General features: G+C 69.1%; 44 protein-coding genes and 2 tRNA genes (2 of these 46 cut by a window edge). 11 read left to right on the top strand and 35 right to left on the bottom strand.

All coding sequences use genetic code 11. From position 1 onward, the window contains the following. From CHC02_RS02875 to CHC02_RS02860, 4 genes are all read right to left on the bottom strand, one after another. Positions 1-2141, bottom strand: partial view of a transglutaminase family protein gene (locus CHC02_RS02875; protein ID WP_089390007.1) — the 5' portion only. It extends 1147 nt beyond the left edge of the window; only the first 2141 of its 3288 coding nucleotides appear in the window; it begins with the start codon at positions 2139-2141; the stop codon falls past the left edge of the window. Between the two features lie 419 nt (positions 2142-2560). Continuing rightward, positions 2561-3688, bottom strand: coding sequence for an SO2930 family diheme c-type cytochrome (locus CHC02_RS02870; protein WP_089390006.1), 1128 nt, complete (start codon positions 3686-3688; stop codon positions 2561-2563). Beyond that, positions 3685-4932: a parallel beta-helix domain-containing protein gene (locus CHC02_RS02865; RefSeq protein WP_089390005.1), complete on the bottom strand. Its 1248-nt coding sequence runs from the start codon at positions 4930-4932 to the stop codon at positions 3685-3687. Before CHC02_RS02865 ends, CHC02_RS02870 begins: the two co-directional genes overlap by 4 nt. Before the next feature lie 316 nt (positions 4933-5248). Beyond that, positions 5249-7504: a YgiQ family radical SAM protein gene (locus CHC02_RS02860; RefSeq protein WP_089390004.1), complete on the bottom strand. Its 2256-nt coding sequence runs from the start codon at positions 7502-7504 to the stop codon at positions 5249-5251. Between the two features lie 223 nt (positions 7505-7727). Between CHC02_RS02860 and CHC02_RS02855 the strand changes: the two genes are divergently transcribed. Continuing rightward, positions 7728-9608 carry a diguanylate cyclase gene (locus tag CHC02_RS02855; RefSeq protein ID WP_089390003.1) on the top strand — a complete coding sequence of 627 codons (1881 nt, stop codon included), beginning with the start codon at positions 7728-7730 and terminating at the stop codon, positions 9606-9608. Here CHC02_RS02855 and alr read toward each other — a convergent pair. The 8 genes from alr to rnr all read right to left on the bottom strand — a co-directional run bounded on the left by alr (position 9605) and on the right by rnr (position 18335). Next, positions 9605-10681: an alanine racemase gene (gene alr, locus CHC02_RS02850; RefSeq protein ID WP_089390002.1), complete on the bottom strand. Its 1077-nt coding sequence runs from the start codon at positions 10679-10681 to the stop codon at positions 9605-9607. The genes CHC02_RS02855 and alr overlap by 4 nt on opposite strands. Before the next feature lie 241 nt (positions 10682-10922). Next, positions 10923-12317 carry a replicative DNA helicase gene (gene dnaB, locus CHC02_RS02845; protein WP_089390001.1) on the bottom strand — a complete coding sequence of 465 codons (1395 nt, stop codon included), beginning with the start codon at positions 12315-12317 and terminating at the stop codon, positions 10923-10925. 131 nt (positions 12318-12448) lie between these two features. Next, entirely contained in the window at positions 12449-12895 is a 447-nt protein-coding gene (gene rplI, locus CHC02_RS02840; protein WP_009613455.1) for a 50S ribosomal protein L9, read from the bottom strand. Between the two features lie 21 nt (positions 12896-12916). Further along, the gene (locus CHC02_RS02835) at positions 12917-13786 is read right to left on the bottom strand and encodes a hypothetical protein (RefSeq protein WP_089390000.1); all 870 of its coding nucleotides are present in this window, start codon (positions 13784-13786) and stop codon (positions 12917-12919) included. A gap of 35 nt (positions 13787-13821) precedes the next feature. Further along, complete coding sequence (gene rpsR / locus CHC02_RS02830) at positions 13822-14052, bottom strand: 30S ribosomal protein S18 (protein ID WP_003095634.1); 231 nt, start codon at positions 14050-14052, stop codon at positions 13822-13824. A 29-nt stretch (positions 14053-14081) separates the two neighbouring features. Further along, a complete protein-coding gene (gene rpsF, locus CHC02_RS02825; protein ID WP_074983333.1) occupies positions 14082-14498 on the bottom strand; it encodes a 30S ribosomal protein S6 in 417 nt (138 codons plus the stop codon). Between the two features lie 364 nt (positions 14499-14862). Next, entirely contained in the window at positions 14863-15612 is a 750-nt protein-coding gene (rlmB, locus tag CHC02_RS02820; protein ID WP_089389999.1) for a 23S rRNA (guanosine(2251)-2'-O)-methyltransferase RlmB, read from the bottom strand. Beyond that, on the bottom strand, positions 15609-18335 hold the full coding sequence (gene rnr, locus CHC02_RS02815; protein WP_089389998.1) for a ribonuclease R: 2727 nt from the start codon (positions 18333-18335) through the stop codon (positions 15609-15611). The genes rlmB and rnr overlap by 4 nt, the downstream gene beginning before the upstream one ends. A 206-nt stretch (positions 18336-18541) precedes the next feature. Here rnr and CHC02_RS02810 point away from each other — a divergent pair. Both CHC02_RS02810 and CHC02_RS02805 read left to right on the top strand, forming a co-directional pair. Continuing rightward, positions 18542-18628 (top strand) — tRNA-Leu (locus tag CHC02_RS02810). A 136-nt stretch (positions 18629-18764) separates the two neighbouring features. Continuing rightward, positions 18765-18851 (top strand) — tRNA-Leu (locus CHC02_RS02805). Positions 18852-18939: 88 nt separating this feature from the next. Here the strand turns inward: CHC02_RS02805 and CHC02_RS02800 are convergent. The 13 genes from CHC02_RS02800 to CHC02_RS02740 all read right to left on the bottom strand — a co-directional run bounded on the left by CHC02_RS02800 (position 18940) and on the right by CHC02_RS02740 (position 34300). Beyond that, the gene (locus CHC02_RS02800; protein ID WP_089389997.1) at positions 18940-20874 is read right to left on the bottom strand and encodes a methyl-accepting chemotaxis protein; all 1935 of its coding nucleotides are present in this window, start codon (positions 20872-20874) and stop codon (positions 18940-18942) included. 394 nt (positions 20875-21268) lie between these two features. Then, entirely contained in the window at positions 21269-22564 is a 1296-nt protein-coding gene (locus tag CHC02_RS02795; protein ID WP_089389996.1) for an adenylosuccinate synthase, read from the bottom strand. 74 nt (positions 22565-22638) lie between these two features. Continuing rightward, positions 22639-23817 (bottom strand): ATP phosphoribosyltransferase regulatory subunit, encoded by a 1179-nt coding sequence (locus tag CHC02_RS02790; protein WP_089389995.1) that lies wholly within the window; start codon positions 23815-23817, stop codon positions 22639-22641. Between the two features lie 35 nt (positions 23818-23852). Continuing rightward, a complete protein-coding gene (locus tag CHC02_RS02785; protein WP_009613466.1) occupies positions 23853-24038 on the bottom strand; it encodes a DUF2065 domain-containing protein in 186 nt (61 codons plus the stop codon). Positions 24039-24145: 107 nt separating this feature from the next. Further along, entirely contained in the window at positions 24146-25015 is an 870-nt protein-coding gene (gene hflC / locus CHC02_RS02780) for a protease modulator HflC (protein WP_089389994.1), read from the bottom strand. Then, a complete protein-coding gene (gene hflK, locus CHC02_RS02775; protein ID WP_089389993.1) occupies positions 25015-26184 on the bottom strand; it encodes an FtsH protease activity modulator HflK in 1170 nt (389 codons plus the stop codon). The genes hflC and hflK overlap by 1 nt, the downstream gene beginning before the upstream one ends. 94 nt (positions 26185-26278) lie before the next feature. Beyond that, positions 26279-27580 carry a ribosome rescue GTPase HflX gene (hflX, locus tag CHC02_RS02770; protein ID WP_089389992.1) on the bottom strand — a complete coding sequence of 434 codons (1302 nt, stop codon included), beginning with the start codon at positions 27578-27580 and terminating at the stop codon, positions 26279-26281. Positions 27581-27592: 12 nt separating this feature from the next. After that, on the bottom strand, positions 27593-27841 hold the full coding sequence (gene hfq / locus CHC02_RS02765) for an RNA chaperone Hfq (protein ID WP_003095657.1): 249 nt from the start codon (positions 27839-27841) through the stop codon (positions 27593-27595). A 100-nt stretch (positions 27842-27941) separates the two neighbouring features. Next, positions 27942-28907 (bottom strand): tRNA (adenosine(37)-N6)-dimethylallyltransferase MiaA, encoded by a 966-nt coding sequence (gene miaA, locus CHC02_RS02760; protein WP_089389991.1) that lies wholly within the window; start codon positions 28905-28907, stop codon positions 27942-27944. Between the two features lie 92 nt (positions 28908-28999). Further along, the gene (gene mutL / locus CHC02_RS02755) at positions 29000-30901 is read right to left on the bottom strand and encodes a DNA mismatch repair endonuclease MutL (RefSeq protein ID WP_089389990.1); all 1902 of its coding nucleotides are present in this window, start codon (positions 30899-30901) and stop codon (positions 29000-29002) included. Continuing rightward, entirely contained in the window at positions 30898-32334 is a 1437-nt protein-coding gene (amiB, locus tag CHC02_RS02750; protein WP_089389989.1) for an N-acetylmuramoyl-L-alanine amidase AmiB, read from the bottom strand. The genes mutL and amiB overlap by 4 nt, the downstream gene beginning before the upstream one ends. 8 nt (positions 32335-32342) lie before the next feature. After that, positions 32343-32810 carry a tRNA (adenosine(37)-N6)-threonylcarbamoyltransferase complex ATPase subunit type 1 TsaE gene (tsaE, locus tag CHC02_RS02745; protein WP_089389988.1) on the bottom strand — a complete coding sequence of 156 codons (468 nt, stop codon included), beginning with the start codon at positions 32808-32810 and terminating at the stop codon, positions 32343-32345. Beyond that, positions 32798-34300 carry an NAD(P)H-hydrate dehydratase gene (locus CHC02_RS02740; protein WP_089389987.1) on the bottom strand — a complete coding sequence of 501 codons (1503 nt, stop codon included), beginning with the start codon at positions 34298-34300 and terminating at the stop codon, positions 32798-32800. Before CHC02_RS02740 ends, tsaE begins: the two co-directional genes overlap by 13 nt. Before the next feature lie 82 nt (positions 34301-34382). Between CHC02_RS02740 and queG the strand changes: the two genes are divergently transcribed. Next, a complete protein-coding gene (gene queG, locus CHC02_RS02735) occupies positions 34383-35450 on the top strand; it encodes a tRNA epoxyqueuosine(34) reductase QueG (RefSeq protein ID WP_089389986.1) in 1068 nt (355 codons plus the stop codon). A gap of 277 nt (positions 35451-35727) precedes the next feature. Here queG and orn read toward each other — a convergent pair whose 3' ends face one another. Further along, entirely contained in the window at positions 35728-36270 is a 543-nt protein-coding gene (gene orn, locus CHC02_RS02730) for an oligoribonuclease (protein WP_089389985.1), read from the bottom strand. Between the two features lie 89 nt (positions 36271-36359). On the opposite strand from orn, the gene rsgA reads away from it, so the two are divergent. Beyond that, a complete protein-coding gene (rsgA, locus tag CHC02_RS02725; protein ID WP_089389984.1) occupies positions 36360-37391 on the top strand; it encodes a small ribosomal subunit biogenesis GTPase RsgA in 1032 nt (343 codons plus the stop codon). A gap of 46 nt (positions 37392-37437) precedes the next feature. On the opposite strand, the gene motB is transcribed toward rsgA, so the two are convergent. Both motB and motA read right to left on the bottom strand, forming a co-directional pair. Beyond that, the gene (gene motB, locus CHC02_RS02720) at positions 37438-38484 is read right to left on the bottom strand and encodes a flagellar motor protein MotB (RefSeq protein ID WP_089389983.1); all 1047 of its coding nucleotides are present in this window, start codon (positions 38482-38484) and stop codon (positions 37438-37440) included. A gap of 3 nt (positions 38485-38487) precedes the next feature. Beyond that, positions 38488-39339, bottom strand: a complete 852-nt coding sequence (gene motA / locus CHC02_RS02715) for a flagellar motor stator protein MotA (RefSeq protein WP_043268576.1) — start codon at positions 39337-39339, stop codon at positions 38488-38490. Positions 39340-39461: 122 nt separating this feature from the next. Between motA and CHC02_RS02710 the strand changes: the two genes are divergently transcribed. From CHC02_RS02710 to CHC02_RS02690, 5 genes are all read left to right on the top strand, one after another. Continuing rightward, positions 39462-40997, top strand: coding sequence for an HDOD domain-containing protein (locus CHC02_RS02710; RefSeq protein ID WP_089389982.1), 1536 nt, complete (start codon positions 39462-39464; stop codon positions 40995-40997). A 128-nt stretch (positions 40998-41125) separates the two neighbouring features. After that, the gene (gene rhdA, locus CHC02_RS02705; RefSeq protein WP_089389981.1) at positions 41126-41941 is read left to right on the top strand and encodes a thiosulfate sulfurtransferase; all 816 of its coding nucleotides are present in this window, start codon (positions 41126-41128) and stop codon (positions 41939-41941) included. Positions 41942-41944: 3 nt separating this feature from the next. After that, positions 41945-42814, top strand: a complete 870-nt coding sequence (asd, locus tag CHC02_RS02700; RefSeq protein WP_089389980.1) for an archaetidylserine decarboxylase — start codon at positions 41945-41947, stop codon at positions 42812-42814. Between the two features lie 183 nt (positions 42815-42997). Next, entirely contained in the window at positions 42998-44806 is a 1809-nt protein-coding gene (locus CHC02_RS02695) for a molecular chaperone (RefSeq protein WP_089389979.1), read from the top strand. Positions 44807-44868: 62 nt separating this feature from the next. Further along, positions 44869-46941: an EAL domain-containing response regulator gene (locus CHC02_RS02690; protein WP_089389978.1), complete on the top strand. Its 2073-nt coding sequence runs from the start codon at positions 44869-44871 to the stop codon at positions 46939-46941. Positions 46942-47294: 353 nt separating this feature from the next. Here the strand turns inward: CHC02_RS02690 and serB are convergent, their stop codons facing one another. Further along, a complete protein-coding gene (gene serB / locus CHC02_RS02685; protein ID WP_089389977.1) occupies positions 47295-48515 on the bottom strand; it encodes a phosphoserine phosphatase SerB in 1221 nt (406 codons plus the stop codon). 189 nt (positions 48516-48704) lie between these two features. Here serB and CHC02_RS02680 point away from each other — a divergent pair, with 189 nt between their 5' ends. Next, entirely contained in the window at positions 48705-50288 is a 1584-nt protein-coding gene (locus tag CHC02_RS02680) for a YtjB family periplasmic protein (protein WP_089389976.1), read from the top strand. A 66-nt stretch (positions 50289-50354) separates the two neighbouring features. Here the strand turns inward: CHC02_RS02680 and CHC02_RS02675 are convergent, their stop codons facing one another. The 6 genes from CHC02_RS02675 to parE all read right to left on the bottom strand — a co-directional run. Further along, positions 50355-52016, bottom strand: coding sequence for a glycosyltransferase family 39 protein (locus CHC02_RS02675; protein ID WP_089389975.1), 1662 nt, complete (start codon positions 52014-52016; stop codon positions 50355-50357). 141 nt (positions 52017-52157) lie between these two features. Further along, a complete protein-coding gene (locus tag CHC02_RS02670; RefSeq protein ID WP_089389974.1) occupies positions 52158-52871 on the bottom strand; it encodes a PqiC family protein in 714 nt (237 codons plus the stop codon). 155 nt (positions 52872-53026) lie between these two features. Continuing rightward, positions 53027-55291, bottom strand: a complete 2265-nt coding sequence (gene parC / locus CHC02_RS02665; protein WP_089389973.1) for a DNA topoisomerase IV subunit A — start codon at positions 55289-55291, stop codon at positions 53027-53029. 7 nt (positions 55292-55298) lie between these two features. Further along, a complete protein-coding gene (locus CHC02_RS02660; protein WP_089389972.1) occupies positions 55299-55823 on the bottom strand; it encodes a retropepsin-like aspartic protease family protein in 525 nt (174 codons plus the stop codon). Then, the gene (locus CHC02_RS02655) at positions 55820-56830 is read right to left on the bottom strand and encodes an esterase-like activity of phytase family protein (protein ID WP_089389971.1); all 1011 of its coding nucleotides are present in this window, start codon (positions 56828-56830) and stop codon (positions 55820-55822) included. The genes CHC02_RS02660 and CHC02_RS02655 overlap by 4 nt, the downstream gene beginning before the upstream one ends. Next, positions 56830-57671: the end of a DNA topoisomerase IV subunit B gene (gene parE / locus CHC02_RS02650; protein ID WP_089389970.1), read on the bottom strand. Its footprint extends 1057 nt past the window's final position; only the last 842 of its 1899 coding nucleotides appear in the window; the start codon falls outside the window, past its right edge — the gene reads right to left on this strand; its stop codon occupies positions 56830-56832. The genes CHC02_RS02655 and parE overlap by 1 nt, the downstream gene beginning before the upstream one ends.

Genomic DNA, 57671 nt, shown 5'->3' with positions numbered 1-57671 from the left:
ACGAAGTGGTTGCCGCCGCCGGTGCCGACGTGGCGGCCGTCGACCATGAACTTCTCGCTGGACAGCCGCGACTGGCGCGCCGCCTCGTAGAGGAACTCGGTGCGCTCGGCCAGCTCGTCCCAGTTCGCCGAGGGGTGGATGTTCACTTCGATCACGCCCGGGTCGGGGGTGACGCGGAAGTTCACCAGGCGCGGGTCGGCCGGCGGCTCGTAGCCTTCCAGCAGCACCGGGCAGCCCAGCTCGCCGGCGGTGGCCTCGATGGCGGCGACCAGCTCCAGGTAGGCCTCAAGCTCCGCCAGCGGCGGCATGAACAGGTACAGGCGGCCGTCGCGCGGCTCGGCGCAGAGCGCGGTGCGGGTGATCCAGCCGGCGGACTGGTGCATCAGCGGCTGGCGCGTGGCGTCCGGCCCGCCCGGGGTACGTTCGCGGCTCGGCTGCTGCATCTGCGCGGCGCGGCGCAGCGGCGGCCGGGCCACGCTCGGGTCGGCCGGGTTGACGTAGGGGTAGTCGGCGTCGCTGGCCCAGGGCTGCGAGTCCAGCGGCAGGCGGTAGCCCATGGCCGAGTCGCCGGGAATCAGCCGGCAATGCTCGCCGCGCAGGAACCAGCGGCCGCTCTCCCAGGCGTCGCCGGCGGCGCTGCGGGCCAGCGGCAGCACCTGGCCGACTTCCTCGCCCAGGCCGCGCTCGAATACCTTGCACAGGCGCTCGCGTTCCAGCGGATCGCTCAGGCGCGCGTCTTCCGGGGTGACGTTGGCCGGCAGCCGGCGTTCGCGCCAGAGGTAGTAGAACCAGTCCTCGTAAGCGGCGAACAGGGTGTCGCCGGACAGCCCCAGGCGCCCGGCCAGACGGCGCAGGAAGCGCGCGGCCAGGGCGGCGTCGGCGCCGTAGCTGCGGCCTTCCTCGGCATAGAGCATGGGGTTGTTCCACAGCGGCTCGCCGTCGCGCCGCCAGAAGCAGTTCAGCGACCAGCGCGGCAGCTGTTCGCCGGGGTACCACTTGCCCTGGCCGAAGTGCACCAGGCCCTTGGGTGCGTAGTGGCGGCGCAGGCGGTGGAACAGGTCGGCGGCCAGGCGGCGCTTGTTCGGGCCCAGGGCGGCGGTGTTCCACTCGGGGTCGTCGGGATGGTCGATGGCGACGAAGGTCGGCTCGCCGCCCATGGTCAGGCGCACGTCCTGCTCGGCGAGGTCGGCGTCGATGCGCGAACCCAGCTCGCGGATCGCCTGCCACTGTTCCTCGCTGTAGGGCTTGGTCACCCGCGGCGCTTCCCACACGCGCTCCACGCGCATCTCGTGGCTGAACTGCACCTCGCACTCCTCCAGCGCGCCGCTGATGGGCGCCGCGGAGGACGGCTCGGGGCTGCAGGCCAGGGGGATGTGGCCTTCGCCGGCGAACAGCCCGGAGGTCGCATCCAGCCCCACCCAGCCGGCGCCGGGCAGGTAGACCTCGGCCCAGGCGTGCAGGTCGGTGAAGTCCACCTCGGTGCCGCTGGGGCCGTCCAGGGACTTCTGGTCGGCGGTGAGCTGGATCAGGTAGCCGGAGACGAAGCGCGCCGCCAGGCCCAGGTGGCGCGCCAGCTGGACCAGCAGCCAGGCCGAGTCGCGGCAGGAGCCGGAGGCCAGTTCCAGGGTCTGCTCGGGCGTCTGCACGCCGGGCTCCATGCGGATCAGGTAGCGCACGTCGCCGGCCAGGCGCTGGTTCAGCGCGACCAGGAAGTCCACGGTGGGGCTGGCCTCGCGCGGCACCCCGGCGAGGTATTCGGCGAACCGCGGGCTGGCCGGCTGGCGCGCCAGGTAGGGCGCCAGCTCGCGCTGCTCGTCGGCGCCGTAGGCGAAGGGGAACTGCTCGGCGTAGGGCTCGAGGAAGAAGTCGAAGGGGTTGAACACCGCCATCTCGGCGACCAGGTCCACCTCAACCCGCAGTTCCTCGGTCTTCTCCGGGAACACCAGGCGCGCCAGGTAGTTGCCCTGGGGGTCCTGCTGCCAGTTAATGAAGTGCTTGCCCGGGGCGACCTTCAGCGAATAGCCGAGAATGCGCGTGCGGCTGTGCGGCGCCGGGCGCAGGCGCACCAGCTGCGGGCCGAGGTTCACGGCGCGGTCGTAGCGGTAGTGGGTGACGTGCTGCAAGGCGACATGGATCGACACGACGGGCCTCCTGCGGGCCTGGGCGACACAGCTTCCGCGCAAGTCCCGTGCCAGCCGCCAGGGGCCGTGGAACGGGCTGCGCATGGGCGCCGGGCACCATCGCGGGGCCCGGGGGCGCATGCCGGGCATGGGGGTGCACGGAAATGGGGCGCGATGAGGTGTGCCGGCTGGATTAGCCTAGACCTTGCAGCGTGACAGGCGGGAGAAGATGGGATGCCTGTGATCGGCGCCTCCCGGTTGTGCCGGTGTGTCGGGAGATGTCTTACCCTCTCCCTGAAGGGAGAGGGAGCTGTCCGGTGCGGACGAGAGGTTCGGCATCAACCTGTAGGAGCGGGCCCTGCCCGCGATTTCGCGCGCAGGGCCCGCTCCTACATGGGAATGCGGTGCGGATGGGGCGGCGTAGGATGGGTGGAACGGCGTCAGCTACAACTCCCCGGCAACGAAGCGATCCACCGCTCCAGCACCTCCAGCCCTTCCTTGTGCACCAGCGCGCGCCCCAGCTCGGGCATCATCTCCCCGGGCTTGTCGCTGCCGACGCGGTAGGTCAGCACCGACAGCTCCGGGTGCCCCGGGTGGATGTCCTCGCGGCGCCCGCCGGTGCCGCCGCCGGCCGCCACCGGTTGCTTGCAGAAGCCGTAGTTCACCCCCAGCTCGGCGTGGGCATCGAGGTACAGGCCCGAGGTGCGCGCCGCGCCCTTGGGGTTGTGGCAGTGGCCGCAGTTGGCGTCGAGGTAGCTGCGCGCCTGCTGCTCCAGGCTCTCGCCTTCGCGCGGGTGGCCCCAGAGGGCGTTGCGCGGCACCTGCGCCAGTTCCGGCAGGCCTTGCAGGAAACCGCGCGCCTGCCAATGGAGCAGCTGGTTGTCGCTGCCTTCGGCGTAGGCGAAGTCCTTGTTCAGGTGCCGGGCCTTGGGCCCCAGCGGGGCGATGCCGGCGCCCTTGGCCTCGGCGTGGCACTCGGAGCACTGGTTGGCGTCCGGCACCATGTAGGTGAAGGCCACCTTCTGCCCGGCTGCATCCCGCAGTTCCAGGGCCTGGCTGTCGCCGGCCAGCTCCAGGCGGGCTTCCTTCTGCTCGGCGTCCCACACGTAGGGCAGCGCCGTCCAGCCGTCCTTCTGCTTCACCAGCACGCGGGTCTCGACCAGGCGCACCTTCGCCAGGTCCAGGCCCTGCTGCGGGTCGCGGTCGTCCTGGGCGTTCTCCAGCAACTGGCCCTGGCCGTCGGTGGGGTAGTAGAAGGTCTTGGTCAGCACCGTGCCCAGCGGGTAGTCGAAGTGGTCGTCGGCGTATTTCGCCGCCTGCCCTTCGGGCATCCACACCGTGCGCAGCTTGTGCGCGTAGTCGGTGAACAACGGGGTGTTGAGGTCGTAGGGCAGCACCTCTGGCGCGGGCTTCAGGTGGCCGTCGCCCAGGCGCAGCATGCCCCAGCCGCTGAGGACCTGCGGGTAGTCGTCGCCCTCGGGCTGGTAGCGCGGCTTCGCCTCCTGCCCGCACCCGGCCAGGGCGACGGCCAGGGCGAGCGACAGCCAGGCGCGGGCGGCTCGCGTCATGCCTTGCCCCCCTTCTCGCCCAGGCCGGCCTGTTCGATCTTCGGCAGCGGCTTGAGCTTGCAGCGGTGGCCGCTCATGTCGGTGCTGATGTTCTTGTAGCCGTTGGGGCCGTCGACGTTGACGATGCCGGCGTCGCCGTTGTCGATGCAGATGGCCAGGTCGTCCGGCAGCTTGCCGTCGACCAGCTTCTTCTGGTTCACGTAGCCGTCCCAGAGGATGTCCGGCAGGCGCCCGTTCAGGCCGAACTTGGCGATCTTCAGCGCCTTCAGCTCCAGGTGGTCGGGGCTGTCGCCGCCGGGGCCGAAGGTGTTGCCGTGGATGTAGATGCCCTCGGGGTAGGGGTCGAAGTTCGGCTGCGTCGCCTTGTCCGAGTAGTTGGTGCTGTAGTAGCTGCTGATGATGACGTTGGCTGTCTTGTGGTCGCCGATCCTGTTGCCGAAGATCTCCACGTCGTCGTTGGAGTTCACCACCACCCCGGAACCGGCCGGGACGCTGGCCACCGGCGTGCCCTTGTGGCCGAAGTTGTCGTGGTTGTTGCCCTGCACGTCGTTGTTGAACACCCGGCTGCCACGCCCCGGCTGCTGCAGGTTGGGCATGTTGAAGACGAGGATGCCGCCGGTGTTGCCGGTGGCGACGTTGTCGTAGACGTCGGCGCCGATGGTGTTCTCGATCTCGATGCCGGCGACGTTGCGCTCGGCGCGGTTGTTGCGCACCACCACGTTGCGCGACTGGCCGACGTAGATGCCGGCGTCGGACGCGCCTATGGCCACGTTGCCTTCGAGCAGCACGTTCTCGGTCTGCACCGGGTACAGGCCGTAGGCGCCGTTCTCGGTGGCCGGGCCGTTGGTCCACTCGGTGCGCACGTTGCGGATGACGATGTTCTTCCCGCCCAGGACCTTGAGCGCGTCGCCCTTGCTGTCCTCGATGGCCAGGTTCTCGATGGTGAAGTCCGAGGCGTCCACCAGCAGGCCTTCGGCGCCGGCCTTCTGGTTGCGGAAGCTGAGGATGGTCTTGTCCATGCCGTCGCCGCGAATGGTGACGCCGTCCACCTTGAGGCTGAGGCCGCGGTCCAGGTGGTAGGTGCCGGCGGGGATGGCGATGACCTCGCCGGGCCTGGCCTTGATCAGCCGGGCCTGCAGGTCTTTCTGGAAGTCCGCGCTGACCGCGGCGGTGGGTTTGTCCTGCTCGCCGCAGGCGGCCAGGAGCACGGCGAGGCTGAGGAGGGACAGGGCGGCGCGACGCATGGCGGGGGTCTCCGGTCTTGTTTTTATGATTCTGGAACTATAGTACCAAAATGTTTCGATGGATAGACCGGACGCGGTTCCCTTCCTGTAGGAGCGAGCTTGCTCGCGAACGGCGTTTCCCGGATACGCTGGTATCAGACCGACCTCCGCCCCTCTCCCCAGCCCTCTCCCTTCAGGGAGAGGGCTGGGGAGAGGGGCGGACTTATCCTAGGCTCCGTCGTTGCCGGTAGGCTCCGTTCGCGAGCAAGCTCGCTCCTACGAAAGCAGCCCGGAAAACGAAAACGGGGCCTTGCGGCCCCGTCATCGGTCATGCTTCTCAGCGCGGTATGTTCGGCTGGCGCTTGGTGGTGCGCTTCTTGCCCTTGGCGTAGGCCGCGGCCTTGCCCTCCTCGTCCTTGTTCCACGGGCGCGAGCCGTCGCTGGCGCGCGGCGGCAGGCCGCTGTGCTGGGTCAGCAGCGGCTTGCCGGCCTTCTTGCTGCCCACCGGGGTGGAGTTCTTGCGCCGGGCGCTCTGGTAGCCGCCGTCGCCGTCGGGCTGGTGGGTGGGGATCAGTTGGTGCTTGCCGTTGCCGATCAGGTCGGCGCGGCCCATGTCCTTGAGCGCCTCGCGCAGCATCGGCCAGTTGTTCGGGTCGTGCCAGCGCAGGAAGGCCTTGTGCAGGCGGCGGTGACGCTCGCCCTTGACGATGTTCACGCCCTCGCTCTTGTAGGTGACCTTGCGCAGCGGGTTCTTGCCCGAGTGGTACATGGCCGTGGCGGTGGCCATCGGCGAGGGGTAGAAGGCCTGCACCTGGTCGGCGCGGAAGCCGTTGCGCTTGAGCCACAGGGCGAGGTTCATCATGTCCTCGTCGGTGGTGCCCGGGTGCGCGGCGATGAAGTACGGGATCAGGTACTGCTCCTTGCCCGCCTCCCTGGTGTACTTCTCGAACATCTGCTTGAAGCGGTCGTAGCTGCCGATGCCCGGCTTCATCATCTTCGACAGCGGGCCCTGCTCGGTGTGCTCCGGGGCGATCTTCAGGTAGCCGCCGACGTGGTGCGTGACCAGCTCGCGGACGTACTCCGGCGACTCCACCGCCAGGTCGTAGCGCAGGCCCGAGGCGATGAGGATCTTCTTCACCCCCGGCAGGTCGCGGGCGCGGCGGTACAGCTGGATCAACGAGGAGTGGTCGGTGTCGAGGTTGTCGCAGATGCCGGGGAACACGCACGACGGCTTGCGGCAGTGCTTCTCGATCTCCGGGTCCTTGCAGGCGATGCGGTACATGTTGGCGGTCGGCCCGCCGAGGTCGGAGATCACCCCGGTGAAGCCCGGCACCTTGTCGCGGATTTCCTCGATCTCGCGGATGATCGAGTCTTCCGAGCGGTTCTGGATGATCCGCCCCTCGTGCTCGGTGATGGAGCAGAAAGTACAGCCGCCGAAGCAGCCACGCATGATGTTCACCGAGAAACGGATCATCTCGTAGGCCGGGATCTTCTCGCCGCCGTAGGCCGGGTGCGGCACGCGGGCGTACGGCAGGCCGAAGACGTAGTCCATTTCCTCGGTGGTCAGCGGGATGGGCGGCGGGTTGAACCACACGTCGGCCTCGCCGTGGCGCTGCACCATGGCCCGGGCGTTGCCGGGGTTGGTCTCCAGGTGCAGCACGCGGTTGGCGTGGGCGTAGAGCACCGGGTCGTTCTTCACCTTCTCGAAGGACGGCAGGCGGATGACGGTGTGCTCGCGGGTCAACCTCGGGTTGGGCAGCAGCTGCACCACCCTGGCTTCGTTGGAGTCTTCCTGCGGGCCCTTGTCCTGCTCGATGGCGCAGGCGGCGGTGTCCTGGGTGTTGACGTATGGGTTGATGATCTTGTCGATCCTGCCCGGACGGTCGATGCGCGTGGAGTCCAGCTCGAACCAGCCCTCGGGGGTGTCGCGGCGCACGAAGGCGGTGCCGCGCACGTCGGTGATCGCTTCGATCGGCTCGCCGGCCGACAGACGCTGGGCCACTTCCACCACGGCGCGTTCGGCGTTGCCGAACAGCAGGATGTCGGCCTTGGCGTCCATCAGGATGGAATGGCGGACCTTGTCCTGCCAGTAGTCGTAGTGGGCGATGCGGCGCAGCGAGGCCTCGATGCCGCCGAGCACGATCGGCACGCCCTTGTACGCCTCGCGGCAGCGCTGGCTGTAGACCATGCTGGCGCGGTCCGGGCGCTTGCCGGCGTTGCCGCCGGGGGTGTAGGCGTCGTCGGAGCGGATCTTCCGGTCGGCGGTGTAGCGGTTGATCATCGAGTCCATGTTGCCGGCGGCCACGCCGAAGAACAGGTTCGGCTTGCCCAGCTTCATGAAGTCGTCCTTCGACTGCCAGTCGGGCTGGGCGATGATGCCCACGCGGAAGCCCTGGGCTTCCAGCAGGCGGCCGATGATGGCCATGCCGAAGGACGGATGGTCGACGTAGGCGTCGCCGGTGACGATGATGATGTCGCAGGAATCCCAGCCCAGCTGATCCATCTCCGCCCGGCTCATCGGCAGGAAGGGCGCCGGGCCGAAACACTCGGCCCAGAACTTGGGATAGTCGAACAGCGGCTTGGCGGCTTGCATCACGGGCACCGGGGTATCTCTAGGAATAGGGGGCGCAAAAACGCGGGCGCGGAATATAGCACAAAAAGTGAACAATTCCGACCGGAGCACTGGGGTTTTTCCCGGCGCCGGACGACCGCCGGACGCGGACGATTGGCGGAGCCGCCGCGATGGCAACTGGCTATACTCGCTCCACCGTATCAACAGGCTTGGCCGCAGCGGCCGGGAACAGGGAGTGTCAGCCGTGCGTCATCTGTGGTGTCTGTTGTTTCTCCTGCTCGGTTGCGCCAGCGCCGCGGCCCAGCCCCTGGTACTCGACGAACGGGCCAGCGGGCGCTGGCTGAACGACGGCCTGATGCTGCTGGAAGACCCGGGCGCGCGCCTGGACCTGCAACAGGCGCGCGAGCGGGACGCCGCCTTCGTGCCCGCCAGGGGCCGCACCAGCGTCGGCCAGAGCCCCAACCCCTGGTGGCTGCGCCTGGACCTGGAGCGCCAGGCCACCCCGCCCGGCGGCTGGTGGCTGGAGGTGGACGCGGTCAACCTGCTCGACCTGCGCCTGTACCTGCCCGACGGCCAGGGCGGCTACCGCGAGCTGCGCTCGGGCGAAGCGGTGCCCTTCGCCGAAGGCCGCGACCGCAGCTACCGCCGCCCGGTGTTCCACCTGCCCGCCGGCGAGGGCCCGCTGCGCCTGTACCTGCGCAGCCTGGACCCGGCCGGCAATTCCTTCCCGCTGCGCATCTGGTCGCAGGACGACCTGCAGGACCACCGCGCCGAGACCAACCTGTTCCTCGGCGGCGTCTACGGGCTGATCGCCGCGCTGCTGCTGTACAACCTGTTCATCCTGGTCAGCCTGCGCGACCGCGCCTACTTCTGGTACGTGCTCACCACCGGCTTCGCCCTGCTGTTCAGCATGGGCATGACCGGCCACGCCTTCGAGCTGCTCTGGCCGGACGCCGCGGTGCCCTGGTGGCTGAACCGCATCACCCTGCCCTCGCTGTGGGGCCTGTGCGTCACCCGCTTCACCCAGACGCTGCTGCAGACCCGCCGCAACGTGCCCTGGGCGCACCACCTGCTGACGCTGAACTGCCTGCTGTACGTCGCCTCGGTGCTGCTCAACGTCTTCGTCGGCCGCTCCGAGGCCGGCTGGGTGCTGGCCACCACCACCTTCGTCGGCATCCCGGCAGCGCTCGGCGCGGCCATCACCCGCTCGCTGCAGGGCTCCCTGCCGGCGCGCCTGTACCTGGTGGGCTTCGGCCTGGTGCTGTCCAGCGTGAGCATCTCGGTGATGCGCGCCCTGGGCGTGGTGCAGCCGTCACCGACCACCGCCTACCTGTTCCCGGTATCGGTGGCCATGGAGTCCATCCTGTTCTCCTTCGCCCTGACCTCGCGCATCCAGGAACTCAAGCGCGAGAAGGCCCAGGCCCTGGAACAGGCCAACCGCGAGAAGAGCGCGCGCATGACCCTGCTGCAGAGCGCGCAGAACGACCTGGCACAGGCCGTGGCGGCGCGCACCGCCGAGCTGACGCAGAGCAACCGCCTGCTGCTGGAACGCGAGGCCCAGTTGCGCCATGCCGCGCACAACGACCCGCTCACCGGGCTGCCCAACCGCCGCTACCTGGTGGAGCACGCCGAGCAGGCGCTGCAGCACGCCCAGCAGCACGGCGAGAGCCTGGCGCTGATGCTGATCGACCTCGACCACTTCAAGCCGATCAACGACACCCACGGCCACGACGCCGGCGACTTCATGCTCCAGCACGTCGGCCACCGCCTGCGCCAGTGCGTGCGCTCCAGCGACTGCGTGGCGCGCCTGGGCGGCGACGAGTTCGCCGCGCTGGTGTCCGGCCCCGACGCCGAAGGCCACGCCCGGGAGATCGCCGTGCGCCTGCTCAGCGAGCTGTCGCGGCCGGTGCAGTTCGACCGCCTGGAGCTGAGCATCACCCCGAGCATCGGCGTGGCCATCTACCCGCGCCACGCCCTGCAGTTCGCCAAGCTGTACAAGGCCGCCGACCAGGCGCTGTACCAGGTCAAGGGCAGCGGCCGGGCCAGCTACGCGCTGGCCGGGGAGGACGGCGGCAACGGCGACTTCTGGCTGGAGACGCTGAAGACTTCGGACCGGTTGGTCTAGGCGCTGTACTTGCGAGGCACCCGCGCAGTGACCTTGGTCAGCAGTTCGTAGCCGATGGTGCCGGCGTTGGCGGCCACCTCGTCCACCGGCAACTGCGCGCCCCAGAGTTCCACCGGGGCGCCGACGGCCACGTCGGGCAGGTCGGTGAGGTCCACCGCCAGCATGTCCATGGAGACCCGTCCGGCCAGCGGCGCGCGGCGGCCGTCGACCAGCACCGGCGTGCCGCTGGGCGCATGGCGCGGGTAGCCGTCGGCGTAGCCGCAGCTGACGGTGCCGATGCGCGATGGCCGTCCGGCCACCCAGGTGGCGCCATAGCCGACGCTCTCGCCCACCGCTACCTCGCGGATGGCCATCACCTGCGCGTGCAGGCTCATGGCCGGGCGCAGGGCCATCTCGGCCGCGCCCAGGTCGGCGAAGGGCGAGGCGCCGTAGAGCATGATGCCGGGGCGGATCCAGTCCATGTGCGCCGCCGGGATGCCCAGCACGGCGGCGGAGTTGGCCAGCGAGCGCTGGTCGAAGTCCAGGTCGAGCAGGCCGAGGAAGCATTCCAGCTGGTCCTCGGTGAGCGTGTGGCCGCGCTCGTCGGCGCAGGCGAAGTGGCTCATCAGGTTCAGCTCGGCGACCTGCGCGGCGCCGCGCAGGCTCGGGAAGACCGCGCGCAGGGCCGCGGCGGAGAAGCCCAGGCGGTGCATGCCCGAATCCAGCTTGAGCCAGACGTTGAGCGGGCGCGGCAGGCTGCTGGCCAGCAGCGTCGCCAGTTGCTCGGGCCCCTGCACGGCGATGTCCAGGCGCAGTTGCGAAGCCACCAGGCACTCGCTCGGCTCGAAGCAGCCCTCCAGCAGCAGGATGCGCGCGGTGCCGTGCAGCGCCCGGACCTCGGCGGCCTCCTCCAGGCAGGCCACGGCGAAGCCGTCGGCGTCGTCATGCAGCGCGGTCACCACCTCGCGCACGCCATGCCCGTAGGCATTGGCCTTGACCACGGCGAACGCCTCGCGGCCCGGCGCGCAGCGCTTGGCCAGGGCGTAGTTGTGCTGGATGGCGGAGAGATCGATATGGGCGATGAGGGGGCGCATGGGGGTCCCGAGCTACAAGCTGAGCAGAACGAGGAGCATAACCGCCCCGCCGCCGCCGCAGAAAAACATGGGCGTAGGAGCGGACCTTGTCCGCGATGGCTAGAGGTTTCGGCGCGGATCGCGGATGAGATCCGCTCCTACGCCACGCCACCCGCGGCATTCACCTGTAGGAGCGCGCCCTGCGCGCGAATCGCGGGCAGGGCCCGCTCCTACAAAAACACGGCGCTCCCCGCAGGGAGGGTTATTCGTCTTCGAAGTTGTACATCCCCGGGGCGAGGTTGTCGAAGCGGCTGTACTTGCCGAGGAAGGCCACGCGCACCGTGCCGATGGGGCCGTTACGCTGCTTGCCGATGATGATTTCGGCGACGCCCTTGAACTCGGTCTCCGGGTGGTACACCTCGTCGCGGTAGACGAACATGATCACGTCGGCGTCCTGCTCGATCGCCCCGGATTCGCGGAGGTCGGAGTTCACCGGACGCTTGTTGGGGCGCTGTTCCAGCGAGCGGTTGAGCTGCGACAGCGCCACCACCGGGCAGTTGAACTCCTTGGCCAGCGCCTTGAGCGAGCGGGAGATCTCGGAGATCTCGTTGGTGCGGTTGTCGCCGGAGGAGCCGGGAATCTGCATCAGCTGCAGGTAGTCCACCATGATCAAGCCGATTTCGCCGTGCTCACGGGCCAGGCGCCGGGTACGCGCACGCATCTCCGACGGCGAGATGCCGGCAGTGTCGTCGATGAACAGCTTGCGGTCGTTGAGCAGGTTGACCGCCGAGGTCAGGCGCGGCCAGTCGTCGTCGTCGAGCTTGCCCGAACGGACCTTGGTCTGGTCGATGCGCCCCAGCGACGCGAGCATACGCATCACGATCGAGTCCGAGGGCATCTCCAGGGAGTACACCAGGATCGTCTTGTCACTGCGCATCAGGGCGTTTTCCACCAGGTTCATGGCGAAGGTGGTCTTGCCCATGGACGGACGGCCGGCGACGATAATCAGGTCGGCCGGCTGCAGCCCGCTGGTCTTCTCGTCGAGGTCGGTGAAGCCGGTGGAGATGCCGGTCAGCGCCTCGTCGGTATTGAACAGGTGATCGATACGATCGATGGTCTTGGCCAGGATGTCGCCGATGCCCACCGGGCCGCCGGTCTTCGGCCGCGCCTCGGCGATCTCGAAGATCTTCCTCTCGGCTTCGTCGAGCACCTCGTTGGCGCTGCGGCCTTCGGGGTTGAAGGCGCTGTCGGCGATGTCGCTGCTGATGCCGATCAGTTGGCGCAGGGTGGCGCGCTCGCGAATGATCTGCGCATAGGCCTTGATGTTCGCCACCGACGGGGTGTTCTTCGCCAGCTCCGCCAGGTAGGCCAGGCCGCCGACCTGGGCCAGTTGGCCTTCGCGCTCCAGCAGCTCGGAGAGCGTCACCACGTCGATCGGCTGGTTGCCTTCGGCGAGCTTGTACACCGCGCGGAAGATCAGCCGGTGGTCGTGGCGGTAGAAGTCGCCATCGGACACCGCGTCCGAGACCCGCTCCCAGGCGTTGTTGTCGAGCATCAGGCCACCCAGCACCGCCTGCTCGGCTTCGATCGAATGCGGCGGCACCTTGAGGGATGCCGTTTGCAGGTCGTACTGCTCGGGGACGGTGATGTCGTTCATGGGCTCGGCGTAAAGGAATCAGGGGGCAGCAGAAAAACAAAGGGCACGATACCGCTCGGCGGTACCGTGCCCGATGTTAGCGAACTGCCGCGTCCACGCAAGGTGTGCACGGCGTCGCAGCGACGGATCGCTTACTCGGCGACGACGACCACGTGCAGGGTCGCTTCGACGTCGGTGTGCAGTTGCACTTCGATGTCGTATTCGCCGACGGTGCGCAGGGCACCGTTGGGCAGGCGCACTTCGGCCTTTTCCAGCGGGTAGCCGGCAGCGGAAACCGCTTCGGCGATGTCGCGGGTGCCGATCGAACCGAACAGCTTGCCTTCGTCGCCGGCGTGGGCGCCGATGGTGACGATCAGTTCGGCCAGCTGGGCGGCGCGAGCTTCGGCGTCAGCCTTCTTCGCGGCGGCAGCCTTTTCCAGCTCGGCGCGGCGCTCTTCGAAAGCAGCGACGTTGGCCGGGGTGGCGGCGGTGGCCTTGCCCTGCGGCAGCAGGTAGTTACGGGCGTAGCCGCCCTTGACGTTCAGTTTGTCGCCCAGGTTGCCCAGTTTGGCGATCTTTTCCAGCAGGATGACTTCCATTTGAGTCTTACCTCTTAACTTTTAACCTTCACCGTTCGTGGAGCCCTGGCGACGTACCAGGCGACCACGAAAATCAAACAGACTATCGACGACAGCAACCAGACAGATCACATTCCCCAGCACCAGCGCCAGGCCGTACAACAGCACCAGCCAGAACCCCGGCAGGCGTTTCAGCGCGACCAGCCCATGGCCGAGCGCGAGCCCGGCCAACAGCAGCGGCACGCTGCACAGCGGCGCCACCACGGCGAACTGCGGGCCCAGCAACGGCACCACCAGCACGCCCAGCAGCAGCGCGATGGCCACCGGCGGCGCCAGGCGCAGCGCGCGGAACTCGCGGCCGAACCCTTGCGGGTTGTACAGCGCCGCTTGCCAGTAGCGCGCCAGCATCAGGCACAACAGGCTGATCAGCTGCAACGAGGCGGCCAGCAGGCCGGTAATGGCCGGGACCAACCCCGCTTGCAGCTCGGCCTGCTGGTCCGCCGAAAGCTTCGCTTCCGACAGTACCTGCGGCAGCACCTTGCCAAACGCCTCCGCCAGGCCTGCAACCAGGCCGGCGGACACCGTGCTCAACAGCAGCACGAAGAACACGCCCAACACCACGCTGGCCAGCATGACCCGATTCCAGGACATGCTGGTGCGCAACACCTGCGCCAGGGCCGCCGAACCCAGCATCACCAGGGTGACCGTGGGGTCGCCCAGGTACCACCAGGCCAGGGCCGGGAGCAGCGCCCAGGCCAGGATGCCAATGGCATCGCCGGCTCCGCGGCGCAGCAGCACCAGGCTGCCGGCGGCGGCACCGAGCCAGAAGAACGGCTGCAGTACCGCGGCTGCGACGACCACCAGGGTCGCCTGCATGCGGCCTCGCATGACGAATTCAGCCAATGCGCGCATGCGATCTATCCATCAAAGCTACGTCGACTGCCCGATCAACGGCCGTGGCTGTCGGTGTAGGGAAGCAGGGCCAGGTAGCGAGCGCGCTTGATGGCGGTCGCCAGCTGACGCTGGTACTTGGCCTTGGTGCCGGTGATGCGGCTCGGAACGATCTTGCCGGTTTCGGAAACGTAGGCCTTCAGGGTGTTGAGATCCTTGTAATCGATCTCCTTGACGCCTTCGGCGGTGAAACGGCAGAACTTACGACGACGGAAGAAACGTGCCATGTTATCGGCTCCTCAATACTGGTCCGGGATTACTCGTCGGCGCTGTCGCGGCTGTCTTCGCCGTCAGCGGACTCGTTTTCGTTGGCGTCGGGACGCTCGCGGCGCTCGCGGCGCTCGTTGCGGCTCTCTTCGGCCTTCAGCATTTCGGACTGGCCGGTAACGGCTTCGTCGCGACGGATCACCAGGTTACGGATGACGGCGTCGTTGTAGCGGAAGTTGTCTTCCAGCTCGGCCAGGGCCTTGGCGCTGCACTCGACGTTCAGCAGAACGTAGTGAGCCTTGTGCACGTTGTTGATGGCGTAAGCCAGCTGACGACGGCCCCAGTCTTCCAGGCGGTGAACCTTGCCACCGTCTTCTTCGATGACCTTGGTGTAACGCTCGACCATGCCACCGACTTGTTCGCTCTGGTCCGGGTGAACCAGGAACACGATTTCGTAATGACGCATAAATGCTCCTTACGGGTTGCAGCCTGCCGACGATGCGGTCAGGCAAGGAGTGAATGTCTTTTTGACTTGCCGACGGATGGACGCGTAAACGCCTGCCCGGACGGCAAGGGGCGACATTCTAGGGAAAGGGGTGGGTTGGCGCAAGGCGGATTGATGAATAATTGAGCAGCTGCAGGCTGCAGGCTGCAGGCTGCAGGCTGCAGGCGAAGAGCATGTGCGGGGCTCTTCGTAGGAGCGAGCTTGCTCGCGAACCGGGTGGGCACGGTGCCGGGTTTGGTTCGCGAGCAAGCTCGCTCCTACAGGGGGGACGGGACTGGCTCTTCGCCCTTGCCTGCAGCTTGTCGCTTGTCGCTTGCAGCCGCTCTTAGGCCTTTTTCACCTGGCGCTGGCGGACGATCTCGAACAGGCAAACCCCGGTGGCCACCGACACGTTCAGGCTGCTGACGCTGCCGCCCATGGGCAGCTTGGCCAGGTAGTCGCAGTGCTCGCGGGTCAGGCGGCGCATGCCCTTGCCCTCGGCGCCCATGACCAGCACCGTGGGCCCGGTCAGGTCCAGTTCGTAGAGGGTCTGGGTCGCCTCGCCGGCCGTGCCGACCACCCACAGGCCGCGTTGCTGGAGCTTCTCCAGGGTGCGCGCGAGGTTGGTCACGGCCACCAGCGGGATGACTTCGGCGGCGCCGCAGGCGACCTTGCGCACGGTGGCGTTGAGGGTCGCCGACTTGTCCTTGGGCACGATCACCGCCAGCGCCCCGGCGGCATCGGCGGTACGCAGGCAGGCGCCGAGGTTGTGCGGGTCGGTGACGCCGTCCAGGGCCAGCAGCAAGGCCGGCCCCGGGGAGCGCTCGAGCAGTTCCTCGAGCATGTTCTCGCCCCACACCTGGCTCGGGCTGACCTCGGCGACCACGCCCTGGTGCACGCCCTCGGCCCACTCGTCGAGCTCCTTGCGCTCACGGGTGCCCACCGGCACCCGCATCTGCCCGGCCAGTTCCACCAGCGCCTGGACCCGCGGGTCGTGCCGGCCCTCGGCCAGCCACAGCTGCTTGACGCGCTTGGGGTGGTGGCGCAGCAACGCCTCCACGGCGTGTACGCCGTAGACCTTTTCCCACTGGCTCATGGCTTCGCCTTACGCTTGCTTGCCGCGTCGCCCTGGCCGGTGCCGGTGCCTTCCGCCTTGGGCTTGGACGGCCCCTTGCGATGCTTGCTCGGCTTGGCGGCCTTGGCCTTCTGTTTCGACGGCTTGCGCGGCTTCTCCGCAGCGGCCTTGGCATTCTTCGCCGGCTTTCCCTGGGCCTTGGCCGGCGGCCGCTTGCCGCCCACCTTGGCCTCGTCGAGCAGCGCCTGCTTCAGCGCGCGGCTCTTCCTGACGTCGGTGTTGCCGAGCATCTCGTCGGCCTTGGCGAGCATTTCCGGCGCGACCGAGGGCAACGCCTGGACCACGCCGACCTTGCGCTTGCGCGGCTGCACGCTGGGCAGCGGCGGCTCCGGCACTTCCTGCGCCAGCTCGCGCGGCTGGCCCTTGGCCCTGGCCGGCTTGGCGGCCTTGGCAGGCTTGGCCGCTTCGGCCTTGTCGCCGCGCTTCTTGCGGCCGATGGGCGCGCTGAGCACGTTGTCGGCCAGTTCGAAGTCGATCTTGCGCTCGTCCAGGTCGACCCGCGCCACCACCACCTGGGTGGTGTCGCCGAGGCGGAAGCTGCGCCCGGTGCGCTCGCCAGCCAGGCGGTGGTGCACGGCGTCGAAGTGGTAGTAGTCGCCAGGCAGCGCGGTGACGTGCACCAGGCCTTCCACATAGATGTCGGTCAGCTCGACGAAGATGCCGAAGCCGGTGACCGCGGTGATCACGCCGTCGAAGGTCTCGCCGACGCGGTCGCGCATGTATTCGCACTTCAGCCAGTTGGTGACGTCGCGGGTGGCCTCGTCGGCGCGCCGCTCGGTCATCGAGCACTGCTCGCCGAGCTGTTCCAGGCGCGGCTCGTCGTACGGGTAGATGCGCGCCTTGGCCATGCCGGCGGCGCCGGCGCGCTGCACCAGGTCGGTCTCGCGCTTGGAGCGGACCACGCTGCGGATGGCGCGGTGCACCAGCAGGTCCGGGTAGCGGCGGATCGGCGAGGTGAAGTGGGTGTAGGCCTCGTAGTTCAGGCCGAAGTGGCCGTGGTTTTCCGGGCTGTACACCGCCTGGCTGAGCGAGCGCAGCATCACCGTCTGGATCAGCTGGAAGTCCGGGCGGCCCTGGATGGACTCGAGCAGCGCCTGGTAGTCGCCGGGGGTCGGCTCGCCCTTGCCGCGGTAGAGGGTCAGGCCCAGCTCGCCGAGGAACTGCCGCAGGTTGTTCAGCTTCTCCTGCGGCGGGCCGTCGTGGACGCGGTACAGCGCGGGGATTTCCAGCTTCTCGAGGAACTTGGCGGTGGCCACATTGGCCGCCAGCATGCATTCCTCGATCAGCTTGTGCGCGTCGTTGCGCTGGGTCGGGCGGATCTCCGAGATCTTGCGGTCGGCGCCGAAGACGATGCGCGTCTCCTGGGTCTCGAAGTCGATGGCGCCGCGCACGTGGCGGGCGGCGACCAGCACCTTGTACAGGTCATAGAGGGTGCGCAGGTGCGGCACCACGTTCGGCAGTTGCTCGGCCAGGCGCGCGGCCTCGGGGCTGTCCGGGGTCTCCAGGTACTGGCTGACCTTGGTGTAGGTGAGCCGCGCGTGGGAGTGGATGACCGCCTCGTAGAACTGGTAGCCGGTCATCTTGCCGGCCTTGGACAGGTTCATCTCGCAGACCATGGCCAGGCGGTCGACCAGCGGGTTCAGCGAGCACAGGCCGTTGGAGAGGATTTCCGGCAGCATGGGGATGACGCGCTCGGGGAAGTACACCGAGTTGCCGCGCTTGGCCGCCTCCTCGTCCAGCGCCGAGCCCACTTTCACATAGTGGGAGACGTCGGCGATGGCGACGTACAGCTTCCAGCCGCCGCCCTTGCGCTTCTCGGCATAGACGGCGTCGTCGAAGTCGCGGGCGTCCTCGCCGTCGATGGTCACGAACGGCAGGGCGCGCAGGTCGACGCGCTTCTCCTTGTCCTTCTCCGCCACCTCGGGCTTGAGCTTGGCCGCTTCCTTCTCCACGCCCTCGGGCCAGACGTGGGGGATGTCGTAGCTGCGCAGGGCGACTTCGATCTCCATGCCCGGCGCCATGTAGTCGCCCAGCACTTCCACCACCTCGCCCTGGGCCTGGCGGTGCACGCTGGGCCACTGGTCGATGCGCACCTGGACGAACTGGTTGTGCCTGGCGGTGCCGTTCTTGCCCGGGGCGATCAGCACTTCCTGCTGGATCTTCGGGTTGTCGGCGACCACGGTGCCGATGCCGCCTTCCTCGAAGTAGCGGCCGACCAGGGTCTCGTGGGCCCGCTCGATGACTTCGACGATGGCGCCTTCGCGGCGGCCGCGGCGGTCGAAGCCGGAGACCCGCGCCAGGGCGCGGTCGCCGTCGAACACCAGGCGCATCTGCGTGGGGCTGAGGAACAGGTCGTCGCTGCCGTCGTCGGGGATCAGGAAGCCGAAGCCGTCGCGGTGGCCGGCGATGCGGCCGCGGATCAGGTCGAGCTTGTCCACCGGGGCGTAGGCGCCGCGGCGGGTATAGATGAGCTGGCCATCGCGCTCCATGGCGCGCAGGCGACGGCGCAGGGCTTCTTCCGACTCCTCGTCGGCGAGCTTGAATTCTTCCAGCAGTTGCGCGCGGGTCGCAGGCGCGCCGCGTTCGGCGAGGTGCGCCAGGATGAGTTCGCGGCTGGGGATGGGGTTTTCGTATTTTTCCGCTTCGCGGGCGGCCTCGGGATCGAGGGTTTGCCAATCGGCCATCAGGGTGAGAGCACCTTATTCGTCTATAGATATGAGCGTCATCTGCTTATTGAAGCGCGAAATCCGCTCGTCGGTCAGCTTTGACCAAGAATAAATTTTTTATCGCATCAGGGGTTTACAAGCCAAAGTGGGCTCCGTATAGTTCGCGCCCACAGCGTCGCTGAGACGTTGTAACACGGAATCGATGAGCAATCATCGCATCCAGTGCCCAGGTGGCGGAATTGGTAGACGCACTAGGTTCAGGTCCTAGCGGTGGCAACACCGTGGAAGTTCGAGTCTTCTCCTGGGCACCATTTTTCACGATAGAGCCAATGGCTGTATCGCGGCGGTTCGGAACCCTGATAACCGGACATTGAGACGCCGAAGCGACCGAAAGGTTGCAATACCGCAAGACGATGAGCGATCATCGCACCCCATGCTGAAAAGCATGCCCAGGTGGCGGAATTGGTAGACGCACTAGGTTCAGGTCCTAGCGGTGGCAACACCGTGGAAGTTCGAGTCTTCTCCTGGGCACCATCTTCAAGCGAAAAAGCCGAGCACTGCTCGGCTTTTTCGTTTCCGTCGTTCGCAGGTGCGGGCCGGGCACATCGCCCGGCCCCTCTCCTCATGCCTTGAACTGCCCCAGGCTGGCGCGCAGCTGCGCCGCCAGGCCATCCAGCACACGCCCGCTGCTGGCGGTTGCCGCCACGGCTTCCGCGGCGCGCCCCGCCTCGACGTGGATCACCTCGACGCGCCCGCGCACCGCGACCGCACCGGCGGCCTGCTGCTCGGCGGCATGGGCCGCCGACTCGATGGCGCCATGCACCTCCTCCACGGCCCGCTGCACTTCGCGTTGCAGGCGCTCGCTGTCATGCAGCGCGGCCAGCCCCTGCACCGCCTGCTCGCGCGCCTGGCCGATGGCCTCCACCGCCTCGCGCGCGCCACGCTGCAAGGCGTCGATATGCGTCTGGATGTCGCCGGTGGATTGCTGCGTCTTGCTCGCCAGCGCCCGCACCTCGTCGGCCACCACGGCGAAGCCGCGGCCGCTCTCGCCGGCGCGGGCCGCCTCGATGGCGGCGTTGAGCGCCAGCAGGTTGGTCTGCTCGGCGATGCCGTGGATCACCGACAGCACCACCTCGATCTGCTCGCTCTGCTGCGCCAGCTTCTCGATCACCCCGGCGCCGCTCTGCACGCGGGACTCCAGGGTCTCGATGAGGCCACCGACGCGCCGGGCGATGGCGGCGTTGTCGTCGGCCGCCTTGCGGATGGACGCCACGCGCAGCAGCGCCTCCTGCATGGCCTGGCTTTCCAGCTGGGCCTCCGCGGCCATGCCGGCGAGCGCCTCCAGGCTGCCCGCCACCTCGTTGCGCTGGCGGTCGGCGGCCGCCTCGGCGCTGGCGCTGCGCGAGGCCAGCGCGGCGATCTCGCTGCCGGTGCGCTGCGCCACCTGCCCCGCCTCGCGGACGATGGGCTGCAGCTTGTCGACGAAGCGGTTCACCGCGGTCGCCATCTCGCCCACCTCGTCACGGCTGTCCAGGCGCACGCGGCGGGTCAGGTCGCCCTCCCCGGCCGCCAGGTCGTCGAGCGCATCGATCAACAGGCGCAGGCGATTGACCACCCGCCGCCCGAGCACCAGGGCCAGCACCAGCAGCACACCCAGCCCCACCAGCAACAGCCCCAGACCGATGTGCCAGCGCAGGCTGCTGGCGGAGGCTTCCACCGCTCCGCGGGCGCCCTGGCTCATCTCGCCAGCCGCCTGCTGCGCCGCCTGCAGGCGTGCGCTCAGCGCCTTGTTGCTGTCCGCGGCGGCGCCGGCCAGGCTGTCGGCCACCAGCTGGTCGCCACTGGCGATCAGGGCGGAGAAGCGCTTGTCCAGGGCCTCCACCTGCTTTTCCACCTCGGCCGTGGAAATGCCCAGGCGCACGGTACCTATCACCACGCCATTGGGGCTGATGGGCACGCTGGCGAGAATCACCGAATCGTCGTGGGCCGCCGCCTCCAGCACCTTGTCCAGGGCCCGCTCGCCCTGGCCCTTGGCGAGCAGCGCCTGGATGCGCGGGTCCTCGCGGTTGAGGTAGCGCGTCAGGTGCTGCCCCTGGGCATCGTCGTAGACCACGAAGAGCACGTTGGGGTTGGCCTGGGCGCGCCGGGCGTACTCGGAGAGCGTCGGCACGTCATTGTCCCACATGGCCTTGGGCGCCACGGCGGCGAGCAGTTGGGCGAGCTGCTCGGCGGATTGCCGCAGGCTCTGTTCGAGGCTCCGGCGGGTTTCACCACGCTCCTCCTCCAGGCGCGCCGACAAGGCGGCGCCAAGGCGCTCGCGGGTGCGGGCGGACAACTCGGTCAGCCCGGAACTCAGCTCGCCACCGGCGCGCTCCAGTTCGCCGGCCAGGCGCTGCGACTGGCCGCCCAGGCGTTCGCCCAGGTCGGCCACCAGTTGGTCCACGGTACTGCGGGTGAGCCACAGGGCGATCAGCAACTGCACCAGCAGCGCCAGGCCCAGGGCGATGAACACGGGGCGCAGCAGGCGGCTGCGCAAAAGCGAAAGGACGGCGGACACGGAGTGCCTCCTCGGGTAACGGAATACTGGCGCGGGATGCGCCGATGCCATTTGCCAGCAAGGGGCGTGCCGTCGAGGTGGCCATTTACCGGCGGAGTGGGGTTGGGGGCTTTTTCGTAGGAGCGAGGGGGACGCCTAGTTCTTGCTCGCGAAGGGTGTTTATTGGTGAGCGTTTGGCGTTCGCCCCGAGAGCACCCTCTCCCTAACCCTCTCCCTTCAGGGAGAGGGTTAGGGAGAGGGAGCGGAGTAAACCCAAGACACCTACGCCACCGGCTGGCACGGTTCGCGAGCAAGCTCGCTCCTACGAAGAGCCCCAGCCCCAAACGAAAAAGCCGCTTCCCCATCAGGAGAAGCGGCTCTTCACACCCTTCGCAGCAGCTAGCGCCGCGGCGGATCAGCCGAACGGATGGCGCAGGACGATGGTCTCGTTGCGGTCCGGGCCGGTGGAGATGATGTCGATGGGCGCACCGACCAGCTCCTCGATGCGCTTGATGTAGGCGCGGGCGTTGGCCGGCAGGGCTTCCAGGGTCTTGGCGCCGACGGTGGATTCGCTCCAGCCCGGCAGGTCTTCGTACACCGGCTGCAGGCCGATGTAGCTGTCGGCGTCGGTCGGCGCGTCGACCAGCAGTTCGCCGGCGGCGTTCTTGTAGCCGGTGCAGATGCGCACGGTTTCCAGGCCGTCGAGCACGTCCAGCTTGGTCAGGCACAGGCCGGACAGGCTGTTGATCTCGATGGCGCGACGCAGGATCACGGCGTCGAACCAGCCGCAACGGCGGGCACGGCCGGTGGTGGCGCCGAACTCGTGGCCGACCTTGGCCAGGTGCGCGCCGACGTCGTCGAACAGCTCGGTCGGGAACGGGCCCGAGCCCACGCGGGTGGTGTAGGCCTTGGTGATGCCCAGGATGTAGTCCAGGTACAGCGGGCCGAAACCGGAACCGGTGGCGGTGCCGCCGGCGGTGGTGTTGGAGCTGGTGACGAACGGATAGGTGCCGTGGTCGATGTCCAGCAGCGAGCCCTGGGCGCCTTCGAACATGATGTTCTGGTCGGCGCGGCGCAGGTCGTGCAGGGTCGAGGTGACGTCGGCCAGCAGCGGCTTGAGCTGCTCGGCGTAGGCCATGCACTCGTCCAGGGTCTTCTGGAAGTCGACCGCCGGCTCCTTGTAGTAGTTCTGCAGGACGAAGTTGTGGTAGTCCAGCAGCTCGCCCAGCTTGGCGGCGAAGCGCTCGCGGTGGAACAGGTCGGCCACGCGCAGGCCGCGACGGGCGACCTTGTCTTCGTAGGCCGGGCCGATGCCGCGGCCGGTGGTGCCGATCTTGGCGTCGCCGCGGGCCTTTTCGCGGGCCTGGTCGAGGGCCACGTGGAAGGACAGGATCAGCGGGCAGGACGGGCTGATGCGCAGGCGCTCGCGCACCGGTACGCCCTTCTCTTCCAGCTTGGCGATCTCGCGCAGCAGCGCGTCGGGCGCCAGCACCACGCCGTTGCCGATCAGGCACTGCACGCCTTCGCGCAGGATGCCCGACGGAATCAGGTGCAGCACGGTCTTCTCGCCGTCGATCACCAGGGTGTGGCCGGCGTTGTGGCCGCCCTGGTAACGAACCACGGCAGCAGCCTGGTCGGTGAGCAAGTCGACGATCTTGCCTTTGCCCTCATCACCCCACTGGGTGCCCAGGACTACGACATTCTTACCCATAACACTTGTCCCCATAGTGGAAATTCGGTGCCGGCCTCGGCCGGCGGAAACTCGCGGTGCCCGTCGATCACGGGTCAGAAGGGCACCACCTGCCAATTGCCTTCGCGCAGCTGCAGTTGCGCATCGCAACCCGCCTCGCGCGCCGAAGCCGCATCCTGCCCGGGCAGCGCCTGAACCACGCGCCGTCCGTCGCGGCGCAGCTGCTGCACCGCCTGCCAGAGGCCGGCCCCTTCGGCCGGCGCCCAGATGCCTTGCACCGGCGCGTCCAGCTGAGCCTGGCCCAGGGTCACCAGGGTCTTCAGGTCGGTGGAGAAGCCGGTGGCCGGCCGCGCGCGGCCGAAATCGGCGCCGATGTGGTCGTAGCGACCACCCTGGGCGATGGACTCGCCGACGCCGGGCACGAAGGCGGCGAACACCACCCCCGTGTGATAGTGGTAGCCGCGCAGCTCGCCGAGGTCGAAGTACAGCGGCAGCTGCGGGAAGCGTTGCGCCAGGGCGTCGGCGATGGCGACCAGGTCGGCCAGGGCGGCCTTGACCACCGCCGGCGCGCCGGCCAGCACCGCGGCGGCCTGCTCCAGCACCTCGCGGCTGCCGCACAGCTCGGCCAGGGCGCGGAGCATGCCGGCGAGTTCGGCCGGCAGGCTGTCGGTGAGCGCGGCGACTTCATCCACCGCCTTGCGCTGCAGGGCGTCGAACAGGGCCTGCTCGGCCTCGCCGGACAGGCCGGCGGCACGGGCCAGGCCACGGTAGATGCCGACGTGGCCGAGGTCCATGTGCACGTCCGGCACCTCGGCCATGGCCAGCATGTCGAGCATCAGGCTGATGACTTCGACGTCGCTCGCCGGGCTGGCGTCGCCATAAAGCTCGGCACCCAGCTGGATCGGGCTGCGCGAGGTGGCCAGGGCACGCGGGCGGGCATGCAGCACGCTGCCGGCGTAGCACAGGCGGTTCGGGCCCTCGCGGCGCAGGCTGTGGGCGTCCATGCGCGCCACTTGCGGCGTGATGTCCGCACGGAACCCCATGAGCCGGCCCGAGGCCGGGTCGGTGACCTTGAAGGTGCGCAGGTCCAGGTCCTGGCCGGCACTGGTCAGCAGGGACTCCAGGTATTCGATGTGCGGGGTGACGACGAACTCGTAACCCCAGCGCTGGAACAGGTCCAGCACCTGACGGCGGGCTGCTTCGACGCGCGCCGCCTCAGGTGGCAGCACTTCTTCGATCCCATCTGGCAGCAGCCAGCGGTCTACCGTTGCCATGTCGCCTCTCCCCTTTCAGCCGGGCGGCAATTCATCTAGTGAATCCAGTAAAGAAGGCCGGTGCCGAGCAGCATGCTGCCCAGCCCGATGAGCCGCAGGCGCCGGTCGTCGAGGCGACCGAGCCCGCTGACGGCCTCACGCCAGCCACGCGGATACAGGAAAGGGAGGATGCCCTCCAGCACCAGCAACAGACAGAACGCTTTGCCGAATTCCTGCCACATGGCCCTTGTACACAGATCTCGCGGACGCAAAAAAGCCGGGATTTCCCGGCTGACCCATGATAACACGTTTTCTCCGGCGGGCGCTGCCGCCCGCCGGAGAACCCCACTCAGGGCTTGGACTTCTCCAGGTATCGGAAGAACTCGTTTTCCGGGCTCAGCACCAGGACGTCCTTCTTGTCGGCGAAGCTGTCGCGATAGGCCTTGAGGCTACGGGTGAAGGCGTAGAACTCCGGGTCCTGGCTGTAGGCCTTGGCGTAGATCGCCGCCGCCTTGGCGTCGCCCTCACCGCGGGTTTCCTCGGACTGCCGATAGGCCTCGGCCAGCAGCACGCGGCGCTGGCGATCGGCGTCGGCGCGGATGCCCTCGGCCAGCTCGCGGCCCTTGGCGCGGTGCTCGCGGGCCTCGCGCTCGCGCTCGGTGCTCATGCGCTCGAACACGCTGCGGTTGACTTCCTTCGGCAGGTCGATGGCCTTGACGCGCACGTCGATGACCTCGATGCCCAGCTCCTTCTGCGCCATGCGGTTGAGCGACGCGGTGATGTCGCCCATCAGGGCGTCGCGCTCGCCGGACACCACCTCGTGCAGGGTGCGCTTGCCGAACTGGTCGCGCAGGCCGGCCTCCAGGCGCCGCGACAGGCGCTCGTCGGCGATCTGCTTGAGGCCCGAGGTCGCGGTGTAGAAGCGCTCGGCGTCGGAGACGCGCCACTTGGCGTAGGCGTCGACCATCACCGCCTTCTTCTCCAGGGTGAGGAAGCGCTGGGTCGGCGAGTCCAGGGTCAGCAGGCGGCCGTCGAACTTGCGCACCTGGTTGACGTACGGAATCTTGAAGTGCAGGCCGGGCTGCACGTCCGGCTCGACCACGCGGCCGAAGCGCAGCAGCACCGCACGCTCGGTCTGCTGCACCACGTAGATGCTGCTCCACAGCGCCACGGCAGCCACCACGGCGGCGATCAGGGCGATCAGGGACTTGTTGCTCATCAGCGGCTCTCCCTGGTGCGCAGGTCACGTTGCTGCAGGTCGCTGGCGACCCGCGAGCCGATGTCCGGCGTGCTGCTCGTCGTGCCTGACGTGCCGCTGCCCGGGGTCGCCGAGCCACGGCCGTCGATCATCTTGTCCAGCGGCAGGTAGATCAGGTTGTTCTGCCCCTGCTGCCCGGTGACCAGCACCTTGCTGCTCTGCGACAGCACGTCCTGCATGGAGTCCAGGTACAGGCGCTCGCGGGTCACCTCGGGCGCCTTGCGGTACTCGGCGACCAGCTTGCTGAAGCGATCCGCCTCACCCTCGGCGCGGGACACCACCTCGTCGCGGTAGCCGTTGGCTTCCTCGATGATGCGCTGGGCCTGGCCACGGGCTTCGGGCACCACGCCGTTGGCGTAGGCCTCGGCCTGGTTCTTCTCGCGCTGTTCGTCCTCGCGGGCGCGGATCACGTCGTCGAAGGCTTCCTGCACCTCGCGCGGGGCGGCGGCGCTCTGGATGTTCACCTGGGTGACGGTGATGCCGGTCTTGTAGGTGTCCAGGAAGCGCTGCAGGCGATCGCGCACATCGGTGGCCATCTGTTCGCGGCCCTCGGTGAGGATCTGGTCCATGGTGGTGGAACCGGCCACGTGGCGCAGGGCGCTCTCGGTGGCGTGCTGCAGGCTGACCTCGGGCTGGTCGACGTTGAGCACGAAGTCCTTCAGGTTGCTGATCTTGTACTGCACGGTCAGCGGAACCTCGACGATGTTCTCGTCCTCGGTGAGCATCTGCCCCTGCTTGCTGTAGGCACGCTCGCGGGTGACGTTCTCCTGGAACCGGCGGTCGATCGGCGGGAAGTAGAAGTTCAGGCCCGGGCCCACGGTGTCGTAGTACTTGCCCATGCGCAGGATGACCGCCTGCTCCTGCTCGTCCACCACGTAGATGGCGTTGTACAGCCAGAGCACGGCGAGCACGGCCAGGCCGATGCCGAACAGGCCCAGGCCACCGCCCTTGCCGCCGACGGGGCTGCCGCCGCGCGGCTTCTTGCCGCCGAAGATGCGATTGAGGCTGTCCTGCAGCTTGCGGAAGGCCTCATCGAGATCCGGAGGGCCCTGGCGGCCGCCACCACGGCGCCCACCCCAGGGGTCCTGATCATTCTTGTTCGAGTTGTCACCCGGCTCGTTCCAAGCCATAGCGCTCTCCATCTAGTAACGCGAAACGCGCCTGCGGCGCGACCACCCATGCTACCGAATGCCCGCCTCGGTGCCAAAAGCACCGTCCCGGGCTTTATTGCAAAGTGTGTTGCGCAATGAACTCCGCCGGCTGCCATCCCTCGCGGCTGACCAGGCGGTTCAACTCGACACGCGGCAGGCGAACCTGCAAAACGGCGCGTCCCTGCTCGTCATGGTCCTCGGACTGCACCGCGCCCAGCTCGAAGAACTGCGCGCGCAGGCGCCCCAGGCGCTGCGGCAGGCAGAGCGTGCCGACGAACAGGTCGTCGCCCAGAAGCTCGGCCACCGCCTTTTCCAGCAGTTCCAGCCCGCGCCCGTCACGGGCGGAAAGCCAGACCCGCACCGGCTTGCCGGTCTCGTCGCGCTGGATTCGCGCGTCCATGTCCGGCAGCAGGTCGATCTTGTTGTACACCTCGAGCATCGGCAGCTCGTTGGCGCCGATCTCGGTCAGCACCGCGTGCACCTGCTCCACCTGCGCGTCGCGCTCCGGCTCGTGGGCGTCGATCACGTGCAGCAGCAGGTCGGCGTTGCTCGACTCTTCCAGCGTAGCGCGGAAGGCCTCGACCAGCTTGTGCGGCAGGTGACGGATGAAGCCCACGGTGTCGGCCAGCACGACCGGGCCGACGTCCTCCAGCTCGAGCCGGCGCAGGGTCGGGTCGAGGGTGGCGAACAGCTGGTTGGCCGCGTAGACCTCGGACGTGGTCAGGGCGTTGAACAGGGTGGACTTGCCGGCGTTGGTGTAGCCGACCAGCGAAACCGAGGGGATTTCCGCCCGGCGCCGGCCACGGCGGGCCTGCTCGCGCTGGCTGCGGACCTTCTCCAGGCGCTGCTTGATCTGGCGGATGCGTGCGCGCAGCAGGCGGCGGTCGGTTTCCAGCTGGGTTTCACCCGGGCCGCGCAGGCCGATACCGCCCTTCTGCCTTTCCAGGTGGGTCCAGCCGCGCACCAGGCGCGTGCTCATGTGCTCGAGCTGGGCCAGCTCCACCTGCAGCTTACCCTCGTGGGTGCGGGCGCGCTGGGCGAAGATGTCGAGAATCAGACCGGTACGGTCGAGCACCCGGCATTCGAGGACGCGTTCGAGGTTGCGTTCCTGGCTGGGCGTCAAGGTGTGGTTGAAGATGATCAGCTCGACTTCCTGGACTTGCACCAGGTCGCGCAGCTCATCGACCTTGCCACTGCCGATCAGGAACTTGGCCGACGGCTGATGGCGCGAAACGTTGACGAACGCCACCGACTCCGCACCCGCCGAACGGGCCAGCTCCTGGAATTCCTGCGGGTCTTCGCGCGCCTCGGGGTCCTGACCTTCCAGATGCACCAGAATGGCCCGTTCCCCACCACCCGGGCGCTCAAAGAACAAGGCGGGCTACCGTCAAGCGTTGCCCGGCTCGGCCGGTTGATCGCCGCTGGGCAGACGCACCGGACGGCTGGGCACGACGGTGGAAATGGCGTGCTTGTAGACCATCTGGCTGACAGTGTTCTTCAGCAGAATCACGAACTGGTCGAAGGATTCGATCTGACCTTGCAGTTTGATGCCGTTCACCAGATAAATGGAGACCGGTACGCGCTCTTTGCGCAGGGTGTTCAGGTAAGGGTCTTGTAGCGAATGCCCTTTTGACATATGCCGCACTCCTTTAGGGAATCAATAGATTTAGTAGTAGTCGAATGGCTTGTTGCCGTCGGTAACCCCAAGGATAGACGGCTGAATTATGGTCTCGAACCTATATGGAGACCGCCTCAAGATATTTCAAGGCACGCGGCAGATTGTCGCCTGCCAGACTGTCCAACCAGTGTAGATGGCCCCAGCTGCGCAGCCAGGTGAACTGGCGCTTGGCTAGTTGCCGGGTGGCAATCACGCCGCGCTCCTCCATCTCAGCGTAGGACAGTTTGCCCTCGAGGTATTCCCATACCTGTCGGTAGCCCACGGCACGAATGGATGGCAGAGCGGCGTGCAAGTCGTCTCTCGCGCGAAGTGCTTCGACCTCGGCGATGAAGCCCTGTTCCAGCATCTGACGAAAACGTTGCGCGATTCGCGCGTGCAGTACCTGGCGCTGCTGAGGTGCAATCGCCAGTTGCGCCACAGTATACGGCAATTGCACCCCGCCTGGCGCGCTGGCACCGGCATTTTCAGCCGCCTGGCGACGGCGGTGGTCGCTCATCGACAAGCCGCTGACGCGTTGCACTTCCAGCGCCCTGACCAGGCGTTGCGGGTCGTTGGGGTGGATGCGCGCCGCCGATTCCGGGTCGACCCGCCGCAGCTCCGCGTGCAGGGCCGCCCAGCCTTCGGCCGCGGCCCAGGCCTCGAGTTCGGCGCGCACCGCCGGGTCGGCGCCGGGCATGTCCGCCAGGCCTTCCAGCAACGTCTTGAAATACAGCATGGTGCCGCCGACCAGCAGGGGAATGCGCCCCGCCGCGGTGATCTCGGCCATGGCCGCCAGCGCGTCGGCGCGGAATTCCGCCGCCGAATAGCTTTCGGCCGGGTCGCGGATGTCGATCAGGCGGTGCGGGAACTGTTCGAGTATCTCCCTGGACGGCTTGGCGGTGCCGATGTCCATGCCCCGGTAGACCAGCGCCGAATCCACGCTGACCAGCTCGCAAGGCAGCAGCCGCGCCAGTTCCAGCGCCAGGTCGGTCTTGCCGGCGGCGGTCGGGCCCATGAGGAAGATGGCGGGAGGCAGGGAGGACATCGGCAACTCTTCGGCGCAACGGGCGCGCGCCAAGCGCGCGCTGAATCGATTGGCGCGCAGTTTACTGCACTTGGCTTAACGCTGGCTTTATTTCAACGCCCGCGCAGGAAGAGTTTGTCCAGCTCGTCCAGGCCCAGCTGCGTCCAGGTGGGCCGGCCGTGGTTGCACTGGCCGCTGCGCTCGGTGATTTCCATGTCGCGCAGCAGGGCGTTCATCTCCGGCAGCGTCAGGCGCCGGTTGGCGCGCACCGCGCCGTGGCAGGCCATGGTCCCGAGCAGCTCGTTGAGGTGCGCCTGGATGCGGTCGCTGGTGCCGTACTCCAGCAGGTCGGCGAGCACGTCGCGCACCAGCTGGGTCGCCTCGGCCTGCTTGAGCAACGCCGGGACCTGGCGGATCGCCAGGGTTTCCGGGCCGAGGCGCTGCAGCTCGAAGCCCAGCCGGCTGAACCAGGCCGAGTGCTCTTCGGCGCAGTCGGCCTCGCGCTCGCTGACGGCGATCGACTCCGGCACCAGCAGCGGCTGGCCGCGCAGGCCCTCGCTGTCCATGGCGATCTTCAGGCGCTCGTAGGTGATGCGCTCATGTGCCGCATGCATGTCCACCAGCACCAGGCCGTGGGCGTTCTCGGCGAGGATGTAGATGCCCTTGAGCTGGGCCAGGGCATAGCCCAGCGGCGGGACGTCCTGGGCGCTCTCGGGCAGCGGCTGCGGCGCGGACTGCTCCGGCAGCGGCGCGAAATAGCTGCGGTACGCGCCCTGGACCTCGGCGGCGGGCGGCAGGTCCTGGCGCGGCGGCTGGTAGGAATAGCCGCCAGCGCCGCCGGAGGAGCCTCCGGAGCCGCTCCAGGTACGCGCCGCGGCCGGCGCCTCCAGGACCTTCTCGGACAGGCTCATCTCGCCCTGCGGGCCGAACTCCCCGGCGGCCTGCCCGGTGGGGCGCGGCACGGTCAGGGTGGTGGCCCCCGGCGGCGCCAGCTGGTCGTCCGGACGCACCTCGGCGAGCGCCCGGTGCAGGGTGCCGTAGAGGAAGTCGTGGACCATGCGGCTGTCGCGGAAGCGCACCTCGTGCTTGGTCGGGTGCACGTTGACGTCCACCGTCGCCGGGTCGACCTCCAGGAACAGCACGAAGGTCGGGTGGCGGCCGTTGTAGAGCACGTCGCGGTAGGCCTGGCGCACCGCGTGGGCGACCAGCTTGTCGCGCACCATGCGGCCGTTGACGTAGAAGTACTGCAGGTCCGGCTGGCTGCGGGAGAAGGTCGGCAGGCCGACCCAGCCCCACAGGTGCAGGCCGTTGCGCTCGATCTCGATGGGCAGCGCCTGCTCGAGGAAGGCCGGGCCGCACACGGCGCCGACTCGGCGCGCGCGGGCCACTTCGTCGCCGGCCTCATGCAGGCTGAAGATGGTCTTGCCGTTGTGGCGCAGGTGGAAGGCCACGTCGAAGCGGGCCAGGGCCAGGCGCTTGATGACTTCCTGCAGGTGGTCGAACTCGGTCTTCTCGGCACGCAGGAACTTGCGCCGCGCCGGGGTGTTGAAGAACAGGTCGCGGACCTCGACGCTGGTGCCCACCGGATGCGCCGCCGGCTGCACCCGCGGCTGCATGTCGCGGCCCTCGGTCTCCACCTGCCAGGCCTGCTCGGCGTCGGCGGTGCGCGAGGTCATGGTCAGCCGCGAGACCGAACTGATGGAGGCCAGGGCCTCGCCGCGGAAGCCCAGGCTCATCACCGCCTCGAGGTCTTCCAGCTCGCGGATCTTGCTGGTGGCGTGGCGCGCCAGGGCCAGCGGCAGGTCGTCGGCGGGGATGCCGCCGCCGTCGTCGCGCACCCGCAGCAGCTTGATGCCGCCCTGTTCCACCTCGACGTCGATGCGCCTGGCGCCGGCGTCCAGGCAGTTCTCCAGCAGTTCCTTGATCACCGAGGCCGGGCGCTCGACCACCTCGCCGGCGGCGATCTGGTTGGCCAGCCGCGGGCTTAGCAGCTGGATGCGACGTGCTTCGTTCATTGCTGCGCCGCCAGGGAAGTCGCGGGGATGTTCAGCACCTGGCCGATGCGCACGCTATCGGTCTTCAGGTTGTTGGTGCTGCGCAGGGTGGCCATGCTCACGTCATAGCGCGCGGCGATCATCGACAGGCTCTCGCCGGCGCGCACCACGTGCTGCCGCGGCCCGCTGGAAAGCTGCCCGCCGTCGCGCAGCGAGGCGATGTAGGTGCCCGGCGGCGGCGTCTGCACGAAGTACTGGCGCACGCCCGCGGCGATCGAGCGCGCCAGGGCCTGCTGGTGCGAGGCGGTGTTGAGCTTGCGCGACTCGCCGGGGTTGGAGATGAAGCCGGTCTCCACCAGGATCGACGGGATGTCCGGCGACTTCAGCACCATGAAGCCGGCCTGTTCCACGCGGCTCTTGTGCAGCGAGGTGACGCGGCCGACGTTGGTCAGCACCTTGTGGCCGACGTCCAGGCTGGAGGACATGGTGGCGGTCATCGACAGGTCGAGCAGCACGCCGGCGAGCATGTGGTCCTTGTCGTCCAGGCTGACGCTGCCGTCGCCGCCGATCAGGTCGGAACGGTTCTCGCTGTCGGCCAGCCAGCGCGCGGTCTCGGAGGTGGCGCCGCGGTCGGAGAGGGCGAACACCGAGGCGCCGAAGGCGCTGCGGCTGGGCGCGGCGTCGGCGTGGATGGAGACGAACAGGTCGGCGCCCTTCTTGCGCGCGATGGCGGTGCGCCCGCGCAGCGGGATGAAATAGTCGCCGGTGCGCGTCAGCTCGGCGCGGAAGCCCTTCATCTGGTTGATCTGCCGTTGCAGCTCGCGGGCGATGGACAGGGTGATGTTCTTCTCGTGCAGGCCGCTGGGGCCGGAGGCGCCCGGGTCCTCGCCGCCGTGGCCGGCGTCGATGGCGATGATGATGTCGCGCTTGCCGCCGGCCGGCACCGGCGCCTTGGCCACCGGCTGCGTCGGCGTCACCGGGGTGGCCGGCCGGTTCGGCGTGGGCGTGGCGGGCACGTCGGGGGTGATGTCCGCACCCTGGTCGTACAGGTCCACCACCAGGCGGTTGCCGTACTGCTGGTTGGGCGGCAGGACGAAGCTCTTGGGCGTCACCTGGGCGGACAGGTCCAGCACCAGGCGCAGGTCGGTGGGCGAACGCTGGGCCGAGCGCACAGCGGTGATGGGGGTGTTCTTCAGCTTGAGCTGGTTCAGCGCGGTGCTCAGCTGCGCGCCGTTGAGGTCGATGACGATGCGGTTCGGCGCGCTGAGGGTGAACAGGCTGTGCTGCACCGGGCCGGACAGGTCGAACACCAGGCGCGTGTTGTCCGGCGCGCGCCACAGGCGCACGCTCTTGATCTGCGTGATTTGCGCGGCGGCAAGAACCTCGCCGGCGCCCAGCGCCAGCAGGATGAACAACCCGGCCAACAGCGCCCGAAGGCGCAACCCCCAACCCATGTTTTTTCTCATGCTCCCGTAGCCAGGACGGCGCACCAGGCTTCGCCCCGCACTCCGTGCGGTTCCAGGCGCAGCATGCGGCCGCCCGCTTGCGGAGTAATGGTAATGTCCAGGTCGGCCTTTGGCAAAATGCCCGTGCCCCTTTCTGCCCACTCGATCAGGCACAGGGCGTCGCCTTCGAAGTAGTCGCGGATGCCCAGATATTCCAGCTCCTCGGGGTCGGCCAGGCGGTACAGATCGAAATGGAAGGCGCGCACCTCGCCCAGCTCGTAGGGTTCGACCAGGGTGAAGGTCGGGCTCTTCACCGCCCCGGCGTGGCCCAGGCCGCGCAGAATGCCGCGCGAGAGCGTGGTCTTGCCGGCGCCGAGGTCGCCGTGCAGGTAGATCACCCCGCGCCCGCCGGTGGCCTGGGCGATCCTCGCCCCCAGGGCGTACATGGCCTCCTCGCCGTCGGCGAACAGCTTCAGTTCAGGCATGGGGCGAACTCCTCGAGCAACTGACGAACGGCAGGAATCAGGTCGCTGGCCGCGAGCCCCCGCCCCTGCGCGCCGAGCGCCTCGCCGGCGCGGGCATGCAGCCAGACGGCCAGACAGGCGGCGTCGAAGGGCTCGAGTTTCTGCGCCAGCAACGCGCCGACAACGCCGGACAGCACGTCGCCCAGCCCGGCGGTGGCCATGGCCGGGTGACCATGGGAGCATAGCGCCAGACGCCCGTCCGGCGCGGCCACCAGGCTGCCGACGCCCTTGAGCACGGCCACCGCCTGGTAGCGGCTGGCCAGCTCGCGCGCGGCGGCGGCCCGGTCGGCCTGCACCTCGGCGGTGGAGCGGCCCAGCAGGCGCGCCGCCTCGGCGGGATGCGGGGTGATCACCAGGCTGCCCGACGGGCGCTGCACCTGGCCCTCCGCCAGCAGGTTGAGCGCATCGGCGTCCCATACCTGGGGCAGCGCCAGGCTGGCCGCGGCGCTGGCCAGGCAGCGGCCCCAGGCGTTGCGGCCGATGCCGGGGCCGACCACCAGCACGCTGGCGCGCTCGGCGGCGCGCAGCACCTCGGCGGAGGAGGACACGCCGCGGGTCATCAGTTCCGGGCAGCGCGCCAGCGCCGCCGGCACGTGGGCCGCGCGGGTGGCGACGGAGACCAGCCCGGCGCCGCTGCGCAGGGCCGCCTCGCCGGCCAGCAGGCTGGCGCCGCCCATGCCGTGGTCGCCGCCGATCAGCAGCAGGTGGCCGAACAGCCCCTTGTGCGCCGCCTTCGGCCGCGGCGCCAGGTGCGCCAGGCTGGTCGGCGCCAGGCGCGTGGCCTGGGCCTCCCCGGGCAGTTGCGCGGGGTCGGCGTCCAGGCTGTCGAAGGCCAGCTCGCCGCACTGGTCCGGGCCTTCGGCGGTGAACAGGCCGAACTTGAGGCCGATGAAGGTCACGGTCAGGTCGGCGCGCACCGCGCAGCCCAGCACCTGGCCGGTGTCGGCGTCGAGGCCGGAGGGGATGTCGATGGCCAGCACCGGCAGGCCGCTGGCGTTGATGCGGGCGATGGCCGCCGCGTACGGGTCGCGCACCGTGCCGCCGAGGCCGGTGCCGAGCAGCGCATCCACCAGCACGCCATGCAGTTCGGCGTGTTCGTGCCAGGGCAGGATGGTCACGCCGGCGGCCAGGGCCTCGGCATGGGCCGAGGCGGCGTCGCCGGCCAGCCGCGCGGTATCGCCCACCGCCAGCACGCGCACGTTCCAGCCGGCGCGCCGGGCCAGGGCGGCGACCAGGTAGCCGTCGCCGGCGTTGTTGCCGTGCCCGGCCAGCACCGTCAGGCGCCCGGCGTCCGGCCAGCGCCGGCGCAGGGCGCGCCAGGCCGCGTGGGCGGCGCGCTGCATGAGTTCGAAGCCGGGGGTGCCGGCGGCGATCAGGCGCGCGTCGAGGTCGCGCACCTGCCGGGCGCTGTACAGCGCGGTCGGCAGGCTGTCGTGAGGGTGCGAATTCATCGGGTTTCCGCGGGGAATCGGGCGCCGGTCGGCGCGGTCTGGCAGAATTATACCTACCCCGGTCCCGCTTTCCCGCCCCCACATGCACGATTCCACTTCCGACTACAGCACCATCGCCGAGCGCATCAAGGCCTGGGGCCGCGAGCTGGGCTTCCAGCAGGTGGGCATCGGCGGGCTGGACCTGGAAAGCCACGGCGAGCACCTGCAGCGCTGGCTGGCCGCCGGCTACCAGGGCGAGATGGACTACATGGGCGCCCACGGCAGCAAGCGCTGGCGCCCGGACGAGCTGGTGCCCGGCACCCTGCGGGTGGTCTCGCTGCGCATGGACTACCTGCCCGGCGACACGCGCATGGCGCAGCGCCTGGCCGAGCCGGAGAAGGCCTACGTGTCGCGCTACGCCCTGGGCCGCGACTACCACAAGCTGGTGCGCAAGCGCCTGCAGCAGCTGGCCGAGCGCATCCAGGCGGAAGTCGGGCCGTTCGGCTACCGCGCCTTCGTCGACAGCGCGCCGGTGCTGGAAAAGGCCATCGGCGAACAGGCCGGGCTCGGCTGGATCGGCAAGAACACCCTGCTGCTCAACCGCAAGGCCGGCAGCTACTTCTTCCTCGGCGAGCTGTTCACCGACCTGCCGCTGCCCCTGGACGAGCCCCACGGCAGCGAGCACTGCGGGCGCTGCAGCGCCTGCCTGGACATCTGCCCGACCAACGCCTTCGTCGGTCCCTACGTGCTGGACGCGCGGCGCTGCATCTCCTACCTGACCATCGAGCTGAAGGGCCCGATCCCCGAGGAACTGCGCGCGCCCATGGGCAACCGGGTGTTCGGCTGCGACGACTGCCAGATCGTCTGCCCCTGGAACCGCTTCGCCCGGCCCACCGAGCAGGGCGACTTCCAGCCCCGCCACGGCCTGGACAACGCCGGGCTGGCCGAGCTGTTCCTGTGGAGCGAGGAAGAATTCCTCAGCCGCACCGAAGGCTCGCCGCTACGCCGCGCCGGCTACGAGCGCTGGCTGCGCAACCTGGCGGTGGGCCTGGGCAACGCGCCGACCAGCATCCCGGTGGTCGAGGCGCTGAAGGCGCGGCGGGAGTTTCCGTCGGAGTTGGTGCGCGAGCATGTGGAGTGGGCGCTGCGGCGGCATGGGGTGGAGCGGTAGGGGTTCTGCCGGTTGGGTTCGGAGCTCGCCCTGAAGAGCGCCCTCTCCCTAACCCTCTCCCTGAAGGGAGAGGGGACCGTTCGGAGTATTCGGATGCTCCTGAGTCAGCCGGTAACAACGGAGGCAGCCGGCGAGCGCCATACTCTCCGTCGGCACGGACAAGCTCCCTCTCCCTTCAGGGAGAGGGCTGGAGAGAGGGAGCGGAGCCAAGCCGAAATACCTAAGCCGCCTGGAAACCCCGTTCGCGAGCAAGCTCGCTCCTACGAAAAGCGAGGGTTCAAACCTTGATGAAGGTCTCGCGGTAATAGCGCAGCTCGGCGATGGACTCACGGATATCGTCCAGCGCCAGGTGGGTATTGCCCTTCTTGAAGCCGTCGCGCACCTGCGGAGCCCAGCGGGCGGCCAGTTCCTTGAGGGTGGAGACGTCGAGGTTGCGGTAGTGGAACCAGGCTTCCAGCTTCGGCATGTGCCTATAGAGGAAGCGGCGGTCCTGGCAGATGCTGTTGCCGCAGATCGGCGAGGCGCGCTTGGGCACCCACTTCTCCAGGAAGGCCAGGGTCATGGCCTCGGCCTGGGCGGCGTCGATGGTGCTTTCGCGCACGCGCTGGGTCAGGCCCGACTGGCCGTGCTGGCGGGTGTTCCACTCGTCCATGCCGGCGAGGGTCTCCTCGCTCTGGTGCACGGCGATCACCGGGCCTTCCGCGAGAATGTTCAGCTCGCTGTCGGTGACGATGGTGGCCATTTCGATGATCAGGTCCCGGTCCGGGTCCAGGCCGGTCATCTCCAGGTCGATCCAGATCAGGTTCTGTGGGTTCTGCATGCTGCGCTCCTCGGCTCAAGCCCCCTAGTTTAGCGGGAAGCGCGCCGGGGCATGCTAAACTCGCCGGCGATTTTTCACTCGGGTTGCCTATGGCCAAGCGTCATCTCACCCGCCGGCAGAGCTGGCGCATCGAAAAGATCCAGGAAGAGCGCGCCGCGCGCGCCGCCAAGCGCGAGTCACGCGCCCTGGAGGAGCTGGAAGGCGGCGACCTGGGGCCGGAGCAGAACGGCCTGGTGATCGCCCACTTCGGCGTCCAGGTGGAAGTCGAGGCGCTGGAAGGCGAGCACGCCGGCGAGGTGCTGCGCTGCCACCTGCGCGCCAACCTGCCGCCGCTGGTGACCGGCGACCGCGTGGTCTGGCGCCCGGGCAACCAGGGCATCGGCGTGATAGTCGCGCAGCTGCTGCGCACCTCCGAGCTGTGCCGCCCGGACATGCGCGGCCTGCTCAAGCCGGTGGCGGCCAACGTCGACCGCATCGTCATCGTCTTCGCCCCGCGCCCGGAACCCCACGCCAACCTGATCGACCGCTACCTGATCGCCGCCGAGCACGCCGGCATCCAGCCGCTGCTGCTGCTGAACAAGGCCGACCTGATCGACGAGCAGAACGCCGGGCCGATCGACGCGCTGCTGGGCACCTACCGCGACCTGGGCTACCCGCTGCTGGAGGTCTCGGCCTTCAACGGCCTGGCCATGGACGCCCTGCGCGCGGCGCTGAACGACCACGTCAGCGTGTTCGTCGGCCAGTCCGGGGTGGGCAAGTCGTCGCTGGTCAACGCCCTGCTGCCGGGGGTGGACACCCGTGTCGGCGATCTTTCCGAGGTGACCGGCAAGGGCACCCACACCACCACCACGGCGCGGCTGTTCCACTTCCCCGCCGGCGGCGACCTGATCGACTCCCCCGGCATCCGCGAGTTCGGCCTGGGCCACGTCACCCGCGACGACGTCGAGGCCGGCTTCATCGAGTTCCGCGACCTGCTCGGGCATTGCCGCTTCCGCGACTGCAAGCACGACCGCGAGCCGGGCTGCGCACTGCTCCAGGCGCTGGAGGACGGCCGCATCAGCCCGCAGCGCATGGCCAGCTACCGGCACATTCTCGCCAGCCTTCCGGAAACGGACTACTGAACCAGGCCGATGATCTGACACCCACGTCAGATCATCGGGGCGCGCCTCACTGCTTCTTCAGCTCGTCCAGCTTCAGCTTGCCGTCGTCGAACAGGTTGAGCTTCTCGCGCACCTGCCCGGCCGGCAACGGCTGGGACGCAGGCGCCGGCGCGCTGCCCTGGGGCGCCGGTGCGGCGCCGGCCGGCGGCGTGGCCGGCTGGCTGGCCGCCGGCTCCTCGGCCGTGCCGTCCTGGCCCTCGATGGCGCGTTGCGCGCGCTTGGTCAGGACGATGATGTCGATGCGCCGGTTCACCGGGTTCAGCGGGTTCTTGCGGTCGAACAGCTGCGACGAGGCGTAGCCCACCACCCGGGCGATCTGCTCTTCCGGGTAGCCGCCGGCCACCAGGGCGCGGCGCGCGGCGTTGGCGCGGTTGGCCGACAGCTCCCAGTTGCCGAACTCGTCGCCGGCGTAGGGCTTGGCGTCGGTGTGGCCGCTGATGCTGATCTTGTTCGGCACCTGCTTGATGGTCTCGGCCATGGCCAGCAGGATGTCCTCGAAGTACGGCTGCAGGCGCGCGCTGCCGAGGTCGAACATCGGCCGGTTCTCGGCGTCGACGATCTGGATGCGCAGGCCGTCGCGGGTGATCTCGAACAGGATCTGGTCCTTGAAGCGGCGCAGCGTGGGGTTCTCGTCGACCTTGTTCTGCAGTTCCTGGAGCAGCAGCTCGAGGCGCTCGTGCTCGATCTGCTCGGCCTGGCGCTCGGCCTCGGCGGGGTTGACCTCCTTCTCCGACTCCGGGCTGATGCGCGTCTCGTCCGCCTCCGGCTGTGCCTGGATCTGCGGGTTGAGGGTCTTGTCCGGGGCCGGCGTCGGGGTGCCGCCGAGGTCGATCACGTAGGGGCTGGCGCTCTCGGTGAAGCCGATGGGGTCCTGGAAGTAGCCGGAGATCGCCTTCTTCTGCTCCGGCGTGGCCGAGGACAGCAGCCACAGCACCAGGAAGAACGCCATCATCGCCGTGGCGAAGTCGGCGAAGGCGATCTTCCAGGAGCCGCCGTGGTGCCCGGCGGCGTAGCGCTTGACGCGCTTGACGATGATCGGCTGGTTGTTGTCCATCGCTTAGCGCCCGCGCACTGCCTGCTCAAGCTCGGAGAAGCTGGGGCGGTGCGCCGGCAGCAGCACCTTGCGGCCGAACTCCACCGCCAGCGACGGCGGCATGCCCGAGGCCGAGGCCACCAGGCAGGCCTTGATCGCCTCGTAGAGGTTCAGCTCTTCCTTGGCGTCGTGCTCCAGGGCGTTGGACAGCGGGCCGACGAAACCGTAGGCGGCGAGGATACCGAGGAAGGTACCGACCAGCGCGGCGGCCACGTGGTGGCCGATCTCCGCCTGGCTGCCCTGGCCGAGCAGGGCCATGGTGATCACGATGCCCAGCACCGCGGCGACGATACCGAAGCCGGGCAGCGCGTCGGCGACGCGGGTGACCGCGTGGGACGGATGCTCGAAGTCCTCCTTGAGGCTGCCCAGCTCCATGTCGAACAGGCCCTCCAGCTCGTGGGGGGCCATGTTGCCGGAGGACATGATGCGCAGGTAGTCGCAGATGTAGGCGGTCATGCGCTCGTCCTTCAGCACCGCCGGGTACTTGCTGAAGATCGGGCTGGAGGCGGGTTCCTCGAGGTCGGCCTCGATGGCCATCATGCCCTCGCGGCGGCTCTTGTTGAGGATCTCGTAGAGCATGCCCAGCACTTCCAGGTAGAAGACGTGGGTGAAGCGGTTGCTGAACATCTTCGGCGCCTTCTTCAGCACCGTCATGAAGGTGCTGCCGGGGTTCGCCTGGAGGAAGGCGCCCAGCGCGGCACCGCCGATGATCAGCACTTCGAAGGGCTGCACGATGGCCATGATCTTGCCGCCGGAGAGCAGGTAGCCGCCGAGGACGCTGCCCAGCAGGACAATGATGCCGATGATTTTTGCCATTGAAGAGTCGACTGGAACGGTGGACGGGACGGGGGCGCCAATATGCGCCGCCCTCTTGTTATCGGAGAAACCGCGCAAGACTATAGGCTGCAAATTGTAAAAACCAGTTCGGCGGCCCAAGCATGCCCATCCAGACACCCGACCCGCAGCGCCTCGCCTCCTGGCTCCAGTTGCTGGAGGAATTGCCGCTGCCGGTGCCCGCCGAACAGCACGAGCGCGTGCGCCGCGCCCTGGCGGACAACCGCCGGTCCCTGCGCGACATCGCCGACCTGCTGCAGGACTGCCCGACCCTGGCCCTGGCCATCCTGCGCGAAGCCAACCGCGCGCGCATGGCCCGGGACAACCCGGCGGAAAGCCTGGAGGTGGCCCTCAGCCGCCTCGGCCTGGTGCGCGCCACGGCCCTGCTGGAGAGCCTGCCCAGCGTGCCCGCCGCGCAGATGCCGCCGGCCCTGGGGCAGATGCTGCTGATCAGCCGCCACGCCATGCACCAGGCCAGCGGCCTGTTCGCCAGCCGCCTGGCGCGCCTGTGGCAGGAAATCCACTGGGGCAGCCTGCTGATCCTGGCGCCGGTCTGGGCGCTGGCCACGGCACGCCCGGAGCTGCTCGAAGAATGGCAGCAGCAGGTGCTCGGCGAAGGCCGCGCCAGCGCCGAGGTGGAACAGGAACTGCTGGGCATGCGCCTGCTGCCGCTGTGCGCGGCCCTGGCCGAGCGCTGGCGCCTGCCGGAGTGGATCGGCCAGGGCCTGCGCCTGCTCGGCGAGGACCATGAACTGCTGGTCCGCGCCCTGCACCTGGCCCACGCCGAAAGCGAACCGCTGGCCCAGCAGCAGCGCCTGGACGCCGACCCCGAGCTGGCGCGCTGGCTGACCCGCCCGGCCAACACCATCCTCCTGGCCAACAGCCTGGCGATGGCCGCGCACCAGTCCTGGGGCGGGCCGCACATGCTGCGCTGGCAGCGGCTCACCGCGCTCTACCTGCAGGAGCCGCTGGAGGCGCTGCAGCAACAGGTCCACACCCTGGCCGTGGAGAGCGCCCGGCGCGACGCCGACGCCCGCTACTGGCACCCGGCCCAGGCGCTGCTCTGGCCCTGGGACAGCCAGCGCTGGCAGCCGCGGCACGCCCCCGCGGCGGCCACCCCCGCCCCCGCCGCCGGCAACCCCGGGCAATGGCGCCGGCTGTGCGCCGAACTGCTGCGCGCGCCCAGCCCGTTCGGCAACCTGGCGCCCCTGCTGGAATGCGCGGCCGAAGCCCTGCACGCCTGCGGCCTGGACCGCGCCGTGCTGCTGCTCGCCGACCGCCAGCAGAACCTGCTGCAGGCCCGCCGCAGCTTCGGCCTGGCCCCGGCGGAGCAGAACCTGCAGCTGCCGGTGGCCGCCAGCCAGTTGCTGCGCCGCCTGCTGGAACGCCCGGCGCGCCTGCACCTGACCCCGGCCAACATGGCCGAGTACTCCGCGCTGCTGCCCGGCCGCCTGAAGGCGGCGCTGCCCGGCGACCACCTGCTGCTGCGCTCCCTGGCCCGCGGCCAGCGCGTGGTGATGCTGGTGGTGGCCGACCGCCACGGCCACCCCATCGGCGAGGTCCAGGGGCAGGCCTTCGACAAGACCTGCCAGTGCATCGAGCGCGCCCTGCAGCAATTCGGCGCGGCGCCGGCCCAGTGACACGCCCTGAAGCGATTGCCCGCCAGCGCCCCGCGCTTTTTCGTTAAACTGCGGGGTTTCGCGGGTAGCCCAGGGCGCCAGCTCACGCCATCCCGTCCCACGACACCCGCCTTCAGGGAGATGCCGACATGTCCGCCTTTTCCGACCTGCCCCTGGTGATAGAACCGGCCGAGCTGGCCGCCCGCCTCGACGCCCCCGAGCTGATCCTGGTCGACCTGACCAGCCCGGCGCGCTACGCCGAGGGCCACCTGCCCGGCGCCCGCTTCGTCGCCCCCGCGCGCACCCAGTGGGGCCAGCCGCCGGCGCCCGGCCTGCTGCCGGCCAAGGCCGACCTGGAGGCGCTGTTCGGCGAACTGGGGCACGACCCGGGCGCCGTGTACGTGGTGTACGACGACGAAGGCGGCGGCTGGGCCGGGCGCTTCATCTGGCTGCTGGACGTCATCGGCCACCCGCACTACCACTACCTGGACGGCGGCCTGCACGCCTGGCTGGCCGAAGGCCGCGAGCTGAGCCGCGACGTCCCGGCGCCAGCCGGCGGCCCGCTGCCGCTGACGCTGCACGACGAGCCCACCGCCACCCGCGAATACCTGCAGAGCCGCCTGGGCGCCGCCGACCTGGCCGTCTGGGATGCGCGCAACCCCAGCGAATACAGCGGCCAGAAGGTGCTGGCGGCCAAGGGCGGGCACGTCCCCGGCGCGGTCAACTTCGAGTGGACCGCCGGCATGGACCCGGCCCGCGCCCTGCGCATCCGCACCGACATGGCGCAGATCCTCCGCGACCTGGGCATCACCCCGGACAAGGAAGTGATCACCCACTGCCAGACCCACCACCGTTCCGGCTTCACCTACCTGGTGGCCAAGGCCCTCGGCTACCCGCGGGTCAAGGGCTACGCCGGCTCCTGGTCGGAATGGGGCAACCACCCCGACACCCCCGTAGAGGTTTAAGGAATGTCGTTCAAAGATCGTCTGTTCATCCTCGGCCAGTACCTGCTGCCGCACCATCTGCTGTCGCGCCTGGTCGGCTGCGCGGCCGAATGCCGCGCCGCCTGGTTCAAGAACCGCCTGATCGGCTGGTTCGCCCGCCGCTACCAGGTCGACATGCGCGAGGCGCTGGTGGAAGACCTGCAGGCCTACGAGCACTTCAACGCCTTCTTCACCCGCGCCCTCAAGGAGGGCGCGCGGCCGCTGGACGAGACGCCCGGCGGCGTGCTCTGCCCGGCCGACGGCGCCATCAGCCAGCTCGGCCCCATCGAGCACGGGCGCATCTTCCAGGCCAAGGGCCACAGCTTCAGCCTGAGCGAGCTGCTGGGCGGCGACGCCGAGCGCGCCGCGCCCTTCATGGGCGGCAGCTTCGCCACCGTCTACCTCTCGCCGAAGGACTACCACCGCGTGCACATGCCGCTGGCCGGCACCCTGCGCGAGATGGTCTACGTGCCCGGCCGGCTGTTCTCGGTGAACCAGCTCACCGCCGAGCAGGTACCGGAGCTGTTCGCCCGCAACGAGCGCGTGGTCTGCCTGTTCGACACCGAACGCGGCCCCATGGCCGTGGTGCTGGTGGGCGCGATGATCGTGGCCTCGGTGGAAACCGTGTGGGCCGGCCTGGTTACCCCGCCCAGGCGCGAGCTGAAGGCCTTCGCCTACGACGAAGCGGCCCGCCAGCCCATCCAGCTGGAAAAAGGCGCGGAACTGGGGCGCTTCAAGCTGGGCTCCACCGCCATCGTGCTGTTCGGCCCCGAGCAGGTCGCCTGGGCCGAACAACTGGCCGCCGGCAGCCCGGTGCGCATGGGCCAGCTGCTGGGCAACGCCCGCCAGGCGTGAGCCGGCGCAAGCCGGGGCCCCTGTAACCGGCCTGTTACCTGAAAGCCGGCGGCAGGCCCGTCTCCCAACCAGGGAACGGGCTGCCTTCTCAGGTGGATACTGCTAGAGTTTGGAAAAACCGGCGCCCAAGACCGGCACAACGGTCCAGCGAACGGCCCAGATCGTGGAGCACCTCATCCGACCATGGACAATACGAGTCCCCAGCAATTGCTGCGCGTTCCCACCCCGACGCAGGAAAGCCTGAGCTTCTGCAACGTCACTGCGCGCGATATCAAATACTGGCTGGACCACCTGCCCAAGGCCAACCTCGGCGAGACCGCACGCCAGCTCTACCAGGGCCTGATCGAGCTGAACCAGCTGAAGCTCCCGGTGGAGGCCCGCCTGCAGCTGCTGGAGCTGTTCCGCCCGGAAGTCCAGTCGGTCTGCCACAACCTCGAACGCCACTTCCTCAACCAGTCCATCGTCCTCGACGAGCGCCCGCGCAAGGTCGCCAACCTCTGCCAGGCCCTGCAGAACCACCTGGCCGTGGGCTACAAGCTGGTGGTGGTGCGCGAGGCACCGCGCTTCACCCGCGAACGCGCACAGATCCTCACCCTTGCCCTGCAGCGGGCCATCCGCAGCCTCTGCGGCCCGCTGATCCGCGCCCAGCAGCTCTACTGCCCGGTGCCGGAAAGCCTGTGGCTGGAGCTGCACCAGCTCTACCAGCTGGCCCGCAGCAAGGGCGTGCAGGGGCTGGCGGTCCGTGACGACCTTGCCAAGCATGGCAACAGCCTGAACGTCGAGCAGGCCTACCTGGTGGCCCTGCTGCTGGGCTGCGCCCGCTGCAACCAGATGCGCCAGGCCGGCATCGCCCAGGTGGCCGAGGCCCTGGAGGCCTGGGGCTCGCTGGTACGCCTGCAGGAGGCCGACCTGCCGTCCAGCCTGTTCGTGGTCGCCCCGCAGGTGGACGGCCCGCCGCGCTACCGTTCGCTGTACAAGGCCAGCGACCTGCACAACGGCCTGGGCATGGACCCGCAGCGCCTGGTGGCGGCGATCAAGGAATACCTGCAGGCCCCCGCCGAGCAACGCGACAAGCTGCCGCTCAAGGGCGGCGAGCGCATCAGCATCGACCTGCTGCAGCACCTGGCCAGCGCCTGGGGCGACATCGCCGAGCGCAGCTTCCAGCGCACCTCCGGCCAGGGCCAACTGACCCTGTGCATCGGCATGAGCGCGCTGCACTACTACCTGTCCGGCCGCTGCGCCTTCGCCGACCTGCTCAAGCTGCCGGAACCTGTGCAGGCGACCTTCCAGGCGGAAGTGAACGACGCCTGGGCCAATGCCTTCGACGCGCAGAAGGTCACCGACTGGCAACCGGGCATGCCGCTGGAGGAAATCGAGTACCAGCCGCTCCGCTCGGCGGACCAGGGCTCGCCCGACGCTTCCGGGGCCGCGGCCAGCGACGAGTACCCGGTCTTCACCCTGCCCATCGTCAACCACAGCCCCGGCGGCTACTGCCTGACCTGGCCGAAGGAAATCCCCAGCCAGCTGCAGGCCGGCGAACTGCTCGGCATCCAGGACGCCCCCGGGCACAGCTGGAGCGTCGCGGTGGTGCGCTGGATCCGCCAGGTCCGCGGCGGCGGCACGCAGATGGGCATCGAGCTGATCGCCCCCATCGCCCAGCCCTGCGGCCTGCAACTGCTGCGCAAGTCGGAGCAGAGCAGCCACTACCTGCGCGCCCTGCTGCTGCCGGAAATCGCCGCCATCTCGCGGCCGGCGACGCTGATCTCGCCACGCCTGCCCTTCCAGGAAGGCAGCCGCGTGCAGATCAACGTGCACGGCGACGAACGCCGCGCCACCCTGACGCGCAAGCTCACCGCCACCGGCAGTTTCAGCCAGTTCGAATACAGTACCCAGGAGCGCCCGAAGGGCGCCGACGATAAGCCCGTCACAGGGACGAGCAGCCATGCGGGGCATGGGGAGGAAGACTTTGACTCACTCTGGAAGTCGCTGTAGATTCGGCCGCACTCCATTCGTCGCCTCCTGGCTGCCATCCGGCGCGCTATAAGCAGCTCTTCATGGCCAATGAAAAGAAAACCGTCCGCCTGCTGATCCTGGAAGACTCGCAGAACGAGGCCGAACGCCTGGTCAGCCTGTTCCGCAATGCCGGGCGCGCGACCCGCGTCCACCGCGTCACCTCCAGCGAAGACCTCGCCGAAGCCCTGCAACAGACCTGGGACCTGCTGATCGCCGCCCCGCACAGCGGCGCCCTGGCGCCGGACGAGGCCCTGGCCAGCCTGCGCCGCCAGGCCAAGGACATCCCCTTCATCCAGCTGGTCGAGGGCAACGACTCCGACAGCATCACCGAGGCCCTGGCCCTCGGCGCCCAGGACGCCCTGCCCCAGGGCGAGGACGAGCGCCTGGTGCTGGTGGCCAACCGCGAAATCGCCGCCCTGGAAGAGCGCCGCGCCCGGCGCACCGCCGAAGTCGCCCTGCGCGAGGCGGAAAAGCGCTGCCAGCTGCTGCTGGACAGCTCGGTGGACGCCATCACCTACGTCCACGACGGCATGCACATCTACGCCAACCGCGCCTACGTCGCGCTGTTCGGCTACGAGGACGCGGAGGAACTGGAAGGGCTGCCGATGATCGACCTGATCGCCCCGGCCGACCAGGCGACCTTCAAGGACTTCCTCAAGGGCTACCAGCACGGCGACGGCGACAACGAGCTGCTGTGCAGCGGCGTGCGCGTCGATGGCCAGGCGCTGCGCGCGCGCATGAACTTCTCGCCGGCCACCTATGACGGCGAGCCCTGCATCCAGGTGGTGATCCGCGCCGAGCAGGACAACAGCGAACTGCAGGAGAAGCTGCGCGAGGTCAGCAGCCAGGACCTGGTCACCGGCCTGTTCAACCGCGCCCACTTCCTCGACCTGATGGATGCCGCCGTGGAGCGCGCCGTCACCGCCGGCCAGCCGGCCACCCTCGCCTACCTGCTGCTCGACCGCGCGCAGAACCTGCAGCTGAGCCTGGGCATCGCCAGCATCGACCTGCTGCTGGCCGACCTCGCCCACCTGCTGCGCGAGCACTTCCCCGAAAGCGCGCAACTGGCCCGCTTCAGCGACGACGCCTTCAGCGTGCTGCTCGACGGCCAGACGCCGGAACAGAGCAAGGCGCTGTTCGCCAGCCTGCTCAAGCGCGTCGAAGGCCACCTGTTCGACATCCACGGACGCACCGCCCAGGTCACCCTGTCGATCGGCTGCGCCGGGCTCGACGAAAAGACCAGCCGCGCCCAGGACGTCATCGAGCGCGCCCACCGCTGCGCCGACGAAATCGCCCAGGCCGAGGGCAACGGCATCAAGCACTACGACCCGGCAGACGAACTGGCCGCCGCCGCCAGCCGCGGCGACCTGCTGGCCATCGTCCAGCAGGCGCTGGAGAAGAACGCCTTCCGCCTGCTGTTCCAGCCGATCATCAGCCTGCGCGGCGACAGCCACGAGCTGTACGAAGTGCTGCTGCGCCTGCTCAACCCGCAGGGCGAGGAAGTGCCCGCCGCCGACTTCCTCGGCGCGGCCAGGGCCGGCGGCCTGGCCGAGCGCATCGACCGCTGGGTGCTGCTCAACTCCATCAAGCTGCTCGCCGAGCACCGCGCCAAGGGCCACGACACCAAGCTCTTCGTGCACCTGTCCGGCCCCAGCCTGCAGGATGCCGGGCTGCTGCCCTGGCTGGCGGTGGCCCTGAAGGCCGCGCGCCTGCCGGCCGACTCGCTGATCCTGCAGATCAGCGAAACCGACGCCGTGGCCCACCTCAAGCAGGCCAAGGCCCTGAGCCAGGGGCTCGCCGAGCTGCACTGCCAGGTCGCCCTCGGCCAGTTCGGCTGCGCGCTGAACCCGTTCAACACGCTCAAGCACATGAACGTCGACTTCGTGAAGATCGACGGCTCCTACGTGCAGGACCTCAGCCGCCCGGAGAACCAGGAGAACCTGCGCACCCTCATGGCCAGCCTGCACGCCCAGGCCAAGCTGACCATAGTGCCGATGGTGGAGAGCGCCACCGCCCTGGCCACCCTCTGGCAGGCCGGCGCCAACTACATCCAGGGCCGCTACCTGCAGGGCCCGAGCCAGGCGATGGACTACGACTTCTCCTCGGAGGAGTGATCTGCTCAAACACGGCACCCATCACCACGGCCGCATGGGTTTCGTAAACTCGACCCATCCTACGAAAGGCACCTCGGCGCACGGATTCATTTGTAGGAGCGGGCCCTGCCCGCGAATCGCGCGCAGGGCGCGCTCCTACAGGTCGACACCGAGCTCCGTGATGGGTCTCCGTAGGGCGTATAACCGTTCGCGGTTATACGCCGTTACACCCATGCCCTCGCCGGCTCCGCATTCCAACCAGGCGTTTTTCCAGCTCAACCCCGAGCGGCCTGGTGCCAAGGCCAAGCGGCGGATAACGCTTCGCGTTATTCGCCCTACGGTTCGCCACGGCACTTCCCCAGGCTTCTGCCGGCTCAACGCCCGTCCACGCCCTCGCGGTCGCGGAAGCCCAGCAGGTAGAGGATGCCGTCCAGGCCCAGGGTGGAGATGGCCTGCTTGGCCGACTGCTTGACCAGCGGCTTGGCGCGGAAGGCCACGCCCAGGCCGGCCAGGCCGAGCATCGGCAGGTCGTTGGCGCCGTCGCCCACGGCGATGGTCTGCTCCAGCTGCAGGCCTTCCTTCGCCGCCAGTTCGCGCAGCAGGTCGGCCTTGCGCTGGGCGTCGACGATCGGCTCGACGGCCACGCCGGTGACCTTGCCGTCGACGATCTCCAGCTCGTTGGCGAAGACGTAGTCGATGCCCAGTTTCGCCTGCAGCTGGCGGGCGAAATAGGTGAAGCCGCCGGAGAGGATGGCGGTCTTGTAGCCCAGGCGCTTGAGCTCGGCGAACAGCGTCTCGGCGCCCTCGGTCAGGCGCAGCGAGGCGCCGATCTCTTCGAGCACGTCCTCGGACAAGCCCTTGAGCAGCGCCAGGCGCTCCTTGAAGCTGGCGCGGAAGTCCAGCTCGCCGCGCATGGCGCGCTCGGTGATCTCGGCGACCTTCTCGCCGACGCCGGCGGCCTTGGCCAGCTCGTCGATGACCTCGGCCTCGATCAGCGTCGAGTCCATGTCGAACACCGCCAGGCGGCGGTTGCGGCGGTACAGCGAGTCGCGCTGGAAGGCGATGTCGACGTTCAGTTCCTGGGCCACGCTGAGGAACTCGGCGCGCAGCGCCACCGGGTCGGCCGGTTCGCCGCGCACGGAGAACTCGATGCAGCCCTTGCCGCGCTCGGCCGGCATGTCCAGCGGCATGCGCCCGGACAGGCGGTCGATGTGGTCGATGTTCAGCCCGTACTTGGCGGTGATCGAGCTGACCCGCTGCAACTGCTCGGCGGTCACCCGGCGCGTCAGCAGGGTGACGATCTGGCGCGGCTTGCCCTGGCCGCCGACCCATTGCTGGTAGTCGGCCTCGGAAACGGGGGTGAAGCGCACCTGCTGGTCGAGTTCGTAGGCGGTGAAGAGCACGTCCTTGAGGACCGCGGAGGCCCGCTCGGTGTCGGGGATCTCCACCAGGATGCCGAAGGACAGGGTGTCGTGGATCACCGCCTGGCCGATGTCGAGGATGTTCACCCCGCCCTGGGCCAGCACGCCGGTGATGGCCGCGGTGAGGCCGGGGCGGTCTTCCCCGGTGATGTTGATCAGGACGATTTCGCGCAAGGCGCAGTCTCCGCCATGGAAAAAGCGCACATTCTACCGCCTTTCTCGGCCGTCGCCTCGCCCGCCGGCGGCACAACCGCCGATCGGATCGTGCGCGCCGGCCGGATCACGGGCGGACCGGCGCTTTGCCCCTTCCCGGGGCGCCGTTATACTGCCGGGACTGTCCTTTCATAGAAGACCGAGCCCGCTGTGACCCGGCCCACGTCCGTCAAGCCCGACAATTTCTTCCTGTTGCTGTACCACGCCCTGCGCCAGCGCCGGGTGCCCATCGCCCTGCGCATCGCCATCCACAGCCTGGTGCTGGTGGCGGCGGCGCTGCTGATCTACGCCTGGGTGATGGGCATGCAGTTCAAGCAGGCCATGCACCAGCAGGCCGATGCCGTGGGCCAGAGCCTGACCACCCAGACCGCGGCCTCGGCCACCGAACTGCTGGTGTCCAACGACATCCTCAGCCTCAACGTGCTGCTGGGCAACCTGACCAAGAACCCGCTGGTGGCCCACGCCGCCATCTACAGCGCCGACGGCCGCACCCTGGCCGAGGCCGGCTCGCGGCCCAAGCAGGGCCTGCTGGGCGACACCGAGGGGGTCTACTCGACGCAGATCACCTTCCAGGAGGTCATGGCCGGCCAGCTGCGCATCAGCCTGGACATGGAGCAGTTCCAGCAGCCGATGATGGTCAGCCTGCAGAGCATGGGCCTGATCAGCCTGATCCTGCTGCTGCTCACCCTGACCCTCAGCCTGCGCCTGGGCCGCCACATCTCCACCCCGCTGCTGCAGCTGCGCGTGTGGCTGCGCGACCCGGACGACCCCGCCCCCGGCGCCGGCCTGCAGAACGAGATCGGCGACCTGGCCCGCCAGCTCCAGGCCCGCCTGGTGCCGGAGAAGCCGCCGGCCCCGGAACCTGCCCCCGCCCCCGCGCCCCGCAAGGCAGCGCCGAAGGCCGCCGCACCGGCGCCGGCGAAGCCCGCGAAAGACCCCGTCGAGAAGGACGCCGAGGGCGAAACCGCCGGCGAGCCGGACGACAAGCGCGAACCCCGCCTCGACCTGCCGCGCGACGAGCATGAGTTCGACGAGAACATCTTCGCCGAGGACGAGTTGCACGAAGAAGCGCCCCTGGCCGCGGAGGAATTTTCTGAGGACTTCGTCGAAGAAGCTGACGAGGCCAAGGAAACCGCCGAGGAAGAACCCGAGCCGGTGCTGCCCAACCCCTGCGCCGTGCTGGCCGTGCAGCTGGGCAACCAGGAGCAGCTGCGGCGCCTGCCGCGCAGCCGCCTGGTGGACCTGCTGGAACGCTACCGCGACTGCCTGGAGCAGGCCGCGCGCCTGTACAAGGGCCAGCTGTTCACCCTCAGCGACGGCGGCAGCCTGATCCTCTTCCACGCCCGCGACGACGACGACTACCTCACCCACGCCCTGTGCTGCGGCGAGCTGATGCGCGCCCTCGGCCACGCCCTGCAGATCGAGGTGGTGGACAGCGGCATCACCCTGCAACTGCAACTGGGCCTGACCCAGGGCGACGAGCTGGCGGAACTGGCCCAGGCCGAACTGCTGCAGGAAAGCGCCGTGCAGAACGCCCTGAACCTCAGCCAGCACAGCCGCAACCTGCTGCTGATCGAGCGCGTCATCGCCGAGGACGAGCAGGTGCGCCAGCGCGCCCGCGTCCGCGCCATCGCCAACCCGGCCGAGGCCAGTTGCGTGGAATGGCTGAAGGAACCCTACCCGTCGATGCTGGAACGCCAGCTCACCCGCATGCGCGCCCTGCGCACCTCCTGAGCAGAAGGCCGGCCGCCCCCGTGGGCTGGCCGGCCTTGCGTCCCTCCTGCCTACCCGCCCTGCCCGTCACTCGTGCGCCTGCTGCGTTGCGGGCAGGTACAGCAGCACATGGGGCTCATGGTCGAAATCCGCCGCCACCAGGGGCTTCAGGCCAGCCACTGACGACGCCCGCAAGGCATCCCGGCGCGCGGCCGACATCACCAGGTAGAGCGGACCCTGCAGCCCCTGCAGTTGGCTGTCCTGGTCAATGAAGCCCGGCGCCAGGTCGTGGTCGAGGTTGACCAGGTACTTGATCGCCTTGGCGTCCCTGCCCAGGCCGACGAAAACCACCGGCGCCGGCCTGGCGGCCATGGCCGCGTCGGCAGCCAGGGCGAAGGCGCGCGTGCCGTACAGCCCGCGCTCCATGGGCTCGAAGGCGAGGATGTAGGCCGCCCACAGCGCCAGCACGGCGCAGCCGGCCAGCCCCGGCGCCCGTAGCCGCGGGTGGTGCAGCATCCACAGGGCAGAGCCCTGCAGGACCAGCAACAAGGCCAGGGTGCCGTACAGGGCGAGGTGATAGCCCTGCAAGTGCCCGCCCAGTCGCCGCCAGGCGAATGCCAGGGCCAGCGCCAGCACCCCGGGCAGGATTGCCCAGAGGGCCTGCATGACCCAGCGCAACGCCGAAGCCAGGCGGCTGCCTGCCACCTGGAAGGGGTAGGCGGCGACTATCGCCATGTAGGGCGCCGCCGCCAGGATGTAGCGGGCCTTCTTGGCCTGGGGCACGGACAGGCCGAGCATCACCAGCAGCGCAGCCAGGACACAGGCCAGCAGCAGGGTCCGGGTGCCCTCGTCTTCACCCCGCCCGCGTGCGCCGGGCAGCAGCAACAGCGCCGGCAGCGCCAGGGGGAAGGCCAGGGCGTAATTGCCGGGCGCACTGAGGAAGTAGTAGAAGGGCGAGCTGGCCCCGGCGCTGCCGTCGAGACGGCCGATGACCTGCATCTGCAGCACTTCCCGGACGAAGCCGGGGCCGCCGCTCAGCTGGGCCGCGCCCAGCAGCGCCAGGCAGGCGAGCGCCAGCAGGGCCGCGGCGAACGAGCCGAAGACCAGCAGCCGGCGCCAATCCCGCGCCGCCAACCAAAAGGCGCAGACCGCCGCGGCGGGAATCACCAGGCCCAGCGGGCCGCGGACCAGGAAACCGCCCAGCAGCAGCGCCCCCAGCCGCGCCAGCAAGGGCGGCAGCGGGCGCCCGTGGTCGCGCCGGGCGAGGTAGAAGGCGCCCAGGGCCAGGGCCGAGACCATCTGGTCCAGCGACACCGCGCGGGTCTCGCTGACGAAAGTCGCGGTGAGCAGCAACAGCGCCACGGCGGACAGCGCCCAGCGCTGCGAGGTCGGCTCCAGCAGGCGGTACACCAGGGCCACCACGGCCGCCGCGGCCAGCGCCGAGGGCAGCCAGGCGCCCAGGCTGTCGACGCGGCCGAAAGGCAGCGACAGCAGGTAGATCAGCAACGTCGAAGTGCCCGGGTAGTCCGGGTAGGGTTCGCCGTAGGTGGTGGGGAACAGGCTCGGCCCGTGGCGCAGCATCTCCTGGGCGAACAGCACGAAGCGCGAGTCGAAACCGATGATCGCCCGCCCCTTGGCCTGGGCGCAGAACAGCAGCAGGGCGAGCACCCCCAGCAGCCAGGCGCGGGCGGCCGGGCCCAGGCTGGCCAGCCTGGAGGGCAAGGGCGACAAGGAGATGGACGGTGGCAAGGACCTACCCCCGCCGGGCGCCAACCGAAGGGATTCCGATCAACGGCGCCGGCAGAACCGCAGCCTTGTTAGCACCGTCATGGTCAAGAATTCGTCAACGAAGAGCGACCCGCGGGCAGGACACCCGCGGGCCGTCGGCGATCAGAAGCGGAAGACTTCGGCGTTGTTGTGGATGGGCACCACCAACGGCATCTTCGGCCCTTCTTCCTTGGGCTTGGCGGCCTGTTCGGCGGCCGCGGCCGGCTTGCGTGGCGCCGCCGGCTGCTCGGCGGCCACCGCCACCGGGCGCACGTCCTGGGCCAGTTGCCCGGCCAGGCGGCGCAGCAGTTCGCTCTGCGCGCGGACCTGGTCCTGCAGGCTGCCGTCGTGCTTTTCCTCTTCATGGAACACGCGGCTGTCGCGCAGCGCGCCCTTCTGGTCGAGCAGGCGCCAGCGCGCATCCAGCACCGCCGGCTCCTTCGGACCGGAATCCAGGCGACTGATGGTCAGCATCACCTGCACCTGCGGGGTGAACCCCGGCTGCTCCGGGAACAGCGCCAGGCGGGTGGTGTCCAGGCTGCTGGACAACTGGCGCACCAGCAACTGGCTGACGTTGGTTTCCAGGCTGCCAGCCCAGCGCGCCTCGGTGGACAGGTTGAGGATGCCATCGGCCTGGCGCTGGACCATGGACTCACGTTGCAGGTAGTCGGCCAGTTGCACCGGCCCGAGCAGTACGGCGATACCGTTGTCGCGGGTGGGCACCGGGGTCGCCCCGGCGTCCAGTTGGTACAGCTGGGTCGGTCGATTCACCGTACAGCCCGCCAGCCCGAGGAGGCCGACGAGGGAAAGACATGCGAGGACGCGCAGGGCGCTCATCGTGCAATCACCGTTAATTCGCCGAAGATCGGCGTCACTTGCTACAAAAAACCACTAACCAAAACGACAATGGAGCCAAGGCGCCCGTGTCAAAGGGACCTATCATCCCTTAACCGGCGCCATAGCTCCAGAGGCAGAGTGTATCGCAGAGCGTTTCAGTCCTGAGACAGCGACTCGACCAGCAGTGCATCGACCCGCTGGAAGCCACGCGGCAGCTTGTTGCCACGCCGGCCGCGCTCACCCTTGTAGTGCTCCAGGTCGTCGCCGCGCAACGACAGGGTGCGCTTGCCGGCCTGCAGCACGAGGGTCGCCCCCGGCGGCAGAACTGCCAGGTCGGTCAGGTATTCCTCGCGGCTGGCCACGCGCTCGCCCGGTACGCTGATGATCTTGTTGCCCTTGCCCTTGGCCAGTTGCGGCAGGTCGGAGACCTTGAACAGCAGCAGGCGGCCCTCGGTGGTCACCGCCGCCAGCCAGTCCTGCTCGACGTCGGCCACCGGCCGCGGGGCCATCACCTGCGCGCCGTTGGGCAGGCTGAGCAGGGCCTTGCCGGCCTTGTTCTTGGCCTGCATGTCCTCGCCCTTGACCACGAAGCCATAGCCGGCGTCCGAGGCCAGCACGTACAGGGCGCTGTCCTCGGGCAGCAGCACGCGCTCGAAGCTGGCGCCCGGCGGCGGCGTCAGGCGGCCGGTCAACGGCTCGCCCTGGCCACGCGCCGACGGCAGGCTGTGGGCCGCCAGCGAGTAGCTGCGCCCGGTGGAGTCGATGAACACCGCGTACTGGTTCGAACGTCCGGGCGCGGCGGCCTTGAAGGTGTCGCCGGCCTTGTACGAAAGCCCTTCGGCGTCGATCTCGTGGCCCTTGGCGCAGCGCACCCAGCCCTTGTCGGAGAGCACCACGGTGACCGGCTCGGTGGGCATCAGCTCGGTTTCCGAGAGGGCCTTGGCCTCGGCGCGCTCGACGATCGGCGAGCGGCGGTCGTCGCCATAGGCCTCGGCGTCGGCGATCAGCTCGTCGCGCACCAGCTTGCGCAGCTTGGCGTTGGAGCCGAGGATCGCCAGCAGCTTGGCGCGCTCCTTGGCCAGCGCTTCCTGCTCGCCGCGGATTTTCATCTCTTCCAGGCGCGCCAGCTGGCGCAGGCGGGTGTCGAGGATGTAGTCGGCCTGCACGTCGGTGAGGGCGAAGCGCTCCATCAGCACCGGCTTGGGCTGCTCCTCGGTGCGGATGATGTGGATCACCTCGTCGAGGTTGAGGAAGGCGATCAGCAGGCCTTCCAACAGGTGCAGGCGCTTCTCCACCTTGTCCAGGCGGAACTGCAGGCGGCGGCGCACGGTGTCGGTGCGGTAGGTCAGCCACTCGGTCAGCAGCTGGCGCAGGTCCTTGACCTGCGGCTTGCCGTCCAGGCCGATGACGTTGAGGTTCACCCGGTAGGAGCTTTCCAGGTCGGTGGTGGCGAACAGGTGGGTCATCAGCTCGTCGGCGTCCACGCGGTTGGAGCGCGGGATGATGACGATGCGGGTGGGGTGCTCGTGGTCCGACTCGTCGCGCAGGTCGGCGACCATCGGCAGCTTCTTGGCCTGCATCTGCGCGGCGATCTGCTCCAGCACCTTGGCCCCGGAGACCTGGTGCGGCAGCGCGGTGACCACGATGTCGCCGTCCTCGACGCGGTACACGGCGCGCATGCGCACCGAGCCGCGGCCGGTTTCGTAGATCTTCTGCAGGTCGGCGCGCGGGGTGATGATCTCCGCCTCGGTGGGGAAGTCCGGGCCCTGCACGTGCTCGAGCAGTTCGCCGACGCCGGCGTCCGGCTGGTCGAGCAGGCGCACGCAGGCCGCAGCCACTTCGCGCAGGTTGTGCGGCGGCACGTCGGTGGCCATGCCCACGGCGATACCGGTGGTGCCGTTCAACAGCAGGTTGGGCAGCCGCGCCGGCAGCACCGCCGGCTCCTCCAGGGTGCCGTCGAAGTTCGGCACCCAGTCCGCGGTGCCCTGGCCCAGCTCGGAGAGCAGGGTCTCGGCGTAGCGCGACAGGCGCGCCTCGGTGTAGCGCATGGCGGCGAAGGACTTGGGATCGTCCGGCGCGCCCCAGTTGCCCTGGCCGTCCACCAGCGGGTAGCGGTAGGAGAACGGCTGGGCCATCAGCACCATGGCCTCGTAGCAGGCCGAGTCGCCGTGGGGGTGGTATTTACCCAGTACGTCACCGACGGTGCGCGCCGACTTCTTGTGCTTGGAGTCGGCGTCCAGGCCCAGCTCGCTCATGGCGTAGACGATGCGCCGCTGCACGGGCTTGAGGCCGTCGCCGATATGCGGCAGGGCGCGGTCCATGATCACGTACATGGAGTAGTTCAGGTAGGCCTGTTCGGTGAACTCGGCGAGGGAGCGGCGCTCCACGCCTTCCAGGCTCAGATCGAGGGTTTCGCTCATGCGTGCCTCACGGGGAAGTGTTCTGGCGCAGCACCAGGGTGCCGTCGCGCTGGGAGAATTCGAGTTGTCTGAGTGCGCTCATGCCGAGCAGCACCTCGTTGCCGCCCATGCCCGGGGCGATGATCGCCGGCACGTCGCGCAGCAGGATGTCGCCAAGCTCCAAGCGCTGCAGGCGCGTGCGCCAGCCCCGGGTGCGGCCGTTGGCGGTATCCAGGTCGATGGGTGCGCCACGCTGCAGCTGCAGGCGCAGGGCCAGTGCTTCCGGCACGGCCACGGCGCTGGCGCCGGTGTCCAGCAGGAAGGTCGCCGGCGTACCGTCGATCAGCCCGTCGAACACGTAGTGGCCCTGGCGGTTGCCCAGCAGGCGCAATTCCACGTAGCCGTCGCCGTGCAACGACTGAGGCTGGACGTTGGGGTTGTGCTGGCGCTTTTCCCACAGGCCGAAGAAGTGCGTGGCCAGGCCGATGCCGGCCAGCCAGGCGAGCAGCATCATGGCCTTGCCGAGGCGGCGTCCGGGTTGTGCTTCGCTCATTTGCCACCCAGCCAGCCCTCCGCCGGGGCGGCGAAGCGCAGCACGTAGGGCCGCGCATCGCCGTCGGCGCGCGCCGCATCGCCGTTGTCCAGGCCGATCCAGGCGCCCTTGTCGTCGATCACCAGGGCCTCGGCCACGCCATAGGGCAAGGCGTAGCGGCGCTGCGGGGCCAGGGCGCCGTCGGCGAACGACCAGCAGCGCTCGGCGGCGCCGCTGTCGGCGTTGCGCCGGCAGACCTGGTGGACCAGGCGTTCCAGGGTGAACAGCTTGCCCTGGTACAGCGCCAGGTCGGAGAAGTCCAGGGCCAGCGGCTTGTCGCTTTCCAGCTGTGGCGGCGGCAGCGCCGTGCCGCCCTCGCTCAGCAGCACGCAGGCGCCGTCGCATTTCCAGCTGCCGTTCTCGTTGCGCAGGCGCAGCAGGCCGCGGCGCTGGCGTTCGGCGGCGAGCCACAGGCGCTTGCCGTCGGCGTCGATGGCCAGGCCTTCGTAGTAGGCGTTGTTGACCATCAGCAGGCCGCTGGCGCGCGCCTGGCGCAACAGAGTCGGCGGCAGCTCCAGCCATTGCGCGGCGCCGGCCTCCGGCACCCGCAGAACGCCGGCATAGGCCTCGCTGACCAGGTAGCGGTTGCCCTTGCCGTCGCAGCTGACACCTTCGAAGTCCATGGCCCCACCGCGCACCAGGCCGTACAGCCAGGTGCGCGCGCGGGCGCCCCAGGACAGGCCGCTGTCGGGCAACCCGGGCACGCTGAAGGTCTCGGCGCGGGCCTGCCAGACGCTGCCCGGGGCTTCGTCCGGGCGCAGGCCGTAGAGGCGGTCGTCGTCGCGGTCGGATACCGTCCACAGCTCGCCGCCGCACAGCGCCAGCCCCGACAAGTTGCCCGCGGGCATGCCTTCCACGGCGTGCTCGGAGAGGAACTGCAGGGCCGGCCCCTGCCCCACCGCGGGTGCGTCCGCCAGGGCCTGGGCGCAGCCGAGTACGGCCGCCAGGGCGGCCAGGACGCGGCGCATCAGGCCAGGACCTCGGCCAGGTTGCCCTTGGTCTCCAGCCAGGACTTGCGGTCGCCGGCACGCTTCTTGGCCAGCAGCATGTCCATGATCTCGACGGTGCCCTCGGCGTCTTCCAGGGTCAGTTGCACCAGGCGCCGGGTGTTCGGGTCCATGGTGGTTTCGCGCAGCTGCGGCGGGTTCATCTCGCCCAGGCCCTTGAAGCGGGTGACCTGCGGCTTGCCGCGGCGCTTCTCGGCCAGCAGCCGGTCGAGGATGCCGTCGCGCTCGGCGTCGTCCAGGGCGTAGAAGACTTCCTTGCCCAGGTCGATGCGGTACAGCGGCGGCATGGCCACGTAGACGTGCCCGGCTTCCACCAGCGGGCGGAAGTGGCGGACGAACAGCGCGCACAGCAGGGTGGCGATGTGCAGGCCGTCGGAGTCGGCGTCGGCGAGGATGCAGATCTTGCCGTAGCGCAGCTGGGTCAGGTCGGCGGCGCCCGGGTCGACGCCGATGGCCACGGCGATGTCGTGCACTTCCTGGCTGGCCAGGACTTCGCCGCCGTCCACTTCCCAGGTGTTCAGGATCTTCCCGCGCAGCGGCATGATCGCCTGGAACTCCTTGTCCCGCGCCTGCTTGGCCGAGCCACCGGCGGAGTCGCCCTCCACCAGGAAGAGTTCGGCGCGCATCGGGTCCTGGCCGGCGCAGTCGGCCAGCTTGCCGGGCAGCGCCGGGCCCTGGGTGATCTTCTTGCGCTCGACCTTCTTGCCCGCCTTGAGGCGGCGGCCGGCGTTGCTGATGGCCAGTTCGGCCAGCTGCAGGCCCAGCTCGGGGTTGGCATTGAGCCACAGGCTGAAGGCGTCCT

Origin of the sequence: Pseudomonas delhiensis, assembly GCF_900187975.1 — a bacterium.
GTDB classification, from domain to species: Bacteria; Pseudomonadota; Gammaproteobacteria; order Pseudomonadales; family Pseudomonadaceae; genus Pseudomonas; species Pseudomonas delhiensis.
The sequence above is the reverse complement of the archived record's forward strand: the minus strand, read 5'-3'. Positions and strand labels throughout refer to the sequence as shown.

Bases quoted from the DNA above. Each gene is read 5' to 3' on its own strand.
- CHC02_RS02870 (WP_089390006.1), bottom strand. From the start codon at position 3,688: ATGACGCGAGCCGCCCGCGCCTGGCTGTCGCTCGCCCTGGCCGTCGCC.
- CHC02_RS02865 (WP_089390005.1), bottom strand. From the start codon at position 4,932: ATGCGTCGCGCCGCCCTGTCCCTCCTCAGCCTCGCCGTGCTCCTGGCC.
- CHC02_RS02860 (WP_089390004.1), bottom strand. From the start codon at position 7,504: ATGCAAGCCGCCAAGCCGCTGTTCGACTATCCCAAGTTCTGGGCCGAG.
- alr (WP_089390002.1), bottom strand. From the start codon at position 10,681: ATGCGCCCCCTCATCGCCCATATCGATCTCTCCGCCATCCAGCACAAC.
- dnaB (WP_089390001.1), bottom strand. From the start codon at position 12,317: ATGAACGACATCACCGTCCCCGAGCAGTACGACCTGCAAACGGCATCC.
- rplI (WP_009613455.1), bottom strand. From the start codon at position 12,895: ATGGAAGTCATCCTGCTGGAAAAGATCGCCAAACTGGGCAACCTGGGC.
- CHC02_RS02835 (WP_089390000.1), bottom strand. From the start codon at position 13,786: ATGCGCGCATTGGCTGAATTCGTCATGCGAGGCCGCATGCAGGCGACC.
- rpsR (WP_003095634.1), bottom strand. From the start codon at position 14,052: ATGGCACGTTTCTTCCGTCGTCGTAAGTTCTGCCGTTTCACCGCCGAA.
- rpsF (WP_074983333.1), bottom strand. From the start codon at position 14,498: ATGCGTCATTACGAAATCGTGTTCCTGGTTCACCCGGACCAGAGCGAA.
- rlmB (WP_089389999.1), bottom strand. From the start codon at position 15,612: ATGAGCCAGTGGGAAAAGGTCTACGGCGTACACGCCGTGGAGGCGTTG.
- rnr (WP_089389998.1), bottom strand. From the start codon at position 18,335: ATGGCCGATTGGCAAACCCTCGATCCCGAGGCCGCCCGCGAAGCGGAA.
- CHC02_RS02795 (WP_089389996.1), bottom strand. From the start codon at position 22,564: ATGGGTAAGAATGTCGTAGTCCTGGGCACCCAGTGGGGTGATGAGGGC.
- CHC02_RS02790 (WP_089389995.1), bottom strand. From the start codon at position 23,817: ATGGCAACGGTAGACCGCTGGCTGCTGCCAGATGGGATCGAAGAAGTG.
- CHC02_RS02785 (WP_009613466.1), bottom strand. From the start codon at position 24,038: ATGTGGCAGGAATTCGGCAAAGCGTTCTGTCTGTTGCTGGTGCTGGAG.
- hflC (WP_089389994.1), bottom strand. From the start codon at position 25,015: ATGAGCAACAAGTCCCTGATCGCCCTGATCGCCGCCGTGGTGGCTGCC.
- hflK (WP_089389993.1), bottom strand. From the start codon at position 26,184: ATGGCTTGGAACGAGCCGGGTGACAACTCGAACAAGAATGATCAGGAC.
- hfq (WP_003095657.1), bottom strand. From the start codon at position 27,841: ATGTCAAAAGGGCATTCGCTACAAGACCCTTACCTGAACACCCTGCGC.
- miaA (WP_089389991.1), bottom strand. From the start codon at position 28,907: ATGTCCTCCCTGCCTCCCGCCATCTTCCTCATGGGCCCGACCGCCGCC.
- mutL (WP_089389990.1), bottom strand. From the start codon at position 30,901: ATGAACGAAGCACGTCGCATCCAGCTGCTAAGCCCGCGGCTGGCCAAC.
- amiB (WP_089389989.1), bottom strand. From the start codon at position 32,334: ATGGGTTGGGGGTTGCGCCTTCGGGCGCTGTTGGCCGGGTTGTTCATC.
- tsaE (WP_089389988.1), bottom strand. From the start codon at position 32,810: ATGCCTGAACTGAAGCTGTTCGCCGACGGCGAGGAGGCCATGTACGCC.
- CHC02_RS02740 (WP_089389987.1), bottom strand. From the start codon at position 34,300: ATGAATTCGCACCCTCACGACAGCCTGCCGACCGCGCTGTACAGCGCC.
- queG (WP_089389986.1), top strand. From the start codon at position 34,383: ATGCACGATTCCACTTCCGACTACAGCACCATCGCCGAGCGCATCAAG.
- orn (WP_089389985.1), bottom strand. From the start codon at position 36,270: ATGCAGAACCCACAGAACCTGATCTGGATCGACCTGGAGATGACCGGC.
- rsgA (WP_089389984.1), top strand. From the start codon at position 36,360: ATGGCCAAGCGTCATCTCACCCGCCGGCAGAGCTGGCGCATCGAAAAG.
- motB (WP_089389983.1), bottom strand. From the start codon at position 38,484: ATGGACAACAACCAGCCGATCATCGTCAAGCGCGTCAAGCGCTACGCC.
- motA (WP_043268576.1), bottom strand. From the start codon at position 39,339: ATGGCAAAAATCATCGGCATCATTGTCCTGCTGGGCAGCGTCCTCGGC.
- CHC02_RS02710 (WP_089389982.1), top strand. From the start codon at position 39,462: ATGCCCATCCAGACACCCGACCCGCAGCGCCTCGCCTCCTGGCTCCAG.
- rhdA (WP_089389981.1), top strand. From the start codon at position 41,126: ATGTCCGCCTTTTCCGACCTGCCCCTGGTGATAGAACCGGCCGAGCTG.
- asd (WP_089389980.1), top strand. From the start codon at position 41,945: ATGTCGTTCAAAGATCGTCTGTTCATCCTCGGCCAGTACCTGCTGCCG.
- CHC02_RS02695 (WP_089389979.1), top strand. From the start codon at position 42,998: ATGGACAATACGAGTCCCCAGCAATTGCTGCGCGTTCCCACCCCGACG.
- CHC02_RS02690 (WP_089389978.1), top strand. From the start codon at position 44,869: ATGGCCAATGAAAAGAAAACCGTCCGCCTGCTGATCCTGGAAGACTCG.
- CHC02_RS02670 (WP_089389974.1), bottom strand. From the start codon at position 52,871: ATGAGCGCCCTGCGCGTCCTCGCATGTCTTTCCCTCGTCGGCCTCCTC.
- parC (WP_089389973.1), bottom strand. From the start codon at position 55,291: ATGAGCGAAACCCTCGATCTGAGCCTGGAAGGCGTGGAGCGCCGCTCC.
- CHC02_RS02660 (WP_089389972.1), bottom strand. From the start codon at position 55,823: ATGAGCGAAGCACAACCCGGACGCCGCCTCGGCAAGGCCATGATGCTG.
- CHC02_RS02655 (WP_089389971.1), bottom strand. From the start codon at position 56,830: ATGCGCCGCGTCCTGGCCGCCCTGGCGGCCGTACTCGGCTGCGCCCAG.